Origin of the sequence: Aeromonas sp. R2-2 (assembly GCF_040908355.1) — a bacterium.
GTDB lineage: Bacteria > Pseudomonadota > Gammaproteobacteria > Enterobacterales > Aeromonadaceae > Aeromonas > Aeromonas veronii.
In genome coordinates this window covers 1-49854 of the sequence record NZ_JBFODQ010000035.1, presented here as the reverse complement: position 1 = coordinate 49854, position 49854 = coordinate 1, and the positions used below count along the sequence as shown (strand labels likewise).

Genomic DNA, 49854 nt, shown 5'->3' with positions numbered 1-49854 from the left:
TTGTTTGCGTTGCCGCTTGCCCTGTCGATGGAGGCGCATTATAGGGAACAGATTCTTTCTGGCAACCCCTTATCTGCAATAAAATTGCAAAAAACAGCACTTTTTTAGTTATTCATATCCAGCCACAGCTTTTATACAAACTTATCCACAGAAACCGGTTCCAGATTGCTAGAATGGCCGAAAACAAGGAGGCCAAGATGGACTTGCGACTGAGACCCTACAAGGGAAAACGCCCGCAACTGGGCAAACGGGTGTATGTAGACCCCTGCGCCACCCTGGTGGGCGATATCGAACTGGCCGATGATGCCAGCATCTGGCCCATGGTGGCGGCGCGGGGGGATGTTAACCATATCCGCATCGGCGCCCGCAGCAATATTCAGGACGGCACTGTGCTGCACCTGACTCGCAAGAGCGCCAGCAACCCGACCGGCTATCCGCTGCTGATCGGTGAGGATGTCACGGTCGGCCATAAGGCGATGCTGCACGGCTGCACCATCGGCAACCGGGTGCTGGTCGGCATGGGTGCCATTCTGCTTGATGGCGTCGTGGTTGAAGATGATGTGATGATCGGCGCAGGTTCGCTGGTGCCACCGGGCAAGCGACTCGAATCAGGCTTTCTATATATAGGTAATCCCGTCAAACAGGCTCGCCCGCTCAAGCCCGCCGAGATCGCCTTCCTCAAGACCTCGGCGGACAACTATGTCCTGCTCAAGGATGAGTATCTGCAAGAGACCTGATAGGGCTGGCAGAAACAGGAAGCCCGGCATCATGCCGGGCTTCGCTTCTTATATAGCTATATAGCCGTGCAGAACGGCTGACCGGAAATCAGTGGGCCTGATCCCAGTTGTCACCGGTACCCGCTTCAACCAGCAGCGGCACATGCAGTTCGGCTGCGGCCGACATCTTCTCCTTGATGATGGCGGTGTACTCCTCCAGCTTCTCTTCGCGGATCTCGAACACCAGTTCATCGTGTACCTGCATCAGCATGCGGATCGACTCATCCTCGATACCGCGGATCCAGCTGTCCACGTTGATCATGGCGCGCTTGATGATATCGGCGGCCGTGCCCTGCATCGGGGCGTTGATAGCGGCACGTTCGGCAGCCTTGCGCAGACCTGCGTTGCGGGACTTGATATCCGGCAGATAGAGGCGACGACCAAACAGGGTCTCGACATATCCCTGGGCTTCCGCCTGCTGACGGGTGCGCTCCATATACTCCAGCACGCCCGGGTAGCGTTCGAAGTAGAGATCCATGTACTTCTGCGCTTCGGCGCGGCCAATCCCCAACTGCTTGGCCAGACCGAAGGCACTCATGCCGTAGATAAGGCCGAAGTTGATCGCCTTGGCGCTGCGGCGCATGTCGGTGGTGACCGCATCGAGCGCCACGCCGAACACCTCGGCGGCGGTCGCCTTGTGGATGTCCTTGCCCTCGGCAAAGGCGGTCAGCAGCCCCTTGTCACCGGAAAGGTGCGCCATGATGCGCAGCTCGATCTGGGAGTAGTCCGCCGCTACCAGCTTGTAACCGGCGCTCGGAATAAAGGCCTGACGGATCCGGCGCCCCTGCTCGTTGCGCACCGGGATGTTCTGCAGGTTGGGATCAGATGATGACAAACGGCCCGTAGCCGCTACCGCCTGATGATAGGAGGTGTGTACCCGCCCGGTTTGCGGCTTGATCATCAGCGGCAACTTGTCGGTGTAGGTGGACTTGAGCTTGGCCAGCCCACGATGCTCCATCAGCAGTTGCGGCAGCTCGTAGGTCTCCGCCAGCTCGGCCAGCACCTCTTCTGCGGTGGACGGTGCCCCCTTCGGAGTCTTTTTGATGATCGGCAGCCCCAGCTTGGTGAAGAGGATCTCCCCCAGTTGCTTGGGCGAGGAGAGGTTAAACTCCTGTCCAGCCAGCTCATGGGCCTGCTTCTCCAGCTCCGCCAACCGCAGCTCGATCTCCTGGCTCTGCTGGTGCAGCAACTTGGGATCGATAGTGGTGCCGAGCAACTCCATCCGCGCCAGCACTGGCAGCAGGGGCAGTTCGATCTCGCTGAATACCCTGGCGAGACCCGGCACGGCCTCCAGCTGACCCCACAGGGTCTGGTGCAGACGCAGGGTGATATCGGCATCTTCCGCCGCATAGGGGGCAGCCTGCTCCAGCTCGATCTGGTTGAAGGTGAGCTGTTTCACTCCTTTGCCGGCGATATCTTCAAAGGAGGTGGTCTCGACCCCGAGGTAACGCTTGGCCAGCGAATCCATGTCGTGGCGGCTGGCGGTGGAGTTGAGCACGTAGGACTCGAGCATGGTGTCGTAGGCGATACCTTGCAGGTCGATGTCATGGTTGAGCAGCACGTTGCGGTCGTACTTGAGGTTCTGCCCCACCTTGAGACGGGTCGGATCTTCCAGCAGCGGTTTGAGCTTGCCGAGCACCACGGCCTCGCTCAGCTGTACCGGCGCCCCCAGATAGTCATGGCCAAACGGCACATAAGCAGCCTTGCCCGGCTCAACCGCGAAGGAGACGCCAACAATCCGTGCCTCCATATAGTCGAGACTGGTGGTTTCGGTATCGAAGGCAAACAACGGTGCCGCTTTCAGCTGTTCCAGCCAGCCGTCAAACTCGGCTTCGTCCAGAATGCAGCGGTAGTCGGTTTCGATGGCGGCAACCGGAGCGGCGCTCTCATCGCCAGCCTCCTCTTGTCCAGCGCTCTCGCTGCCCTCTTCACTACCGGATTCCAGCTCCTTGATCAGGTTGCGCAGCTCGTATTCGCGATAGACCGCCAGCAGGGACTCCTTGTCGACCGGCTTGAGCAACAGCTCTTCCAGACTCTGTTCCAGCTCGACATCGGTCTTGATGGTCGCCAGTCTATAGGAGAGACGAACCTGCTCCTCCTGCTCGCGGAACTTGTCGGCGAACGCCTTGGAGCCACGAAAGCCGAGCGCGGCCACCTTGTCGAGGTTGGCGGCGATCTCGTCGATGCTGCCGATCCCCTGCAGCAGGGCCAGCGCGGTCTTCTCGCCGACGCCGGTCATGCCGGGGATGTTGTCGACCTTGTCACCAATCAGGGCCAGATAGTCGATGATGAGCTCGGGCGGCACGCCAAACTTCTCGATCACCCCTTCCCGATCGGTCTTCACATCTTTCATGGTATCGATCAGGGTGACATGGTCAGAGACCAGTTGCGCCATGTCCTTGTCACCGGTGCTGATCAGGACCGGCAGCTGCTTCTCGGTCGCCTGGCGGGCCAGGGTGCCGATCACGTCGTCGGCTTCAACCCCTTCCACCATCAGGAAGGGGAAGCCCATCGCCTTGATCATCTGGTGGATCGGGGCAACCTGGCTGCGCAGATCGTCCGGCATGCTGGCGCGGGTCGCCTTGTATTCGGGATAGATGTCGTCGCGGAAGGTCTTGCCCTTGGCATCAAACACCACGGCCACATGACAGTCAGGATATTGCTTGCGCAGGCTGCGCATCATGTTGGCCATGACACGGACGGCGCCGCTCGGCAAACCGGTCGATGTGCGCAGATCGGCCTGCTGGGAGGCGAAGAAGGCGCGGTAAAGATAAGAGGAGCCGTCGACCAGAATAAGGGGGTTGCTAGGGGCCATGAAATCGTCCTGCCAGAGATAAACAGCCGCTAGGATGCCACAGGGCCCCCCTCACACCAAGGGGCGCAGCAACAGCACACAGCGCCCGATAAAGGGACTCAATCTGTGGATAACTCTGTGTTCAAAAATGGGACGCATCAGAGCGCACAGTGATAAAACTGTGCATAAGAATATAAAAACCCATTAAAAACAATGCATTGAGATCGTAAAAACCGATCGCGAGACAGTTAGAATGATCTCGATCAATGTGGAAAAAGATTTAAGGGAGTAGGTACGGCAGGATCCAAAACGAAACAATCCTAGCACAGCAAGATGACTTGACCAGCGGAGGGCGAGCGATAACCATACAAAAGTACAACAATCCATCCTGGCTCACATTTTCAACAACGAGGAGTTTGCCATGAAAAAAGTGGCCGTGATTTTGAGTGGCTGCGGTGTCTTTGACGGGGCCGAAATCCACGAGGCCGTCATCAGCCTGCTGGCGTTGGCCCGTCAGGGAGCCGCCGTCCAGTGCTTCGCCCCGAACGTGGCGCAGCTCCATGTCATCAACCACCTGACCGGTGAAGTGAGCGAGGGAGAGAGCCGCAATGTGCTGGTCGAAGCGGCCCGCATCTGCCGTGGCCAGATAAAGGATGTGGCCGAGCTGGATGCGGCCGATTACGACGCGCTGCTGGTGCCCGGCGGCTTTGGCGCGGCCAAAAACCTGTGCGACTTCGCTATCAAAGGAGCCGAATGCCAGATCCAGCCCGATGTGCTGAAAGCGTGCCAGAGCTTTGCCAACGCCAACAAACCGGCCGCCTATATCTGCATCGCGCCCGCCATGATCCCGCTGATCTATGGCGCCGGGACGCTGGCGACCATCGGCCATGACGAGGGTACCGCCAACGCCATCGAGGCGATGGGTGGCAGCCATCTCAACTGCCCGGTCAACGAATTCGTGGTGGATCAGGAGCGCAAGGTAATCTCCACCCCCGCCTACATGCTGGCCAACAACATAGTCGAAGCGGCGGACGGCATCGAGAAGACGGTCAAGCAGCTGCTGGCGCTATAATCCTCACCCTGCCAAAAACAGACGGGCCGCTCATGGAGCGGCCCGTTTTCAATTCTGCCTGAAGGCGATGAATTAGATGGTTTCGCCCATCTGATCCATTTTGCCCAGCAGAGCACGCAGACGCTCCTGCCATGCAGTGTGCTCGTTGCGCAGCTGATGGTTCTCGTCTTGCAGCTTGCTGTTCTGCTCTTTCAGCTCGTCCAGCTCCATCTTCAGCAGGGAGATGTTGTCGACAGCGGATTGTACTTTGGATTCGAGTTGCTCAAGGACTTCTAGTGACATATGCATACCTGTTTGTTCAATTGCGATGCCCCACAGAGGGCGATTCAAGCGCGTGAAGCCAGCATACCCCGAGCGCATCGGCACAAACAAGCCAGTGCGCTGTAAAATGCGCCTTCCATAGATGTATTGTCTAAATATGCGTCTATTTTTCTCGCATCCTGCGCCCGAGCCGCGACAACACACTGAACCGTGTGTAAAAAGCCCCGCCACCCGCGCATCATTTGCCCCCTCCTGACGGCGCCGCCGTTATCCATGCAAGGCGATATAAGCCCCCAGCAACAGACAGGCGACCACATACATCAGCAGGCCGTAGAGCAGGTTCCAGCGCAGGATCAGCCCGGCACTGAGGTTGTAGCGGGAGGCCAGCGCCAGATTGGAGCCGGAGAGCGGACTGGTGCCGGTGGCAAGCCCCCATCCCAGCAGGAAACACATGCCGAGCAGGCTGGGATCCGGCGCCAGCGGCCAGAGCAGCGGCGCCAGCCCGGAGATACTGATGAGCGGATGCACCCCGACGATGGCCACCAGCAGGATCAGCAGCAGAGTGAGGGATGCCTCAAGCCAGCCAAAGTGGTTGAACAGTGGCAGGCCATGACCGGCACCGAGATCGATGACCGACAGCGCGCTGTTGATGCCTGCCGCCAGCAAACCGGCCCCCAGAAACAGCACCAGCTGACCGCCGATGGCGGGAAAGCGTTCCACCACCTGCCGCTTGAGAGCCGCCTTGCGCCCGGCCCTCGGCATAAAGAGCAGCGCCAGCAGCGGGGCCACCAGCGCGATCACCGCCAGAATGCCGAGCTGGGGCCAGACCTGCTTGATGAGCAGTACCAGCAGCGCCAGCGTGACCGGCAACCCCAGGGTCTGCAGCCGCAGCGGATAACCGGCAAAGTCGGCTACCCCGATCCGCTCCACCTGCCAGGCAGTCAGCCCCATCGCCAGCAAGGCGGCGAGGATTCCAAACGGCAGAATATGGGAGAGCTGCAAGCCCGGCGCATAGGTGAGCGCCACCGCCATGGCGACAAAGAAGGGTGACCAGAAGGCAGCGGCACAGAAGATCCGGCTCAGCACCATCACCTGACGCCGCTCCAGGGTGCCATTGCGCTCCAGGCGATCGCCGATGATGAACAGCACCGAGAGGTTGATGACCGCCCCCAGCAGATTGAGGCTGGCCATGGTGCTCCACAGCCCCTTGCGTCCGGTCCAGGAGGTGGTGCCGGTCAGCAAGCCGGAGGTGGCAAGGTTGAGGGTGCTCACCGCGGCAAACATGGTGAGCATATTGATGTTGGGCAGCAGCCAGTCACCGGCGGTGAGGGTCGCTCCCTGCCACCAGGAGAAGAAGAGCAGCAACAGCGCCGCGCCATACAAGGCCAGCGCCTGCCGCTTGGCGGCCCCCACCAGCCAGGGCCAGGTGAGCAGTGATGCCCCCCAGGCCGCAATGGCCGCAGGCCAGGGGGAGAGTCCCAGATAGAGATGGAGCAGGTTGAGCAGCCACATCCCCAAAATCAGATAACCCGACCAACGTTTGGCCATCGACTACTCCGGCCGGGAGATCAGAGACACTGATCCATATCCAGTGAAGGCTTGTCGCACTCCGGACGGCCGACGATCTTGGCGGGTACGCCAGCGACCGTGGTATGAGGCGGCACCGGGTTGATCACCACACTGCCCGCGCCAATTTTGGCGCCCACACCCACTTCGATATTGCCGAGCACCTTGGCGCCCGCCCCTATCATCACCCCTTCGCGGATCTTGGGATGGCGATCGCCACTCTCCTTGCCGGTACCACCGAGGGTCACGCTCTGCAGGATGGAGACATCATCTTCAATCACCGCCGTCTCGCCCACCACTATGCCGGTGGCATGGTCAAACATGATCCCCTTGCCGATGCGGGCGGCCGGATGCACATCCACCCCGAACACCACCGAGATCTGGTTTTGCAGATAAAGGGCCAGCGAGCGGCGCCCCTGACGCCACAGCCAGTTGGCGACCCGATACCCCTGCAGGGCATGGAACCCCTTGAGATAAAGCAGCGGGGTGGAGAAGAGATCGACCGCAGGATCCCGCTCCTGCACAGCGCAGATGTCAGCCGCCACTACCGTCAGCAGCTCGGGCTCGCTGCGCAGGGCCAGCTCGATCACCTCGCGCAGGGCGATGGCGGGCATGGTGGCGCTGTCGAGTTTGTTGGCCAGCTGGAAGCTGAGGGCCGAACGCAGATTCTTGTGATTTAGAATGGTGGAGTGGAAGAAGCTGGCCAGCATCGGCTCCTGGGCCGCCATGCACTGTGCTTCTTGCTGAATTTTGTGCCAGGTTTTGGCAACCAGTTCATCCATGTTGCAGCCTACTGTTGTTCAGGGTGAGGGCTCTGTTGTTCTTTTGTCAGCACCGAGATGGGGTCCATGTGGATAATGACATCCATTCGCTCGAAAGCCTGGCGCACGGCCAGCTCGGCTTCATCGGCGATTTGATGGGCCTTGACCAGAGGGATCTGGTCATCCAGCTCCAAGTGCAGCTGCACAAAGCGGGTCGGCCCCGACTGGCGGGTGCGCAGATCGTGGACGCCGTGAACCCCTTCGACGGCGCAGCAGAGGGCCATTATTCTCGCTTGTTCTTCGGCTGGCAACTGACGATCGAGCAGCGCCTGCACCGATTCGTAACCAATATGCAACGCTCCCCACAGCAGGAACAGACCGATCAGGATGGCAAACAGGCCGTCGGCCCAGTACCACCCCTGTCCTGCCAACACCAGCGCCAGCAGCACCCCGGCGTTGAGCAGCAGATCAGAGCGGTAGTGCAGCATGTCGGCCTTGATGGCGACGCTGTTGGTCTTGCGAATGACAAAGCTCTGGAAGCTGACCAGCAGCAGGGTCAGCACGATGGAGCCACCACTGACCCAGAGGCCCGCCTCCAGCCGCTCGATGGGTGCCTGCTTGAGCAGCGACGAGATGCCGTGCATCACCAGCAGCAAAGCGGAACCCGAGATAAAGGCCGACTGGATGAGTCCGGCCAGCGACTCGGCCTTGCCGTGACCGAAGCGGTGCTCGTCATCGGCAGGGGCCAGCGCATAACGGATGGCCAGCAGGTTGATGATGGAGGCGCTCACATCCATAAAGGAGTCAGTCAGGGATGCCAGCAAGGTTGATGAATCTGTCATCAGCCAGGAGATCAGTTTGCCGATGATGAGCAGGGTGGCGGTCGTGACGGCCGCCATGCTGGCAAAGGTAACCCAACGGGAATATTGTTGATGGCTCAAAACCGGCTTTCCTCTGGCGATGAAAAACTTATTATACCCTGACCCTGGCGTCAGTTTGGCGCGAAAATCTGCGGAATAACACCCGATGAACAGAATACTCCTGGTCGACGACGATCTTGAATTGACCCAGTTGCTCACCGAAATTCTGACCCTGGAGGGATTTCAGGTCACGGTCGCCGAGGATGGTGAAGAGGGGCTGCAACGACTGGCAGAGCAGAGCTTCAATCTGGTGCTGCTCGATGTGATGATGCCCAAACTCAACGGCTTCGCCATGCTGGCCAAGCTGCGCAAAACCCATGAAACACCGGTACTGATGCTGACCGCCCGTGGCGACAGCCAGGATCGGGTCAACGGTCTTGAGGCGGGGGCCGACGACTATCTGGCCAAGCCATTCGATGATCGGGAGCTGCTGGCCCGAGTGCGTGCCATCCTGCGCCGTACCCAGAGCGCCCCGCCCCAACGCGGCAACTCCTCCGACGAAGTCAGCTTCATGGACATAGTGCTGCAACCCGGCCTGCAGCAGGCACGCTGCGGCGAGCAGCTGCTGGAGCTGACCGCCACCGAGTTCGGCCTGCTGGAGTGCCTGCTGCGCAATCCTGGCCAGATCGTCAGCAAGAGCCACCTCTCCGAGCAGGTGCTGGGCAAGAAGCTGGAACCCTTCGATCGGGCCATCGACATGCACCTGAGCAACCTGCGCAAAAAGCTGCCGGACCGCACCGATGGCCAGCCCCGCTTCAAAACCGTACGGGGGCGCGGGTACCTGTGGCTAGAGCAAGAATAGAGCGCATCAACTCCCTCAACGGGATCTCGACCCACATCTTCCTCTGGTTCTGGTTCATGCTGCTGGTGATGCTGGCCGCCGTCATCAGCCTGCCGACCCTGGATCCCCGCAACCAGATCCCGCTGCCGACCCACGAAGTCGCGCGGATGCAGAACAACGTGCAGGCCCTGCTCAACGCCGCCGAACCGGATCAGGATTTCGATCTGGCCAAGGCAATGGACAAGATCGCCATGCTGCCGGTGGACAACGTCTACCTGCGCGACAAGAAGGGGCAGATCCAGTCCACCACCCATCCGCGCAAGTTCGTGGTGCGCTTTATGGTGGATGCCGATGACCCGGCCAATCCCATGCTGGGCAATGAGGATCGCAAGGCGATCGCCGGCCCCTTCCTGATGGAGCACCACGGTCATCGCTATCACGTCTATTTCGGCCTCAATGCCGAGAATCCCTACCTGTTCCTGTTTATTCAGGTGCTGGATCACCCGATCCGCATTCTGGGCATCTCGATGCTGGTCAGCACCCCGCTCTGCCTGCTGCTCGCCTGGCGGCTGACCCGGCCCATCCTGCAGTTGCAGAAGTCGGTCTCCCAACTGGCGGCCGGCAATCTGGAGGTACAGATACCCAACCTGGGACGGGGCGACGAGATCGGTCAGCTGGCGGATAACGTCAGCCGTATGGTGGAGACGCTCAAGAGCATGATCCAGAAGCAGAAACAGCTGCTCTCCGATATCTCCCACGAGCTGCGCAGTCCCCTCACCCGGATGCAACTGGCGCAGGCGCTGATCCGCCGCAAGCAGGGTGACAGCGCCGAGCTGGCGCGGATCGAATCGGAGATCGGACGGCTGGACAAGCTGATCGGCGATCTGCTGGATCTGTCGCGGGTGCAGCAGCATGTGGAGGCACCGGTGGTACAGCCGCTGGCCGACCTGCTGGAGCCCATCCTCGAAGATGCCATGTTCGAGGCAAACCAGAGCGGCAAACAGCTCAGACTGCCGCCACTGCCCGCAGAGTCGATCCAGATGTGGCCCGAGCTGTTGGCCCGGGCGGTGGAGAACCCCCTGCGCAACGCCCTCAAATATGCCCGCGAGTTCATCAAGGTGGACTGGTATCGGGAGGGACTGGAGTGGGTGATGACCATTCGGGATGACGGCCCCGGGGTGCCTGACGAGCAGCAGGCGCTGCTGTTCCAGCCCTTCTTCCGGGTCGATGATGCCCGCAACGCCAAGACTGGCGGCACCGGGCTGGGGCTGGCGATCGCCTCGGAGGCGATCCAGCGCCACGGCGGTACCATTGCGGCCAGCAACAATCACCCGACCGGGCTGACCATCACCATCCGCTTGCCCATCGCCTGATCCTTTTCATCCGGACGGGCGCTGGGTATGCTGGCGCCCCTTCTTGGCTTTACATCTCTTTGCAGGAGCTCGTCATGCTCGATATCGTCCTCTACCAGCCGGAAATTCCGCCCAACACCGGCAATATCATCCGGCTTTGCGCCAATACCGGTTACCGGCTCCATCTGATCGAGCCGCTGGGATTTGAGTGGGATGACAAGCGGGTAAAGCGGGCGGGACTCGACTATCACGAATTTGCCGAGGTGAAGCGCTGGCCAAGCTATGAGGCTTTTCTTGCTGCCGTGGCACCCAAGCGGGTGTTTGCCTGCACCACCAAGGGCCGCACCGCGCACTCGGCAGCACAATATGCCCTTGGCGATGCCCTGCTGTTTGGCCCGGAGAGTCGCGGCCTGCCCATCGAGATCATCGAGAGCCTGCCATTCGAGCAGCGGCTACGCATCCCTATGGTGCCCCAGAGCCGCAGCATGAACCTCTCCAACGCGGTGTCTGTGTTCGTCTACGAGAGCTGGCGCCAGCTCGGCTACGACGGCGCCATGTAAGCGCCACCGATGATCAGTGGCGGGCGTCGAGCAGATGCCCGCTGCGCTCCAGCCGCCAGCAAGTGACCCCCAGAGACAGACCGCGCCCCACCATCAGCGCCGCCATCGCCGCCCATAACGCGGCTACGCCCCACGACTGACAGAGCCACCAGATCGGGAAGAAGCCGCCAAACGCGGCCAGCAACATGCTGTTGCGCATCTCCTTCGCCCGGGTCGCCCCGATAAAGACACCATCCAGCAGGAAACACCAGACCGCCAACAAGGGCATGGCGATCAGCCAGGGAAGCTGATGATTTGCCTCCGCCACCACGGCCGGAATGTCGGTGATATAGCCGATAAGTTGGGCACCAAAGAGGGCAAACACCAGGGTAAAACCACTGGCGATGAGGGCGGCCCAGCCCAGATTGAGCACGATGGCCTCCCGCAGTTTCTGCCGATCCCGCTGACCGATGGCTCGCCCTACCATGGCCTCCACCGCATAGGCAAAACCATCGAGCCCATAGGAGATGAGCATCAGGAAGTTGAGCAGCACCGCATTGGCGGCCACCGCCACATCCCCCAGCCGCGCCCCTTGCAGAGTCATGAAGGCGAAGCAGAGCTGCAAACAGAGGGAGCGCAGGAAGATATCGCGGTTGAGACCGAGCAGCCGCACCATGGGCGCAAGCTGCCGCCAGCGCTGCCAACCATCCTGCCACACCGTCGGCGCCAGTTGCCGCAGCTGACGGCGTACCAGCCAGATACCGACTGCCAGCGCGCAGTAGTCCGCCATGACCGAGGCCGCCGCCACACCCCGCACCTGCCAGCCGAGCCCCAGCACAAACAGGGCATCGAGCGCCATGTTGACCAGATTGGTGAGGATCAACATCACCATGGGGCTGCGGGCATCCTGCATCCCCAACAGCCAGCCCATGACCACCAGATTGCAGAGCGCCGCCGGAGCGCTCCAGATCCGCACCGCCACATATTGGCCCGCATAGAGCTGCACCTCGGGCGAGCCGCCACTCAGGGCGATCAGTCGTGGCAACAGGGGGAAGAGCAACAACAGCAGCGCCAGGCCAAGAGCAATGGCCAGCCCCAGCGCCCGCAGCAGGGTATCGAGCTGGGCACGACCATCGGCGGCGCCGTGCGCCTGCGCCGTCAGCCCGGTGGTCGACATCCGCAAAAAGCCGAGCAGCCAGAAGATGAGGTTGATCAGGGTCGCACCGACCGAGACGCCCCCCAGAAACCAGGCCTGACCGAGATGACCGATCACCCAGGTGTCCACCAGCCCCAGCAAGGGGGTGGTGATATTGGAAAAAACCATGGGCAGAGCGAGCGCAAAGACGGCGCGGTGGCGAGAGGGATCTCGCCACCAGGAGGCAACAGCTGGGGTCACGCTCAGTGGCCTGTCAGCTTCAGGATGCGGGCGAAGTCAGAGAGCATGGTGGCCATCTGCACCCGTGGTACCTGACCCGGCGCCACCTGCGGGCGGAATACCGCCTGCAGCTTGCCCTTGGGATTGATGAGCACGATGGAGGCGGAGTGATCGATCAGGTAATCCTTCTCCCCCTGATTGGCGATGGAGTAGATCAGCCCCAGATTGCGCACGAACGGGAACAGCTTGTCGTGGGGGGCAGTGGCCGCCTTGAACTCGGGATTGAAGAAGGCGGTATAGGTCTTGAGACGTGGAATATCATCACGCTGGGGATCCGCCGAGATAAACACCACCTGACTGTCGGGCGCCATCTTCTTCAGTTGGTCATAGACGGAACGCATATCTGCCAGGGTGGTGGGGCAAATATCGGGGCAGAAGGTGTAACCGACAAACAGGAAGGTCCAGTGCCCCTTAAGGTTGGCAGGAGTGAACGGCTGGTTGTCCGCATCGGTAAAGGCGAAATCATTGATGTCCCGCCCCGCCGGATAATAATCGGCCTGTTCCGGCTGCTCTGGCTGCGTGGCGTAGAACACCAGGATCAGGCAGGCTGTCAGCAGCAGAAAGAGCAAGGGATAGCGGAGCTTCATCATAACAAGAGACCCTTTCAGTTCGAGGCAGATGGCCAGCAGTGACCGGACAAGAGGGGGCATTGTACCCCAGCGAGCCGCCAAGGTGGTTCAACCTTGTGCAACGCCCTGTCAGGAGTCGACCATTTGGCATAATTAATCGCCAGTTGCGGCCATAAAAAAACCGGCCCCCTCGGGTGCCGGTTATGGATGGATTTGTTTGTCTCTTCTGCTCAGGGGCGAGCGTTGCGTCCCTGCTGCAACATCTTGCCGATGGCCCGCACGCCGATGGGAATCACGGGGGCCAGCCAGCCCTCTTCCCCCTGGCGATCGCCATGACCACGCTTGAACAGCAATACCAGACGCACCACCTTCTCTTTCGGGCATCCCAGCCAGAGCGTCCAGTGCGAACCACGATGGTGCAGCCAGAGACCGTAAAACCAGGTCATCCGGCTACCTTTGACGAAACGGGTGATTGACGATTCCGCTGGCGCAGCCCCAGCCTCTGAATCCCATGGCGATCTTGATGCCATACCAGTCCTCCTTGACCGACAGGTCATGTTGCTTCGTCGGCCTGAACTGGGAACAGGCCCGTCACGACTATCTGCAACCATTACGAGTGGTCCCCTTTGCCTGACAAGGTTCGGGATCTCCCCACTCCCCCTTCATATCCCGTGAAGGTGTACTGCCCGATTCTCGTTGTTACCGGCCCTCCCGTACCGACGCATTGTGATGGTCAGAGGGAGGTGCCAAGCCCAGTCTCGGCGACAGGGCACTGATCTGAGCATATATCTGAAATGGATGATTGGTAGCCGGTCGCACAGGACAAAAATGCCGCCGCCGATGATCTGTTTGATATGACAGGGAAAGTGCACCAGAAACAGCACGGCCTCCCGAAGGAGGCCGTGTGGCAAACGCAGTTGGCGGGGATGATTACATCCAGTCGGCGTTGCGGATTACTCCGACCGCCAGCCCTTCGATGGTGAGCTGCTGGCAGGAGAGATCCACCTCGATGGGGGAGAGCTCTTCATTTTCCGGCAGCAGCCATACCTGACTGCCCTTGCGCTGGAAGCGCTTGACGGTGACATCCTCATCGAGACGGGCGACCACTACCTGACCGTTGCGCACCTCCTGGGTCTTGTGCACCGCCAGCAGATCGCCATCCAGAATGCCGATGTTCTTCATGCTCATCCCCTGTACCCGCAGCAGAAAATCTGCGCGCGGATGGAACAGGGCGGGATCAACCTGATAGTGGCTTTCGATATGCTCCTGAGCCAGGATAGGTTCACCGGCAGCGACCTTGCCGATGAGCGGCAGGCCGCTCTCTTCCAGCACCTCTTCCTCTTCGAGCAACAGGCGAATGCCGCGGGACGTGCCCGGCATGATCTCGATGACCCCTTTTTTGGCCAGGGCCTTCAGATGTTCTTCGGCCGCATTGGCCGACTTGAAACCAAGCTTCTGGGCAATCTCGGCACGAGTCGGCGGCATACCGGTCTCGCTCATGTTCACCTTGATCAGCTCCAGCACTTCGGCCTGGCGGGGGGTAAGGGGTTTCATAGAATTGGCACCTGTCTTTTTATACAGCACACTGGCAGTATATACAGTGCAGTGGCCAAGGCAAGGCGCAGCTGACATTTGTCGCAACCAACCCCTCATTTACTGCTGTTTTGATCCTGCGCAGCCGACTCATCGTACCTCTCGGCGACAAGGGGCTGTCGATTTGCTATGCTCACGCCGCATTTTTTTGGAGAGCAGACGCACATGTCCCTAGGACAGAAGATTTCCAGAGCCATCTTGCAATGGCCGGTCAGCGGCTTGGTCAATCACAAGAGCCTGCCGGAAAATCCCATCACAGAACTCAATCTGGATCCGGCCAGACCCATCGTCTATGCCCTGAAAACCAGTTCGATCACCGACCTGATGACCTTGCAGCAGTGCTGCGAGGATCTCGGTCTGCCCGGTCCCTTCACGCCGCTGGAACTGAATGGCCAGCTGCTGCCGCGCTATGTCTGTCTGGATCGTCCGCCTCCCCTGTTTGGCAAACGCAGCAAACCGCTCCCCTTCCTGCAGGAGTTCCACCAGCTGCTGGATCTGCACAAGCAGGATCCCGAGCTGGATATCCAGGTAGTGCCCGTCACCCTGTTCTGGGGCCGCGCTCCGGGTCGGGAAGGGGAAGAAGCCTCCGGCCTCAACATCATCAGCAGCCTGGCGCCGAACCGGCTGAAGAAGGCGCTTATCGTGATCCTCAAGGGTCGCGAGAATCTGGTGCGCTTCTCGCCGCCGCTCTCCCTGCGCTACATGGCCGACAAGCACGGCACCGACGAGGCCATCGCCCACAAGCTGGCACGAGTGGCCCGTACCCACTTCAGCCGCCAGCAGCTGGCTGCCACCGGCCCGAAACTGCCGAACCGCAACCTGCTGTTCAAGCAGTTGCTCGACTCCGCGGTGATCCAGCAGGCGATTGAAGAGGAGGCCCAGCGCGAGGGGATCAGCCTCGAGAAGGCGCAAAAGCGCGCCCATGGCTACATGGACGAGATCGCCTCCAACTTCTCTTACCGTCTAATCCGCCTGGGCGAGAGCTTCCTCGGCTGGCTGTGGAACAAGCTCTACCGCGGTTTGTCGGTCAATGGCGCCGAGAAGGTACGCCAGTTGGCGCAGGAAGGGCACGAGATCGTCTACGTCCCCTGCCACCGCAGCCACATGGACTACCTGCTGCTCTCCTACGTCATCTACCACCAGGGGATGGTGCCGCCCCATATCGCGGCAGGCATCAACCTCAACTTCTGGCCGGCGGGCCCGATTTTCCGCCACGGCGGTGCCTTCTTCATTCGCCGCACCTTCAAGGGCAACCCGCTCTACAGCACGGTATTCCGGGAATACCTCAACCTGCTGTTTGCCAAGGGTTACTCGGTAGAGTTCTTCACCGAAGGTGGTCGCTCCCGTACCGGTCGCCTGCTACCGCCCAAGACCGGCATGCTGGCGATGACCCTGCAGGCAATGATGCGCGGGCTGGACAGGCCGGTCACTCTAGTGCCGGTCTATCTGGGCTACGAGCACGTGATGGAGGTGAACACCTACCACAACGAGCTCAAAGGGAGCCGCAAGGAGAAGGAGAGCTTCCTGCAGGTGCTCGGCATCCTGCGCAAGCTGCGTAACTACGGCCGTGGCTTCGTCAACTTCGGCGAACCGCTGACCCTCAACAGCTACCTGAGCGAACATATTCCCGACTGGAAAAAGCACATCGGGGAAGAGGAGCGTCCGGAGTGGATGGCGGGCACCGTCAACAATCTGGCCGAACTGCTGATGACCCGCATCAACGGCGCTGCCGCGGTCAACGGCCTGACCCTGAGTGCGCTGGCGCTGCTGGCCGCCGAGCGCCACGCCCTGACCCGCGACGAGTTGCAGGCCCAGCTCAACACCTATCTGGATCTGCTCAAGGCGGTGCCCTACAGCCCGCAGAGCACCATTCCGGATGAGGATGCCAAGACCCTGCTGGATCAGGCGATGGAGCTCAACAAGTTCGAGGTGAGCGAGGACAAACTGGGGCAGATCATCAGTCTGGACCGCTATCAGGCGATCCTGCTGACCTACTACCGCAACAACATCCTCCACCTGTTCGCCATGCCCTCTCTGGTGGCGGCATTGATCGAACGGTGCGAAGGGATCTCCCGCAGCGAGATCATGGCCCGTTGCATCGACATCTATCCGCTGCTCAAGACCGAGCTGTTCCTGCGTTATGAAGAGGAGGAGCTGCCGGCGCTGGTCGACAGCCTGCTCGACGCGCTGCAGACCCAGCAACTGATCGAGACCCGCGATGACGGCTACTGGGTCAATCCGGCCAACCAGATGCGCCTGCTGCTGCTGGCGGAGAGCATTCAGGAGACCCTGCAACGCTACGCCATCGTGCTGACCCGGGTGCTGGCCCAGCCCCATATCGAGGCGGAGCAGCTGGAGGCGGATGGCCTGATGATGGCAGAGCGCCTCGGCACCCTGCACGGCATCAACGCCCCCGAGTTCTTCGACCAGAAGCTGTTCAGCACCCTGATCCACACCTTGCGCAAGGAGGGCTACCTCTCCCCCGAGTGCAAGCCGGATCTCGGCCGCTTCCAGGCGCTGGCAGACAACATAGTGCCGCTGCTGAGCAACAAGATCCGCCGCACCATTCAGGCAGGCAATCAGCTCTAATCTGCAACGCAAACAAAGAAGGCCGCATGATGCGGCCTTCATTTTTATCGGAGTCTGCGCGGGAACATGTCACGCCAGCAGGTAGTCAAGCACCAGACCGGCAAACACCAGCGCCCCCACATAGTTGTTGTTGAGAAACGCCTGGAAGCAGGCTTCCCGCTGCCGCTCGCGAATGAGCCGCTGCTGATAGACAAACAACACCGCAGCCCCCAGCAATCCCCAGTAATACCAGCCCCCCAGCGTCATCAGTTGCCCGACCGCCAGCAACAGCAGCAGCGTCGATAGTTGCAATGCGCCGATGATCCGTTTGTCGTAACGACCAAACAGGATGGCGCTGGATTTGAGGCCGATCTTGAGGTCGTCATCCCGATCCACCATGGCGTACTGGGTGTCGTAAGCCACGGTCCAGAGCAGGTTGGCGAAGAAGAGCAGCCAGGCCACCAGCGGCAGGGCATCCGCCTGGGCCGCATAGGCCATCGGGATCGACCAGGAGAAGGCCATCCCGAGCACCAGCTGGGGGTTCGAGATAAAGCGCTTCATGAAGGGGTAGCTCACCGCCAGCAGCAGGGCGACAAACGACAGGCCGATGGTGAGCGGATTCATGGTCAGCACCAGACCAAACGAAATAAGCGCCAGCACGAAGAAGAGCGCCAACACCTCCCACGGCTTGACTCTGCCCGTGGGCAAGGGGCGACCAGCGGTGCGTTTGACATGGCCGTCGAAGTTGCGATCCGCATAGTCGTTGATCACGCACCCTGCCGAGCGCATCAGAAAGACGCCGACCACAAACACGGTCAGCACCCAGAGATTGGGCAGGCCACCAGCGGCCAGCCAGAGCGCCCACAGGGTTGGCCACAGCAGCAGCAGAGTGCCTATGGGTTTGTCGACGCGGGCCAACTGCATATAGGCAAGTCCCCGCTCCTTGGTTAACAGATTCACTCCAACTCCTTGTCACAGACGAGAGAGGGCAGAAACAGCTCGTGCACCAGCAGTGGCCACTGCCCCAGAAACAGACGGGAACGACGCCCCCAGACAGTGGCGGCCGGGCAACGGGGATTGGCGGCAATATCGAAACGGGCCAGCTGCAGATAATCGCGGCGGGCAGGCTCATGGCCAAATACCCGCTCACCCAGCGGCTGCTCGCCAAGCTCGGCAATGCCGCTCCCTTGCAATGCGTCATCGGCAAACAGGGTCCAGCCCAGCACGGCGGGCCCACGATCCCCGTGCAGGATCACCTCGCGGCAGGTACCGGCCGGCGAGGCCGAATCCACCAGCCACTGCTCATCGGCAGTAAGGGCGACCGGGTGATTGCCCAGCCACTCCACCGAAAAGTGGCGATTGTGCTGACGCAGACGCCGGGTCATGGAGCCGGGCTCCAGCAGCCAGGGGCGCAAGCTGGCGGGCAATTCGCAACATTCGGGGGCCAGCCACCCGCTTAACGGCGTGAGGGGAACAGTCAACTCGGACTTCACAGCTTCACCATCCAGAGATTTCCGTGTTCAGGTTAAAATCCGGTTTATTATCCGTAAATCAATAGCGAAATGTAAGAACATCCGTGCTTGACGGCCCCGATGGCAACATCAAAAATGGGTTATCTCTTGCTGATGAGCCATCTATATGAAGATATTCAAAATTCTGCTGGTGTTGTTACTGAGCTGTGGCGCCCTGCAGCAGCAAGCTCTGGCTGAAGATGAGCCGCCCGCCGAGGGCGCAGAGGGGGCTGCCAAGCCTGGTTTCTCCTACCACGCGCTCGATCCCGACATCATCACCAACTACCTGAGTGATAGCAAAACCCTCGGTTATATCCGGGTCACGGTAGAGCTGATGGCAGAAAACGAAGCCGATCTCAAGCTGCTGGAGCAGCATGACCCGTTGATCCGCGATGCCATCATCCGCCTGATTGGCAGCAAAAATGCCGATCAAGTGAAGTCCCTGACCAACCGAGAAGAACTGCGCAAGGAGTGCGAGACAACCGTCAACGAACTGCTGGTGAAAGAGACCGGCAAGAAAGCGGTGCGCGAGCTTATCTTCACCAAGTTCCTCTACCAGTAATCCCTCCCGAAACAATCGCTTATTGGCATATCGGCCAATAAGCGAGCTTTGCCGGTTTATTCGAAATGAAAATCGATTACAATACGGCCGTCAAGTCGTAGAGGTAGTCGTTATGGGCAGCAAAACCCTGTGTGAATGGCGCCGTCACGAGATCCCCACCGATCTCAAGGCGCTGAGAAAAATCGTGCGCAAACCCAAGTTTGTCTGCAGCAAGTGCGCCCGCAGTGCCAATGACAAGGGTTGCCTCTGCCAACCGCTGCGTTTGAAAGAGGAGTAACGCCCCTCCCTGTCAGGGCGTTATTGATCGGTCCACCCCTGACGCCCCTGTTCGAACAATCTGCGCGCCTGGATATCATTCGGGCAAACGCCGCGATACTCCTCGCCTGAACGGCCAGCCAGATAGAGATGCTCGGGGCGGCAATACCATGCCAATCCCTTCTGATGTCCCTGCTTCCACAGTTCAGGATCCACCTTCTTGCCACATTGCCCCTGATGGAACTCGATCCGCTCGGTGGTGAAGCCCAGCTTGCCATCCGCCTCCCCCACCTCACTCCATACCTTCTCGCAGGGATCATCGTTGGAGACACAGCCACCCAGCAGGGCAGCCAACAATATGATGGAGAGTCGCATAGTCATCCTTGAGCGTCATTTGGGCAGTTCATTCTACCCAGCGCCCCGCCCCTGACCAAGGACGAACGCTCAGCCATGTGAGCGCGGCAAAAAAATCAGGCGGGCCCAAAGCCCGCCTGTTCGTTCAATGCCGTGGTTCACTGGTCATCGAAAGTGTCATCATCCTGCCAGCTTTCATCTTCCCACTGATCCAGCTCTTCTTCCCAGGAATCCGGCTCCCAATCATCATCAGAGGAGTCGTAATCCGGCTTGTGTCCACCCATCTTCACTCTCCTTGGATAGTTCACCCGCACTCCAATTTTATCCGGAATTGTCGGGCTCGCCAGTCAGAGAGAGTTCAAAGTTTGACCAGGGTCCGGCCGGCGATCTGGCCTTGCGTGATGGCTTCGGCGGCCTCCACTACCTGCTCCAGCCCAATCTCGGTGATCGCCTGTTCAAAGAAGCTGGCGGGAAGATCCCGTGCCAGTCGCTGCCACGCCAGTTGACGACGTTCAAACGGGCACATCACCGAATCGACCCCCTGCAACCGCACGTTGCGCAGGATAAAGGGCATCACACTGGTCGGCAGATCAAAACCGCCCGCCAACCCGCAGGCCGCCACGGCACCGCCATAGTTCATCTGGGCCAGCAGCTTGGCCAGCACCTGACTGCCGACGGTATCGATGGCAGCGGCCCACAGCTGCTTCTCCAGCGGTTTGGCGGGCACCAGCAGTTCACTGCGTGGCACGATGCGGCTGGCACCCAGTGCGGTCAGCATGGCGCCCTGCTCTTCGGGACGACCGGTCAGCGCCGCCACCTGATAGCCAAGGGCTGCCAGCAGGGCAACCGAGGTGGCCCCCACACCGCCTGCCGCACCGGTGACCAGCACCTCGCCGCTATCTGGAGTAATGCCCGCCTCTTCCAGCGCCAGCACGCAGAGCATGGCGGTGAGACCGGCGGTACCGATGCACATGGCCTGGCGCTCATCCAGCACGGCGGGCAACGGCACCAGCCAGTCCCCCTTGACCCGCGCCTGTTCGGCCATGCCGCCCCAATGCCCTTCGCCCACGCCCCAACCGGTCAGCACCACCTTGTCGCCGGGCTGATAGCGGCTGTCGGCAGATTCGAGCACGGTACCGGCGAAGTCGATGCCGGGCACCAGCGGCCACTGGCGCACTATCTTGCCCTTGCCGGTGATGGCCAGTCCGTCCTTGTAGTTGATGGAGCTGTAAGCGACCGCTACCCGCACCTCACCTTCCGGCAACTGGCTCTCGGCCAGCCGGGTCAGAGTCGGTACAGTCTTGCCGTCTTGGTTTTCCAGTAACAGAGCCTTGAACATGGTTGCCTCTTTGATGACGTGTGAAACGGGGATCAGCTGCTTTGACGCTTTTGCAGTTGAAAATCGAGAGCCAGCGCGGTGCCCATCACGGGCTCCCCGGCCAGTTGGCGCAGGATCAGCTCGGCAGCCTCCTGTCCCATTTTGCGATAGGGGATCTTGACCGAAGTAAGGGTCGGATAACAGGCGCGCGCCACATCCAGATCGTCAAATCCGGCGATGGCGAGTTTGCCCGGCACATTCAAATGGCGACGCTGGCACTCGAACAGTACCCCGGCCGCCAGTTCGTCGTTGACGCAGATCAGCGCGTCCAGCTCGGGCCAGCGCAGCAGAAATTCCCCCAGCATGGTGGCGCCGGTGCTGAAGCTGGGCCGCTCAGAGGTGTTGATGATGGCATCGGGGGAGAGGTAGTTGTCGAGCAGCGCCTTCTGCCAGCCCTGCATCCGCTGTTGCAGCATCCACTGCTCCTGACGGGCACAGAGAAAACCGATATTGCGGTAGCCCCGCTCGATAAGGTGGCGGGTGAGCTGATAACCGGCATCGAAGTTGGAGACCCCCACGTTCATGTCGATGGGGCTGCGGGCCATGGCACCCACCTCAACCACTGGCAAACGGGCAGCTTTCAGGCGAGTACGGATCGTCTCGCCGGGATCGCCACCAAACAGCACCACCGCCGCCGGATTGTGCTGCAAAAAACTGGTCAGCAGGCGCTCTTCCTGCTGCTTCAGATGCTGAGCATCCCCCAGCATGATCTGGTAACCCTCCTCGAGCAGGGTCTGTTGCAGGCCAGCGATCACCTCGCCACAGCCCGCTTCCGCCAGACTCGGGACGATCACTACGATGGTCTGGGAAGTCGCAGAGGCCAACGCCCCGGCGGCCCGATTGGGGATATAGCCGAGCTCTTCCACCGCAGCTTCGATGCGCTCGCGCATCCTGTCGGAGACCATCTCCGGCGTGCGCAGGGCACGGGAAACCGTCATGGCCCCCACACCAGCCAGCTGGGCCACATCGTTGAGGGTCACCCGACCCGTGCTACGGCGCTTCTTTGCTTCTGACATCCATCCCATCCTCGACTTGCGGCTGCTCACTTTAAGGCAAAAGAGCGCCACTGACCATTTGCTCAAGGCCGATTCTACTCTCTTTCCCCCACAATGAGGGCAGGATGACTCCCGTTAATGGGTGAAGTGATAGCGCTATCACAGTTTGATGTTAGCGCTATCTGATAGCGCTAACTTTCGCGATCACCCTCACAGTTTCACCACCGCAAGATCGATAGATTGGCGCCATCATAACTAGCCGGATCACCACCATGCTGACTCAACTGCTGACCGAGGATGTCATCCGCATCGAACCCGCAGCCCGCGACTGGCGTCACGCCATCGAGCTGGCGACGGCGCCCCTGCTGGCCAATGGCACCATCGAACCCTCCTACGTGGCGGCGCTGTTTCGCTCTCATGAAGAGCTCGGCCCCTACTACGTACTGGGCCCCGGTCTGGCGATGCCCCATGCCCGCCCCGAAGACGGCGTCAACCGGCTGGGTCTGGGGCTGACCGTCATCAGGCAGGGGGTCAACTTCGATTCCGAGGGCAACGACCCGATCCGGCTGCTGATCACCCTGGCCGCCAGCGACAGCAACTCCCACGTGGAGACCATCGCCCAGCTGGCCGAGCTGTTTATGAATGAAGAGGACGTGGCGGCCATCATCGCTGCCGACACCAAAGACGACATCCTGCGCATTCTGGCGCGCTACTGATCTGCGCCACTGCGCACCTGACAGAGGAAGAAACAATGAAAATTCTGGTTGTATGCGGTCACGGTCTGGGCACCAGCCTGATGATGGAGATGAGCATCAAGAGCATCCTGAAAGAGCTGGCGGTCACCGCCGAGGTGGATCACCGCGATCTGGCCTCCGCCGGTAGTGAAAGCGCCGAGATCTTTGTCGCCACCCGCGACATCGCCGAGCAGTTACAGAGCATGGGCGTCAACGGCCGTCTGGTGGCCCTCGACAACATGGTCGACAAGGCCGCGATGAAAGAGAAGCTCGCCACCGCCCTGCGCGAACTGGGCGCCCTCTAAGGATCCTCCATGCGGCCTGCGGGCCGCATCTTCCGTTGCCAGGAGCTGACCATGGAATTTTTCAACTTTCTGATGTTTGACGTGCTGTCCGAGCCCGCCGTGCTGGTCGGCCTGATCGCACTTATCGGCCTGATTGCCCAGAAGAAACCGGTGACCGAGTGCATCAAGGGCACGGTCAAGACCATCATGGGTTTCGTCATTCTGGGGGCCGGTGCCACTCTGGTGATCAACTCGCTGGGTGACTTTGCCGTCATCTTCCAGCACGCCTTCGGCATCAAGGGGGTCGTCCCCAACAACGAAGCCATCGTCTCCATCGCCCAGACCTCGTTTGGCAAGGAGATGGCGATGATCATGTTCTTCGCCATGCTGGTGAACATCCTGATCGCCCGTCTGACCCCGTGGAAATTCATCTTCCTGACCGGTCACCACACCCTGTTCATGTCGATGATGGTGGCGGTGATCCTCTCTGCCGGCGGCATGAGCGGCGTGCCGCTGATCGCGGTGGGCAGTCTGGTGGTAGGCGTCGCCATGGTCTTCTTCCCGGCCATCGCCCACCCCTTCATGAAGCAGATCACCGGCTCCGATGACGTGGCGCTGGGCCACTTCTCCACCTGCTCCTACGTGCTCTCCGCCCTGATCGGCGCCAAGTTCGGCAACAAGGCCCACAGCTGCGAAGATGTACAGGTACCCAAGAGCCTGCTGTTCCTGCGTGATACCCCGGTGGCCATCTCCTTCACCATGGGCATCATCTTCCTGGTGACCTCCGCCTTCGCCGGCCCCGAGTTTGTCTCCAGCGTCGCCAAGGGCAAGCACTGGTTCATGTTCTCCCTGATGCAGTCCATCACCTTCGCCGCCGGTGTCTACGTCATCCTGCAGGGTGTGCGGATGGTCATCGCCGAGATCGTTCCGGCCTTCAAGGGGATCTCCGACAAGCTGGTGCCGAACGCCAAGCCGGCTCTCGACTGCCCTATCGTCTTCCCCTACGCCCCCAACGCCGTGCTGATCGGCTTCCTGTCGAGCTTTGCCGCCGGTCTGGTGGGGATGGCGCTGCTCTACGCCATGGGTCTGACCGTCATCATCCCGGGCGTAGTACCACACTTCTTCGTCGGCGCTGCTGCCGGGGTGTTCGGCAACGCCACCGGTGGTCGTCGCGGCGCCATTCTGGGTGCCTTCGCCAACGGCCTGCTGCTGCTCACCATCCTGCCGGTGTTCCTGCTGCCGGTGCTGGGCGACCTCGGCTTTGCCAACACCACCTTCAGCGACTCCGACTTCGGTGTGGTCGGCATCCTGCTGGGGCTGATCGTTCGCTAATTCCGGTCACCGCCAAAAACAAAACGGAGCGCATCGCGCTCCGTTTTTTTATGGCTGAGATGTATGAAAGGCTGAAACTCAGTCGTTCTCCAGCGCAGTGAGGCAGTGCGAGAGAGTACGTGCCAGCGCACCCTGATTGCGCAGCACCACGGCGCGGGCCTGCTCGCCCATCTCGCGGCGGGCGTTGCCGTCGGCAAACAGCTGGCTCACCCGCTCGCCCAGCTCGGCGGCGTCGGCCACAACGGCGGCGCCCCCCTGAGCCACCAGCTGGCGGGTGATGTCGCTGAAGTTGAAGTAGGCGGGACCGGTCAGGCAGGGCTTGCCGAGGGCTGCCGGCTCCAGCAGGTTGTGACCGCCAATCTTCACCAGACTGCCGCCGACGAAGGCCACATCAGCCGCCGCCAGCATCAGCGGCAGCTCGCCCATGGTATCGCCGAGATAGACCTTATCCTCCGCACTCACCGCAGCACCATCAGTGCGCCGCACGCAGCCATAAGGGGCGCACAGCTCGGCCACCCGATCGAACCGCTCGGGGTGGCGCGGCACCAGAATGAGCAGCGCAGCGGGATGGCGTTTGAGCAGCAGATCGAAGGCGGCCAGCACCTGCTCGTCCTCACCCAGATGGGTGCTGGCGGCGATCCAGACCGGCCGATCCGCCCCCAGCTGCTGGCGCAGGGCACGACCTTTGGCCTGCACCTCGTCACCAAACTGGATATCGAACTTGATGGAGCCGGTCACCGCCAGCCGCGAACGCTCGATGCCGAGGCGGACGAAGCGGTCGGCGTCATCCTGATGCTGGCAGAGCAGATGGGTCAGCGGCCGGCTCAGGGCATCGAAGGCGCCGTGGAAGCGGGCATAACGCTGGCAGGAACGCTCGGAAAGACGGGCGTTGATGATGGTCACCGGCAGGTGGCGCGCCTCACAGGCGGCCAGCCAATTCGGCCACAGCTCGGTCTCCATCACCCAGAGCGCGCGCGGCTTGAAGGTGTCGAGAAAGGCGGCAATGGCCCAGGGGTAGTCGAGCGGCGCGTAGCGATGGATCACCAGATCCCCCAGCCTGGCAGCCTGATCGGCGCCGGTGCGGGTGGTGGTGGTGAGCAGGATCGGCAGATCGGGTCGCTCCGCCTTGAGGGCACGAATGAGCGGCGTGATGGCCAGCGTCTCCCCCACGCTCACCGCATGGATCCAGAGCGGCGCCTCCTGTCCGGTGGCGGGCAGCCGCCCGAGATGCTCGGCCCAGCGCTTGCCAAAACCGGGCTTGCCTTTCTTCGACTTGTAGAGGGCCAGCAGCGCCAGCGGCAATCCCAGATGGATCAGCAGGTTGTAGAGCAGACGGTAGGGCATCTTACTGACTCTGCTCCAGCTTCTTGCAGGCATCGACCACCTGCTCCGGCGCCAGGTCGATCAGGCACTTGAGATGTCCGAACTTGCAGGTGCGCTTGAAGCAGGGGCGGCACTCGATGTCGGTGTGAACGATCTCGACCCGATCCGCCAGCGGCGGGGTGTAGAGCGGCGAGGTGGAGCCATAGACGCCCACCAGCGGCCGGTTAAGGGCGGCGGCGATGTGCATCAGGCCGGAGTCGTTGGAGATGACCCGGCTGGCCAGCGCCATCAGATCGATCGCCTCGTGCAGGCTGGTCTTGCCCGCCAGCACGTGGCAGTTGGGGCGAGTCAGCAGGTTGACCCGATCCCGGATGGTGTTGGCTACCGGTACATCCTTGTTGGAACCGAAGATCCACACCTGCCACCCCTCGTCCAGATGCTGCTGGGCCACCACGGCGTAGTGCCCCTCCGGCCAGCGCTTGGCCGGGCCAAACTCGGCACCGGGGCAGAGCACCAGCACCGGGCGGGCGCGATCCAGCCCCAGTCGCTCCAGCGCCTTGCTCTGGTTGACCAGATCGACGTGCAGAGAGGGATGGGGAATGGTCGGAATATCGGCCCGGCTCTTCATCTGCGCCTTGGGATAAGCGAGCGCCAGATAGCCCTCCACCATCAGCGGGAAGGCGGACTTGTTGCTGCGCATATCGTTGAGCAGGCCGAAGCGGTGCTCCCCTTTCCAGCCGGTACGCACCGGAATGCGGGCAAACCAGGGGATCAGCGCCGATTTCATGGAGTTGGGCTGGACGATGGCCTGATCGTACTTCTCGGCTGCCAGCAGCTTGCCGAGGCGGCGGCGCGCCACCAGCTTGAAGTCACCGTGGCCAAGGGGCATGGTGATCGCCTTGTCCACCTCCGGCATCCGCTCCAGCAGGGCGCAGCACCAGGCGGGGGCCATCACGTGCAGCTCGCACTCCGGATGGTTGGCCTTGATCGCCTTGTAGAGACTCTGGGACATCACCATGTCGCCGACCCAGGAGGGGCCGATCACCAATATTTTCATTACGCGTCTTCTCTCGGGTCTGGCCCGGCGGTTAATCATCACTGGGCGAGATTATGCCCCAAGAATGGTCGGATAAATAACAGAAGATCCTTGGTAGTCGCCTCTGCTTTGCCTCGGCCGGGCGAGATTACGCGCCACAAGCAGCGACCGGATAAATAACAGAAGCTCCTTGGTAATCGCCTCTGCTTTGCCTCGGCCAGCCACCACCCAAGCCATGCCCCGGCCACGCTTTTAGGCTAGAATGGGCGCCAATTCGAGCATGTCCCGCCAGACGGGCAACAACCGAGAGCCCCATTTCGTGAAAAAACCGACTCTGGCTGCCGTTCTGATCGTCAAGAATGAAGCCGACAACCTGCGCAAGTGCCTCGCCTCCCTCGACGGACTGGTGGACGAGATCGTCATTCTGGACTCGGGCAGTCAGGACGAGACCCCGGCCATCGCCGCCGAATTTGGGGCCCGTTTCTTCGTCAACGCCAAGTGGCCCGGCTTTGGCAAACAGCGCCGACTGGCCCAGTCCCATGTGCAATCCGACTGGGTGCTGTGGCTGGATGCCGACGAGCGGCTCACCCCCGAGCTGAAAACCGCCATTGCCAACGTGATGGCCAATCCGGCCAGCGACACCATCTACTCGCTGCCGCGCCTCTCCTGGGTCTTTGGCCGCTTTATCCGCCACAGTGGCTGGTATCCGGATCGGGTGCTGCGCCTCTATCCCAAGGCACTCACCAGCTACAACGAGGCGCTGGTGCACGAGAAGGTGGAGGTGCGCGCCAACATGAAGATCGTCAACCTTTACGGCGACCTGCACCACTTCACCTATCGGGATCTGGAGCACTATCTGGTCAAATCGGCCGGTTATGCCCGCGCTTGGGCCGATCAGCGCACCGCTCGCGGCAAGAAGGGCTCCCTCAGTCAGGGGCTGATGCATGCCGTCGGCTGCTTCATCAAGATGTACCTGCTCAAGGCAGGCTTCCTCGATGGCAAGCAGGGGTTGCTGCTGGCGATCCTCTCCGCCCACTCCACCTTCGTCAAATACGCCGACCTCTGGGTGCGCCAGCAACCGCAGCAGCCGGAATAACCGTCATACGAAACAGGGCCCCGCGGGGCCCTGTTTGCATTGCTGCATACGTTACTTGCGCCAGAAGGGCGCCGCCCAGCGGGCCATCACCGGCACCATGGTCTTGGGATCTAGCTGGCTCATATCCTCAGGATGGTCGCTATCCTCCGGCGGGCTGAAGGCAAGGTGGCGCCCTTCGCTGTTGAGGGGCTTCCAGCGCAGCGGAGTGGCGGAGCGGCGCATCGGGAAGAAACCGATGGTCGGCACATCGAGCGCGCCGGCGATATGGAGCGGGCCAGTACTGCCTGCAACGAACAGGGCTGCGTTGGCCAGCACCTGACAGAACATCGGCAGACCATCGCTGGAGCGGTAGATCCAGCCGTTGCCGCCGTGGGCCAGCAGCTCGGCCGCCAGCTGTTCGGCCATCTTCTCCTCGCCCGGGCCTGCGGTCAGCACACACTGCAGCTCGGGGCAGGCCTGATTGAGCTTGATGATGATACGGGCATACTGCTCGATGGAGAGGTTGTTGGCCGAACCGCCGCTACCGGCATGCACCATCAACCAGGGGCGGCTGGCATCGAGCTTGAGCTTGAGTGCCAGCTGTTCGCGCACCTGCCGCAGAGTCTCCTCATCGAACTGCAGGAAGGGGGTCTTGGGCTCCACCACGGCCACCTGCTGATCGGCCAGGAAGCGGCGGATCAGCTCCAGGTTGTACTCGGACTCCGGCTTTTGGGAGCGGGAGCGGCGCTGTACCAGTCGCTGGTTGTAGAGCACCTGCGCCAGCTTGGTCGCCGGTGCCAGCCGGTAAGGGATGTGCGCCTTCCACACCAGCATGGCGTTGCGGGAGTTGGAGAAGAGGCAGATGGACGCGTCGAACGCCGCCGCCTTGATCCGCGCCAGCAGCGCTCGCTGTTGCTCCTTGTCGGCCCGCACGCCCGGATCGATGATCACCTCGTCAATCCAGGGGCAGAGCCGGGCCAGCGGCGCCGTGTAGGCCGGAACCAGGGCAGTCACATGACACTCCATGGAGCCTTTGAGCATGGCGAAGCTAGGCCACGCCAGCATGAAGTCACCAATCTTGTCATTGCGAACGACCAGAATACGTTTCATAAAAAATCCCTTTGCTCCCTGTCACCAATGCAAGGAGGCTTGATGCGCGATGGCGTATTCTTGCCTGATGCACTGCTATTCTCAAGCGACGACCTTATAATGCGACCAAATTTCCAGGTTGCAGGACCACAAAGATGACTACCAGGGTGATCTATCCCGGGACGTTTGATCCCGTTACCAATGGCCACGCCGATCTCATCGGCCGCGCCGCCAAGCTGTTTGACGAGGTGGTGGTCGGTGTCGCCAACAGCCCGAGCAAGCGACCTCTGTTCGATCTGGCAGAACGTGTCCAGCTTGTCCAGCAAGTGACCAGCCAGCTTCCCAACGTCAAGGTGGTGGGCTTCTCCGGCCTGCTGGTCGATTTCGCCAAAGAGCATCAGGCCAACGTGCTGATCCGCGGCCTGCGCGCCGTCTCCGACTTCGAGTACGAGTTCCAGCTGGCCAATATGAACCGCCGCCTGATGCCGGAGCTGGAAAGCGTCTTCCTCACCCCGGCGGAGGAGAACTCCTTTATCTCCTCCACTCTGGTGAAAGAGGTGGCGCTGCACGGTGGCGACATCCGCCAGTTTGTCGATCCCGTGGTGGCCCAGGCCATCGCAGCCAAACAGCAACAGCGCTAATTCCTCCCCTGATGGCAGAAACAACAAGGGCTACCCGCGGGTAGCCCTTGTTGTTTCTCTCTCGCATGGAGAGGCCAGCCTGCTTGCCGGTTACTGACGGGCAAACCGCTCATTCATCTCCTGCACCAGCAGATCGAGCCACTCGTAGCGGCGCCGATACATGGCCCGCTTCTTGGCGGCGATCTCCTCCAGCGGCTTGCGCGGCTGGGCTTGCAGGGCGACGAAGTTGGCATCCACATCCCGGGCGTCGAACTCCTGCCACAGCTCGTCATAATCGGCCTGCAAATTGGCTTTCTGCTTGCTGCTGTAGCGCTTGGCCTGAAACACGTGGGCCCGCTTGCGCACCGCCAGCACCTCCGCCGCCGCCATGCTCTGCGCCAGTTGCAGCACCAGCTGCACCAGCAGAGATTTGGGCCGCAGGCCGTGTCCCTCTTTGGTCAGCTCGCGCACCCGATCCTGAGCATTGTCGACCGCAGGCTCCGGCCCCTGCATGGAACCGATCATCAGAATCAAACGATCCACGCTGCCCGCCAGCGAAAAGGCGCAGCTGTAGAGGCGCTGCCCCTCCCCGTTGACGATGGAGAGCGCCAGCTCGGCCTCGCGGCGGAAGGTGCCATCGTGGCGCAGCAGAATGCGGCAGCCGCTCTGGGGATAGTGTCCCAGCGCGATCCCCTCGCCCAGATAGAGGGGGTCTATCAGCTGCGGGTAGCACTCCAGCAGCAACCGATAGTGATTTTCCAGCATCTCGGCCCGCTCACGGGCGCTGGCACAGGCGAAGCGATAGGGTCGCATCGGCTTGTCGAGCAGCTCGGGATAGACCGCTGGCAGTGCCTTGAGCGAGTCGCACTGAAACAGGCTGAAGACCCGGCTCAGCGACTTGCGATAGAGCAGGCTGCGCAGCACGAACTTGCCACGATTGAAGGTTTTCCGGTCACATCCCTCAGGGTAGAGGAAGCGGGCCATGGATTTTGCGCAATAGCGCTCCTGCCGGGATAAATATTCCCAGTCTATTGATTTAACTGTCATTTTTATATTCTCAAACCGCCTGAACGGTCGGGATACTAGTGACAGCTGTGCAAATCTTCAACAGAGTGGAAATACGCTGTTACAACTTCCCCCGGATCGGGGCAAAAAGTGCGCTCAGTGCTGGCAATGACTGCAAAAAACCGTGGTGCGCTGGCCCATTCTTGTCTCGGTCAGCAGGGTATGACAGTGGAAACAGGGCTGACCGCCACGGCCATAAACCTGCAACTGCTGCACGAAATAGCCCGGCTTGCCATCGGCACTGGTGAAATCCTTGAGAGTGGTGCCGCCCTGGCGAATCGCCTCGGCCAACACCCGCTTGATCTCGGCCACCAGGGTTCCCAGCCGCTCGGCACTGATATTGCCCGCCGCCCGTTTGGGGTGAATGCCGGCAGCATAGAGCGCCTCGTTGGCGTAGATGTTGCCCACCCCGACCACCACCTGATTGTCCATCAGGAACTGTTTGATGGCGGTGCTGCGCCCCTTGGCGCGCTCACGCAGGTAATCAGCACTGAAGGCATCGGTGAGCGGCTCTGGCCCCAGCTTGGCGAGCAGCGCGTGGGCTTCGGCCGGTTCCCGGGTCCACAACAGGGCGCCGAAGCGGCGCGGATCGTTGAGCCGCAGCAGCTTGCCATTCTCCAGCTCGATATCCACGTGGTCGTGCTTCTCGGCCGGAGTGCCGATATCCAGTACGCGCAGGCTGCCGGACATCCCCAGATGAAGGATGGCGGTGCCGAAATCGGTCTCCAGCAGCAGGTATTTGGCACGGCGACGCACCCGATGGATGGTGAGGTCCACCAGCTCCTGAATCTCACCGGGGATCGGCCAGCGCAGGCGGCCATCCCGCACCACTACACGCGTCACCTTGATACCGGTGAGCCAAGGGGAGATCCCCTGGCGACTGACTTCAACTTCTGGCAATTCGGGCATGGGCACCTCGCAAGGAAAAGAAACTCAGGGAGCAGGACGCAGCAGATCGCGATACTGCTCGGCAGTGAGGGCGAGCCAGAGACCGGAGGGCAGCTGAGCGCCATATTGGCCGCTGTTCTGATAGAGGCCGATCTCGACCGGATCGCTCTGGCCGGCAATCCACACCTTGATGGTCACCGGGGTACCGCGCACCACCTCGCCGGGGGGCAGCAACCAGCTCTGCCAGCGCGCCAGACGGGCATCCAGCTGAGCAGTGTCGAGCCCCAGATCCGGCATGCTGCGCCAGCCCTGACCGATCCGCTCAATCTGCCAGCTCGGCCCCTGCCAGGTGAGCACCACGGACGCATCCGGCAACAAGGGGCGAGCCCGCTTGGCGCTGTTCTCCTGCTGGGCAGTCTCCATACGATGCAACAGGGTGATCACGATCAGCACCACCACAATGATCACGTTATTCCAGCCTTTGCGGCTCAATTTGAACATGGCAAGCCTCCCTTTGAACCGGCAGTGTACTGAATTCGGCGCATAAAAAAACCCGGCACGAAGCCGGGTTTTTGGGAATGCAGCATCAAGTAATTACTTGATTTTGCCTTCCTTGTAGATCACATGCTGACGAACAACGGGATCAAACTTTTTGATCTCCATTTTTTCGGGCATGGTGCGCTTGTTTTTGGTAGTGGTATAGAAGTGACCAGTACCGGCGCTGGAGTTCAGGCGAATTTTCTCGCGAATACCTTTAGCCATGATCTAATTCCTTATACCTTAACACCGCTGGCGCGCAGTTCAGCCAGAACCACTTCAACGCCACGCTTGTCGATGATACGCATGCCTTTTGCGGATACGCGCAGGCTTACGAAGCGTTTTTCACTCTCAACCCAGAAACGGTGAGTGTGCAGGTTCGGCAGGAAACGACGCTTGGTGGCGTTGTTAGCGTGCGAACGGTTGTTACCAACTGCCGGGCGCTTGCCGGTTACTTGGCATACTCTAGACATGTCAGTCTCTCCAAATCTTACTTCATTGCTCGAGCAAATATCTGCCCCGCTGGCCTTCGATTGCGGGGCAAACAGAAGGCGGCATTTTATACAGCATCCGTGATCAAAGATCAACTAATACGGTGCCAGAGCACAGTTATAGCCAACCGCGCTCGGCAAAAGAAACCGTGATGCCATCACCGATCACCAAGTGATCCAGCACTCTGATATCGATCAGGGCCAAAGCGGCCGTGATCCGATCCGTGATCTGGCGGTCGGCCCTGCTGGGCTCGGCGACGCCGGACGGGTGATTATGCGCCAGAATCACCGCGGCTGCATTATGTTTGAGCGCGATCTGCACGATTTCTCTTGGCCAGACGCTCGCCGAGTCGATGGTGCCGAAAAAAAGCTCAACAAATTGAATGACTCTGTGCTGATTGTCGAGCAACAGCAGGGCAAACACCTCACGCGGCCGATCCCGCAGCTGGGCCTGCAGATAGTCGCGGGTCAGCTGGGGCGAGGTGAGGGCATCACCCCGTTGCAGCTGCTCGGCCAGATGGCGTCTGGCCATCTCCAGCACCGCCTGCAACTGGGCATATTTGGCCGGGCCAAGGCCGTGCGCCTCGCAGAATGCCCGTTGATCCGCCCCCAGCAAACTGCGTAAAGAGCCGAATTGATTCAATAGATTACGTGAAAGATCCACTGCACTCAGGCCATTGACGCCGGTGCGCAGAAAGATGGCGAGCAGCTCGGCATCGGAGAGCGCCATGGGCCCCTGACGCAGCAACTTCTCTCTGGGGCGTTCATCTTCCGGCCACTCTTTGATGCTCATTTGTCTCTCCCTCATCCCTGTTGAGGAAAAACATAGCAAAAAATTGCGCGCGCCCGACCACACCCCTTGATGCCAACCCCTGTCGTCATCCATTGCCTGTGGTATCTTAGCCGACCAGTCAGAATGAGCCGGATAGAGAAACAGCAGATGAGATTGGCCGATAAACGCATCCTGTTGGGTGTCAGTGGCGGGATCGCCGCCTACAAGAGTGCCGAGCTGGTACGCCGCCTGAAAGATCAGGGCGCCGAAGTGCGGGTGGTAATGACCCGCTCAGCCAAGGAGTTCATCACCCCGCTGACCCTGCAGGCGGTCTCCGGTCATCCGGTGGCCTACAGCCTGCTGGATCCCTCTGCCGAGGCAGGCATGGGTCATATCGAGCTGGCCAAGTGGGCCGATCTGGTACTGATTGCCCCCGCCAGCGCCAACCTGATGGCGCGGATGGCTGCTGGCATGGCCGACGAACTGCTGACCACCCTCTGTCTGGCCACTCCGGCGCCCATCGCGCTGGCACCTGCCATGAACCAGCAGATGTATCTCAACGCCGCCACCCAGGCCAACCTCAAGACCCTGGCCAGCCGCGGCATTCTGCTGTGGGGGCCGGATGCCGGCAGCCAGGCTTGTGGCGATGTGGGCCCTGGGCGGATGCTGGATCCCCTCGAACTGGTGGATCGCTGCTGTCAGCAGCTGGCCGCCGAGCCCTTGCTGGCAGGCGTCAAGCTGTTGCTCACCGCAGGGCCAACCCGCGAGGCGCTGGATCCGGTGCGCTACATCAGCAACCACAGCTCCGGCAAGATGGGCTACGCCATCGCCCGAGCTGCCCGTGAAGCGGGCGCCGAAGTGACGCTGGTGAGCGGTCCGGTGACGCTAGCTACGCCTGCTGGCGTGACCCGTGTCGATGTGGAGAGCGCGGAGCAGATGCATCAGGCGGTGATGAGCCGGGTCGGCGAGTGCGACCTCTTCATCGGCTGCGCGGCGGTGGCCGACTATCGCCCCGAGCAGGTCGCCAGCCAGAAGATCAAGAAAACCGGCGACAACGACCAGATGGTGGTGAAGCTGGTGAAAAACCCCGACATCATCGCGGCCGTCGGCGCCCTTTCAGACAAACCCTTCACCGTCGGATTTGCCGCCGAAACCGTGGATGTGGAACAATACGCCCTCGACAAGTTGCAGCGTAAGCGGCTGGACATGATCGCCGCCAACGATGTGTCCCGCGAGGGGCAAGGCTTCAACGCCGATGACAACGCCCTGACCGTGTTCTGGCAAGGGGGCCAGGCCCCGCTGCCGCTGGCCGACAAGCTGACGCTGGCCCGTCACCTGATCGCCCTGATTGCACGCCACTACCGGCACTGAGCGTCCCGAAAGAACAAGACTCACGGCGCCCCGCCTGCCAAGAGGGACGCCAATACAAGATCCAACTGAAAAAGCGATTCATGACTACACAAATTGAACTGAAGATTCTGGATGCCCGTATCGGTACCGAGTACCCACTGCCCGCCTACGCCACTCCCGGCTCTGCCGGCATGGATCTGCGCGCACTGCTGGATGCGCCGCTGACTCTGGCTCCGGGTGATACCACCCTGGTGCCGACCGGTCTGGCCATTCACATCCAGGATCCGGGTCTGTGTGCCACCATCCTGCCCCGCTCCGGCCTCGGCCATAAGCACGGCATCGTGCTGGGCAACCTGGTCGGTCTGATCGATTCCGATTATCAGGGTCAGCTGATGGTTTCGGTCTGGAACCGCGGCAAGGATGAGTTCACCATGCAACCCGGCGAGCGCATCGCCCAGCTGGTGATCATGCCGGTAGTTCAGGCCAGCTTCCAACTGGTCGATGAGTTCAATCAGAGCGAACGGGGTGAAGGCGGTTTTGGTTCTTCTGGTCGCCAATAACAGACCACACCAGCCCGATGGGCGGTGCCTAATAACAGAATCAAGCCATTGTTTTTTTTAGGGGAATCCATGGCAAGCAGTAATCAGAAACAGAGTCGGCGCGATCAGATCCTGCAGGCGCTCGCCCATATGCTGGAAACCAGTCCGGGTCAGCGTATCACCACGGCCCGTCTGGCGGCCGAGGTCGGCGTCTCTGAAGCAGCCCTCTATCGACATTTTCCCAGCAAGGCGCGGATGTTCGAGGGGCTGATCGACTTTATCGAGGATTCCCTGCTGTCACGGGTCAATCTGATCATGGCGGAAGAGAAGGACACCATGGCGCGCTGTCACCATATCCTGCAGCTGCTGCTGGTGTTCGCCGAGCGCAATCCCGGCATCACCCGTATCCTCAACGGCGACGCCCTGCTGGGTGAGCACGATCGGCTGCGGGATCGCATCAGCATCCTGTTTGACAAGCTGGAGACCCAGATCAAGCAGGTGCTGCGCGAGAAGCGGCTGCGCGAGGGGCAAGGCTTCCAGCTCGACGAGACCATGCTGGCCAATCTGCTGCTGGCCTACACCGAAGGCCGCATCAGCCAGTTCGTGCGCTCCGAGTTCAAGCTCAAGCCGACCGCCGGTTTTGAAGATCAGTGGCAATTTATCCGCAGCCAGCTGCTGCAGAGCTGATGGTTTTTTCGCATCATTCAGCAAAAAGAAGGGAGGCTTTGGCCTCCCTTCTTTTTTGTGTCAGGTTTTTATGGCAGAAAAGAAGTACCAGATGCGACCCGTACTGTCGCGCTGCGGTGTTAGATTTATCCACCATAAACCTTTTAGAACCTGACAGGACATCCTATGGAACCCGAAATCATTACCGAAGCGCAGACCTGGCTGGTCAATAATCAGGGACTGCTGATCGAATACGGCGTCAATATCGCCGCCGCCCTGCTGACCCTGCTGGTCGGCTATATCGCCGCCAACCTCATCAGCGGTGGCGTGGTCAAGGTGATGCAGGCCCGCAAGCTGGACACCACAGTCACCCACTTCGTCGGCAGCATCCTCAAATACGCCATTCTGGTGTTCGTAGTGATCGCCGCGCTGGGCCGTGTCGGGGTGCAGACCGCCTCCTTCGTCGCCATTATCGGTGCCGCCGGTCTGGCCATCGGTCTGGCGCTGCAAGGCTCGCTCTCCAACTTCGCTGCCGGCTTCCTGCTGATTATCTTCCGCCCCATCAAGGCGGGCGAGTTTATCGAAGTGGCAGGCACCGCGGGTGTGGTGCAGTCCGTTCAGCTCTTTACCACTACCCTCACCTCCGGTGACAACAAGATGGTGGTAGTCCCGAACTCCGCCATCCTCAACGGCACCATCGTCAACTACTCGCGCATGGATACCCGCCGCGTCGATATGACCTTTGGCATCGGCTACGGCTCTGACCTGCGCAAGGCCAAACAGATCCTCGAGCGTCTGGTGAGCGAAGAGCCGCGCATCCTCAAAGATCCGGCAGTCACCATCGCCGTTGCCGCGCTGGCCGACTCCTCGGTCAATATCGTGGTGCGCCCCTGGGTGAAAACCGCTGACTACTGGGGTGTCTGGTTCGACTTCCATGAGAAGGTAAAACTGACCTTTGATGCTGAAGGCATCGAGATCCCCTTCCCGCAGATGGTGATGCACATGCAAAAACCGCAGGCGTGATCGCGGTTCTGCTGCAACAGACAATGCCAGCCTTCGGGCTGGCATTGTCGTTTCTGGCCCCAGCCCATGGCCATGTCGATGCATAACCACGCCAACCGGATGAAAACAATTTCAGGCTATCGGGGTGGCCCCAATCATGAGCAAGCGCAAGATCCGCCTTGCTTTCGTGACACATAATCCCAATGTTCTGGTTGTATGCTCCCGACAGTGACCCATTGCGGTAAAAGACAATCGGTAAAAATCTGTTACACGGGCCGCCCGATCGGCTCGCTATAATGCTCGGATAATAAGGTTTGGCGGGACCTTGCCTGCAAGGTTCAAACACAACTTGGCATTTCAGGAATCCTATGAAAAATATCAATCCAACCCAAACCCAGGCCTGGCAGGCACTGGAAGCCCACTTTGCAGCAAACAAAGAGACCCGACTCAAGGATCTGTTCGCGCAGGACCCGAAGCGCTTTGACAAGTTTTCCCTCACCTTCGGCGGCGACATCCTGGTTGATTACTCGAAGAACCTGATCACCGAAGAAACCCTCAAGTTGCTGGTTGATCTGGCCAAAGAGACCGATCTTCGCAGCGCGATCGATGCCATGTTCAATGGCGACAAGATCAACATGACCGAAGGCCGCTCCGTACTGCACGTGGCCCTGCGCAACCGCTCCGACCGCCCCATCGAGTGCGACGGCAAGGACGTGATGCCGGAAGTGAACGCCGTACTGGCCAAGATGAAAGGCTTCTGCGAGAAGATCATCTCCGGCGAGTGGAAAGGCTACACCGGCAAAGCGATCCAGCATGTGGTCAACATCGGTATCGGTGGCTCCGATCTCGGCCCGGTAATGATCACCGAGGCACTGCGCCCCTACAAAAACCATCTGCAGATGCACTTCGTCTCCAACGTCGATGGCACCCACATCGCCGAGACCCTGAAGAAGATCGATCCGGAAACCACCCTGTTCCTGGTGGCCTCCAAGACCTTCACTACCCAGGAGACCATGACCAACGCCCTGACCGCCCGCGACTGGTTCATCAACATCGCCGGTGACAAGGCCCACGTTGCCAAGCACTTCGCCGCGCTCTCCACCAACGGCAAGGCCGTGGCCGAGTTCGGCATCGACACCAACAACATGTTCGAGTTCTGGGACTGGGTTGGCGGCCGCTACTCCTCCTGGTCTGCCATCGGCATGCCCATCGCCCTGTCTGTCGGTTTCGAGAACTTCGAAGCCCTGCTGCAAGGCGCCTTCGAGATGGACATGCACTTCGCCACTGCCTCCTATGAGCAGAACGTACCTGTGCTGCTGGCCCTGATTGGCCTGTGGTACAACAACTTCTACGGTGCCGAGTCCGAAGCCATCCTGCCGTACGATCAGTACATGCACCGCTTCCCTGCCTACTTCCAGCAGGGCAACATGGAGTCCAACGGCAAGTACGTGGATCGCAACGGCAAGCCGGTTGACTACCAGACTGGCCCCATCATCTGGGGTGAGCCGGGCACCAACGGCCAGCACGCCTTCTACCAGCTGATCCATCAAGGCACCAAGCTGATCCCCTGCGACTTCCTGGCGCCGGCCATCAGCCACAACCCGATCGGTGACCACCATCCGAAACTGCTGGCCAACTTCTTCGCCCAGACCGAGGCGCTGGCCTTCGGCAAGAGCAAGGAAGAGGTTGAAGCCGAGTTCCTGGCGGCTGGCAAAACCCTGGAGCAGGTCAAGGATCTGGTGCCGTTCAAGGTGTTCGAAGGCAACCGCCCGACCAATTCCATCCTGTTCAAGAGCCTGACCCCAAAAACCCTGGGTGCCCTGATCGCCATGTACGAGCACAAGATCTTCGTACAGGGCGCAATCTGGAACATCTTCAGCTTCGACCAGTGGGGCGTGGAGCTGGGCAAACAGCTGGCCAACAAGATCCTGCCGGAGCTGGGCAACAACGAGGCTGTCACCAGCCACGACTGCTCCACCAACGGTCTGATCAACACCTGGAAAGCGTGGAAAGCCTGATTTATCGGGCCTTTCTGAATGCAAAAGCCCCGCTCGATGAGCGGGGCTTTTTTATTTATGGCTGTCGGGCTGGGTTTTCTGGCGGGCCGGTCGGGTGTCCAGTCCGACCGGCGACGGGGATCGTCATCCCCGCCCCTTCATCATCCAGCCCGATGCGGGCTTAACCGCCAACGGCGATGCGTTTCATGTCTTTCATATAACCACGCAGTACCTGGCCGATTTTTTCGATCGGGTGGTTGCGGGTCGCCTCATTTGCAGCCAGCAGCGTCAGGTTGTCGACGCTCTGCCCTTCCGCCTTGCTGGCACCCAGATCGCCCGCTTTCAGGGTCGGCATGAAGTGCTCGCGCAGCAACGGCACGGCGGCGTTGGCGAACAGGTAGTTACCGTATTCGGCGGTGTCGGAGATGACCACGTTCATCTCGTACAGACGCTTGCGGGCAACGGTGTTGGCGATCAGCGGCAACTCGTGCAGGGATTCGTAGTAGGCAGACTCCTCGTAGATACCGGAAGCCACCATGGTCTCAAACGCCAGCTCGACACCCGCCTTGACCATGGCCACCATCACCACGCCATTGTCGAAGTACTCCTGCTCGGCAATCTTGCCTGCAAACGCCGGCGCATTTTCGAAGGCTGATTTGCCGGTCTCTTCGCGCCAGGTGAACAGTTTGACGTCATCTTCGGCCCAGTCGGCCATCATGCCGCGGGAGAACTCACCGGCAATGATGTCGTCCATGTGCTTCTCGAACAGCGGGCGCATCAGGGTCTTGAGCTGCTCGGAGAGCTCGAAGGCGCGCAACTTGGCCGGGTTGGACAGGCGGTCCATCATCAGGCTGATGCCACCCTGTTTCAGGGCTTCGGTGATGGTCTCCCAGCCGAACTGGATCAGCTTGCCGGCGTAGGCCGGGTCTGTGCCTTCGGCAACCAGCTTGTCGTAGCAGAGCAGGGAACCGGCCTGCAGCATGCCGCAGAGGATGGTCTGCTCGCCCATCAGGTCGGATTTTACTTCCGCCACGAAGGAGGATTCCAGCACCCCGGCACGGTCGCCGCCGGTGGCAGAGGCCCACGCCTTGGCGATGGCCATGCCTTCGCCCTTGGGATCGTTCTCCGGGTGAACGGCGATCAGGGTCGGTACACCAAAGCCACGCTTGTACTCTTCACGCACTTCGGTACCCGGGCACTTGGGCGCCACCATCACAACTGTGATGTCGGAGCGGATCTGCTGACCCTCTTCCACCACGTTAAAGCCGTGGGAGTAGCCCAGCGCGGCGCCCTGCTTCATCAGCGGCATCACGGTTTTCACTACGTCGGAGTGCTGTTTGTCCGGAGTCAGGTTCAGCACCAGATCAGCGGTCGGGATCAGCTCTTCATAGGTGCCGACCGCGAAGCCGTTGTCGGTGGCTTTCTGCCATGAGGCACGCTTCTCGGTGATGGCGGCCTTGCGCAGGGCGTAGGAGATATCCAGCCCGGAGTCACGCATGTTCAGACCCTGGTTCAGACCCTGGGCACCACAGCCCACAATCACCACCTTCTTGCCCTTCAGCACGTTGCAGCCGTCCGCGAACTCTTCGCGCTGCATGAAACGACACTTGCCCAGCTGGGCCAACTGCTGACGCAGGTTCAAGGTGTTGAAATAGTTAGCCATGGTGATTGCTCCGTTCGATTGATTCCATGCCGGATAGCGGCGTTGTCTGAACCACTATAGCGCGGGACACTTATTGCCTGAACTGATATATTCGAAACAGTACGTTGCAATAACTGAAAGACTCACTCTTCATAATTGCCTGCTGAATGTACCGCGAGATGGCAGAAACAAGCCGCCAACCGCTGGGTATCGGGCACACAAGCCGCGCCAGGAGCTGAAAGATGGACCTTCGCAATCTCGAGCTGTTTCTCCACCTCGCCGACTCCCTTCATTTCGGCAAGAGTGCCGATGCCATGGCTGTCAGCCCCTCCACCCTGAGCCGCGCCATCCAGCGGCTGGAGCAGGAGACCGGCTGCATCCTGTTCGAGCGGGACAACCGCTCGGTTCGGCTCACCCCCGCCGGCGAGAAGCTGCGCGAATTCGGCGGCGGCCTGTTGCAGGAGTGGCGTCAGCTCAAGCAGGAGCTCAAACGCAGCGATGAACCGCTGCAGGGGCGGCTCCGGGTCTTCTGCTCGGTCACCGCCAGTTACTTTCTGCTGCCCGAGGTACTGGAGCGCTTTCGCCGCCGCTACCCCCAGCTGGAGATCAAGCTGGAGACCGGCGACCCGGCGCTGGCGGTGGACAAGATCCTGGCCGATGAAGCCGATCTCGCCATCGCCGCCCGTCCCGATGCCCTGCCCGCCAAACTGGAGTTCGCCAGCCTGCAACTGGTGCCGCTGGTCTTTATCGCGCCGCGCAATGCCCCGCAGCTGAACCAGTGGTTCCGTCAGGGCGAGCCGAACTGGGAGCAGCTGCCTGTCATCCTCTCCGAGCAGGGGCTGGCCCGCAAACGCAGCGATCAGTGGTTTCGCAACAAGGGGATCGCCCCCAACATCTATGCCGAAGTGGCGGGTAACGAGGGGATCGTCGCCATGGTGGCACTTGGTTGTGGCGTAGGATTGGTACCAGCGGCGGTAATCGACCATAGCCCGCTCGGCGACAAGGTGCGGATCATCGACCTCAAGCCAGCCTTCAAGCCATTTGATGTGGGGATCGGGGTGCTCAAGAAGCGGCTGGAAGAACCGCTGATCCGCGCCTTCTGGGATACCGCGCAGAATCAGGGCTCACTGCGCTGACACCGGTTTATAGATAAGGGCCGGATCGGCCATCATGATGCGGCTGGGCAGCGGCAAGTCGGGGTTGTGCAGCTCGAGGCGCACCCGTTCATCCAGTTTCAGTCGCCGAATGGTGCTGCCAAATCCCTCTTCAAAGACCCGGTCAAAAGCGCCGGATTGCCGCGCCCGCAGCAGGCCAAGCTCGATGCGCTGCGCCAGCTCCGGATAGTTGGGCGAGACGAAAAACAGCAGAGCCAGCGGATAACGAAACACCAGACGGGACTCGATGGCGAGATCCGGATGTTGCCTGAGCTCATCCTCGATCTCGATGACCGAACGCAGGAAGCAGTCAAAGCGCTTCTTGCGCAACATGTTGAAGAGCGCCTCATAAAGATTGCCCACCGTCACCTTGAGGCCGTTGGCCCGCAGCAACTGGGTGTCTGGCCAGGATCTGTGCTGACCGATGGAGAGTCCGGCGCGATGCCAGTCCGCCAACGATCCGATCGCGGCAAAACGTCCCTCATCCCCCTGCCGAACCAGACACACCCGCCACCCCAGCAGCCCCTTGGCCAGCGGAATGTGGATTGCCAGCAACTCCCGCTCTCGCTCCCCATCCGGGGCAAAGACACCGACCTGAACCAGCTCACCGCTGCGCAGCTCCTTCACCGCCCGCCCCTGCTCCATCTGCGGGCTGGATACCAGCTGATAGGGGCCATATTCGGGCACGGTGAGATCGAGGGAGAGGCGCAGCAACTGGACGACGGCGGGGTTGGGATGATCCAGCAGCAGATTCCAGGCGCGGATAGGCTGCTCGGTTGCCGATACGCCAACCGTCCACAGTGCCATGCACCACCACCAAACTCTGATCATCCTGTGCACCATCCGTGCCTCGTGCTCCTCGCCATACTATAACGCCAGCCAGCGCCTCAACGGCGCCCTCTCTGAAAGATGTGTGAGCGCTCTCGTGTCAAATCTCATGTCAAAAGTGACAATAGGCAAACCCGACAAGTCATCGCAGACTGGGCGTTCATCAACAAACACCAAGGCGCAGGGAGGAGAGCCATGAAACAGCATCTGGTAGAGATCAAGGGTTCAACCCTGTTTGACGAGTATCTGCAGAGCATGGGCGTGCCCAGTACAGCGCTCGATCGGGAGCAGGATATCTATCTGCAGGAACGCCACCTAGGAGCCATTCGCCGGGTGCAGGGCGAACTGCGCTTTTATCTGCGTGCGAATGCCCTGAAAAAACGGTGATCAGGATCCGGTCACAGAACCCGCAGCAAAGGCGTATTAGACTGGTATCTTCCCCCTTTTGTCGGGAGTGCCCATGAAAGCAAGCGGTCTGGATCGGCTGTTCAAACCCCACTCAATCGCCGTGATCGGAGCCTCGACCGACCCGCTCAAGGCGGGTCATGTGATCGTGCGCCACCTGCTGGCGGGCCAGTTCAAAGGGCCCATCCTCCCCGTCACCCCACGTAACAAGGCCATCGCCGGCGTGCTGGCCTATCCCGATATCGCCAGCCTGCCGCTGACCCCGGATCTCGCCATCATCTGCACCAGACGGGAGCGGGTCCTGCCGTTGCTGGAAGCGCTCGGCCAAAAGGGCGCGGGAGCTGCCATCATACTGGCCGCCGACTTTTCCCCCGAGGAGCGGCTGGAGCTGAAACGGGTCTGCCAACAATATGGCATTCGCCTGCTCGGCCCCAACAGCATGGGGATGCTGCTGCCCGGCCAGGGGATCAACGCCAGCTTTTCCCCTATTGCCGCCAAGCCGGGACAGGTCGCCTTTCTCTCGCAATCCGCCGCCGTCAGCACCACCATTCTGGATTGGGCCAAGCAGCATGAACTGGGCTTCTCCGCCTTCATCTCCCTTGGTGATCACTGCGATATCGACTTCGGCCAGCTGCTGGATCAGCTCTCCCGCGACAGCGTCACCCGCGCCATTTTGATCTATATGGACAAGTTGCACGACGCCCGCCACTTTCTCTCGGCAGCGCGGGCAGCCTCGCGCAACAAGCCGATCCTGGTGCTGAAAAGCGGGCGCCACGATCCGGCCCATGGCCTTGACAATGTCTATGATGCCGCCATCCGCCGTGCCGGTATGCTGCGGGTGCGGGATACCCACGAACTGTTTGCCGCGGTCGAAACCCTCAGCCACTCCATGACCCTCAAGGGGGAGCGGCTCGCCATCATCTCCAACGGTCGCGGGCTGGCCAATATGGCAGTGGATGTGCTGCTGGAGCGGGGCGGCAAGCTGGCTCGCCCACCGCTCGATATCGGCAGCGATGCCACCATCACCACCTATCAGGAAGCGCTGGACAGCGTGTTGCAGGAAAATGGCATCGACGCCATCCTGATCATCCACGCCCCCTCGCTCACGGCACCGAGCGCGCCGCTGGCCAGCCATCTAATCGCCCATCTGAAACAGCATCCCAGAGCGCGCCGTTTCAATATCCTCACCAACTGGGCGGGCGAATACTCGGCGCAGGAGGGGCGAAAACTCTTTACCGAGGCGGGTTTCCCGACCTACCGCACGCCGGAAAGCGCCATGGCCGCCTTCATGCACATGGTGGAATACCGCCGCAACCAGAAGCAGTTGATGGAAACCCCGGCGTCACTGCACGGCAACCAGCTCAATGTCGAGCTGTGCCAGCAACTTATCCGTCAGGCGCGGGAGCGCAAACAATTGAGGCTGGATACCCATCTGGTGCATCCAATTTTGCAGGCTGCCGGCCTCTCGACCCTGTCAACCTGGATCGTCACCGACGCCATCGAGGCGACCCTGACCGCCGAGCAGATCGGCTATCCGGTGGCGGTAAAACTGCGCTCGCCCGATATCCTGCACAAGTCTGCCGTACACGGAGTGGTACTCAATCTGCGCACCTCGGCCGAAGTGGCACAAGCTGCAGATGCCATTCTGGACAGGGTCAAACAGCATGATCCGGGCGCCCGCATCGAAGGCTTGCTAGTGCAACGCATGGCTCGCCGCAGCGGCGGCCTGGAGCTGCGGGTGCGGATCCAGCAAGACGCCATCTTTGGCCCCGTCATTCTGCTGGGTGAGTCGGGCGCCGAACCGCAGGAGATGGTGGCAGCCTTGCCACCGCTCAATCAGGCACTGGCTCGTTACCAGATCATAGGAGCCCTCAAGAGCCGCAAGATCCGTGAGCAGGCCACACCGGAACGACTGGATATCGATGCCCTCGGTCAAGTGCTCTGCCAGCTCTCCGAGCTATTGCTCGCCTTTCCTGAGATTCAGGAGCTGGACCTGCACCCGCTGCAAGCATGCGGTGCAGAGATGGTGGTGCTGGATGCCAGCCTCACACTGGCTGACCACGCCATCCCGACCAGCAACCGACTGGCGATCCGCCCCTATCCTACCGAACTGGAGGAGGGAGCCTGGCTTAAAGATCAGCGCCATATCCTGCTGCGCCCAATCCGGCCGGAAGATGAACCTGCTCACAAGCAGTTCGTGCTGCAGGTCTCCGATGAAGACAGGTACAAACGCTTCTTCGCCGATGTAGGCGAGCTGGGCCATGAAGAGCTGGCTCGCATGACCCAGATCGATTACGACCGGGAGATGGCCTTCGTAGCGGTGGGGCAAGATGGCGAGCTGCAGGATCAAATCCTCGGCGTGGTACGCGCTATCTCGACCCCGGACCTGAGCGATGCCGAGTTTGCCATTCTGGTGCGATCGGACTTGAAAGGGGTGGGTCTCGGCAAATTGATGATGGAGAAGATCATCCGCTACGCCAAAGAGCAAGGGATTGGCCAGCTATCCGGCATGACCATGCCCAGCAATCGCGGCATGGTCAACCTCGCCAAACGGCTTGGCTTCAAGATCGACGTGCAAATGGAAGAGGGGGTGGTCAATATGGAGCTGCCCTGTAATAGGCAAGCGGCACAAGCCTGATTTGGCCGCCTCGAGACTCGCTCAAGTGACTTCGAATGAAGCCAACAAGGCTCGGATATAGCCCGAAAATGGTGGAAATAACCGGCTATCTGGCACTCTCTCGGCAGGTAAAAACCAAACGTTGGCTATTTAACACGCTAAAAATACAAAAGCCCGGTCGTGAGACTGGGCTTTGTGTTGGTTCTGGTGTGCAACCATCGGGGTCAGTGGGTCAAAACGCCCATAGCAAAAAGGCCTTCCCAATCGGGAAGGCCTTCAAATTAGTGGCGGAGCGGACGACCGCTATAAATCAGTCCAACCCCACCCAACAAAACCCACATAACCAAACATAATCAAAAAGTTACAATAACACCAAGTTCATTACCGTCCAATGCCACCTAATCATAGCTAGCGAACAGTGGCATACTGGATGGCATACCATTCTTTTATCAAGGATCTGTTATGGCACTACTATCTGATGCAAAAGCGCGTAGCATCAAACCCGACGATAAGCCGATACCACATGGGGGGATCACCGGGCTCATTCTGCACCCCTCAACCACGAAAGGTCGCGGGAAATGGGTATTACGCTATGTCAGCCCTGTGACTGGCAAGCGCCGTAACGCTGGTCTCGGTATCTACCCTGATATCTCGATTGCAGATGCGGGTAACCTGGCACGCCTGATGCGTGAACAACTGGCCAAGGGGCTCGACCCCCTGGAAGTAAAGAAAGAAGAAGCCAGTAAGCCTGCAATCCCCACTGTGGAGATCGCCGCTCGTCAAGTGCACGAGCAGTTGTTACCAGGCTGGCGTAACCCAAAGCATGGGAAGCAATGGATCTCCACACTAGAGCAATACGCCTTCCCTCTCATCGGCCGGCAACCTATCAACGGCATCACCCCGGCGCATATCGCCAGCGTCTTGCAGCCTATCTGGCTGGCAATACCGGAAACCGCCACCCGTGTGAAGCAGCGACTTCATGCTGTGATGGCCTGGGCATGGGCTCATGGCTTCTGCCAAGCGAACCCTGTCGATGTCGTGGATAAACTGCTACCACTACAGCCCAGTAAAGCTATCCGCACTCAGCACCAACCTGCGATGGATTGGCGGATACTACCTGCGTTCTATCACAAGCATTTGGCGAATGCTGCGCATTTCGACACAAGCCGAGCCCTGCTCTCATTCGTTATTTTCACGGCATGCCGCTCTGGCGAGGCTCGGAAAATGCGCTGGGAAGAACTCGATATGGACGCTGCAATATGGACCATTCCGGCTGACAGGATGAAGACGCAAGTCGTGCACCGAGTCCCGTTATCTCTTCAAGCGATGAAGGTCTTACAAAAGGTGCGGGGGCTGCATGATGAATGGGTTTTCCCGTCGCCACGTAAACAGGTACCACTCACCGATATGGCGCTGACTACCTTACTCAGAAGGGTAGAGGCCCAGAGTACGACGCCCGGACGACTAGCTACTGCTCATGGCTTTCGCTCCACGTTCCGAGACTGGTGCAGCGAGCAGGGCTACCCCAGGGACTTGGCTGAGCGAGCGCTCGCACATCTGATCCAGAACAAAGTCGAAGCGGCTTATCACCGCACAGACTTGCTGGACCAGCGTCGACCCATGATGGATGCCTGGGCTGAGTTTGTGGCTGGCCATTTGCAGGTTGAATAAAACGAAAGCGGCCTTGCCGGGCTGCTTTCTTTTTTTGCTTTTCTTTCACTTATCTTAATAATGCAGGGAAACGGCTTTGCCATCTGACGGGCAACAACGCTGATACGGCGTCTTTCCAGGTCATTCGCCTTGCTTGTCTGGTGGCCTGTTGCAGGTGCACCTGACAGACCTTCTGCGTTTTGCACACATTATCCCATTATCAAATATCCCCCTCTCAATTAGATCGAGTTATCTGGGCCTACAGCTATATTTAGGCTGTGACGTGCCGAGGGAAGTCTGGGCAATTCAGATAAAGGAATGACATTTTGCTCAATCAAGCGCTGCTGCCAGCCGGTTACACAGTGGGTGATTTTTGATATGTGTGTTGTGAGAACCGCCAGCGAACCAGGTGTTATCCACATCAACTGTCTGCACTGCGTGAGCAGGGCCTTGATCACCGCCAGCGACGTGATCACCTCAACCAAAAGCGCATGGGTATCAGAAGAGACCCGACAGCCTTGCCCCTCGCGGTTAATACTCACCACCGCTCTCAGGGTTCTTGTCATTTCCGATATAATAGTACTGCCCGTAGTACACTGAGCACATTCAGGCAGATTCTGATGAAGTGGCCAATAAAAGACGTAAAGGGCAACAATATCACCATATACGACTGTGTATTCGTCATCATGACTCATAAAATTACCATCCCATTACTTTTGTTGCCAACCTTGGTTATTTATCAGGCTGCCGATAAATGGGGAGGTGAAAAAAAGCCGCGCAGTCAGCAGGCACTCTCGGCTCTACTCAAGAGTGCCATACACGACCGATTATCAGCTATAGATATTATCACGCCGTTAACCCTGTTAATGCGGGTTGGCGCGTTGCGCCAACCCGCTCCCCCCCTCTCACACCAAGGCTCAGGTTTTATGCCGTAGCGCAAGTTGCTCGCAATGCATAAACTACCTCTCAATTACTATCCCAGATAAAAAGCCATCTGTTGTATAGTTTACTGTGCGAGATGAAGTGTATTTTCCAGTGGAATCAATCTCAGTATAGGCAAGTCTTAATTGGATGACCTTCCCAACATCTGCGTCCTTTATTGTATAATCAGGAACAATGCCCGGCGTAACAACAGGTTTAAATGGCTCGCCATTCCAGCTGTATTTCGTCGCATCCTTCATCCCCAGCCCATACTTAGCACTATATCTAGCCGATATCGAAGAGCCGACGTACAGGCCTTTCTCCGAAGCCTGGAACTGAGGTGAAGAAAACTGGTTGGAGCTAAAACTAATGGTATCATAGCAATAACCGAGCCCGCTAGGTCCCAAGCCAAGTTCTTTGGTGGTCACTGTGGTAGTTGGTCCTGTGACCCCGGAACCATTGGTTGGAATAACCTCTATCTTTAGCTCCTTGCTTAAGACGCACGGTAAAGGAATCAGCCCATCAGTCAATACTTTTTGGGCAGACAGGGTCCAAGTTTGCACATCAGGCGTCTTTAAATAGAACTTAGCAACTGACATATCGATGACATTACCGCCATTGGCCTTAAAAGTATAGTAAAGATAATCACTATTATTGCGCTGATATTTGATATCGGAAGATAACCCACTTGTGATACTAACCGTTGGTTTGGCGCTCGGGTTAGATATTACAGGCGCAGTACCTGTTACTGCCTGCGTTACAGCACTGCCTACAGAATCTGAAAATTGGCCTTCGCTATTACCAGCCCGAACCAACAACTCCAGCCTCTTGCCATACAAACTCGCAGGGATAGTGTAAGGAGGGATAGCAATGTAAACAGATGAGTCATTATATATAATGCGGCCACCGTATGTATTAATATAGTTTATTTTATCACTATTGCTATCCGCTCTATATTCACGCCATGCAAACCTGGTGTTGGCACCTAGTGGATATACTGCATCATAATAAGTATATGAACCAGTAACCACCTGGCCAACCACGGTGCCACCTGGGGCTGATATGGCCACATTGGACACTGTGGGCTTATTGTTTGGGTCTACAAACAGAACATCTGGAAACCCGCCGGTATTAAATACTTGACCGGCAACACCCGCACCATTGACTGGCATTATCTTAAAACTAGGACGACCGTAGACATTATTCGGTAAAATCTGTTCGGGCACAGTCCCGTTGATAGTCTTGCCCTGTTTAACCAAGGTGTTACCAAGATAAAACTCATATGTTGATTTATCGCCATCGGCCCCACCTGCGCGATCCAATTGGTATGGAAATGCACTAATCGTTCGTTTTCCCGTCGGCGTCGGGCGGATAAATTGAGAAATAACTGGAGGCAGGAGAGGATTATAGATATACCCCTCTATCTGCTTGACAACCGGTGTGCCAATTCCACCATAATGACTCACAGGTAAAATACCGAGCTCCAACTTTCTTCCTGCATAGCCAGCCATGGAAAAATCAGGCACCCCTCCCAGATTGGTCTGTACCCTTAACCATCCCCTCATATGAGCGAGGCGTGGCGCGGCTTCTGAGGTATGATCGCCATCCTTGACCAGCTAATACCCAACAGACTATCCCCATGTTTAACCACGAACTAATCCTCAACCACATCGACGATATATTTGGACAGGACATGCATGCTAAGCGTGTTCTTTCCCTCGCCAATGCTACCCTCGGGGTTATCGAGTCAGGTTCACTGGCCATCCACGCCATCGGTAGTGGCCTCTCCTTGGCC

Annotated in this window: 50 protein-coding genes and 1 pseudogene; 23 read left to right on the top strand and 28 right to left on the bottom strand. The window is 59.8% G+C overall.

The window, feature by feature from the left end; all coding sequences use genetic code 11:
- The first annotated feature begins 197 nt into the window (after positions 1-197).
- A complete protein-coding gene (locus AB5Z09_RS07035; protein WP_108541386.1) occupies positions 198-737 on the top strand; it encodes a gamma carbonic anhydrase family protein in 540 nt (179 codons plus the stop codon).
- 88 nt (positions 738-825) lie between these two features.
- Here the strand turns inward: AB5Z09_RS07035 and polA are convergent, their stop codons facing one another.
- A complete protein-coding gene (gene polA, locus AB5Z09_RS07030; protein ID WP_368194937.1) occupies positions 826-3591 on the bottom strand; it encodes a DNA polymerase I in 2766 nt (921 codons plus the stop codon).
- 400 nt (positions 3592-3991) lie between these two features.
- On the opposite strand from polA, the gene elbB reads away from it, so the two are divergent.
- Entirely contained in the window at positions 3992-4642 is a 651-nt protein-coding gene (gene elbB / locus AB5Z09_RS07025; protein ID WP_005357423.1) for an isoprenoid biosynthesis glyoxalase ElbB, read from the top strand.
- 72 nt (positions 4643-4714) lie between these two features.
- Here the strand turns inward: elbB and AB5Z09_RS07020 are convergent, their stop codons facing one another.
- The 4 genes from AB5Z09_RS07020 to AB5Z09_RS07005 form a co-directional block, all read right to left on the bottom strand.
- The gene (locus AB5Z09_RS07020; RefSeq protein ID WP_005339554.1) at positions 4715-4924 is read right to left on the bottom strand and encodes a cell division protein ZapB; all 210 of its coding nucleotides are present in this window, start codon (positions 4922-4924) and stop codon (positions 4715-4717) included.
- 246 nt (positions 4925-5170) lie between these two features.
- The gene (locus AB5Z09_RS07015; protein WP_368194936.1) at positions 5171-6451 is read right to left on the bottom strand and encodes a hypothetical protein; all 1281 of its coding nucleotides are present in this window, start codon (positions 6449-6451) and stop codon (positions 5171-5173) included.
- A gap of 20 nt (positions 6452-6471) precedes the next feature.
- The gene (gene cysE / locus AB5Z09_RS07010; protein WP_019446522.1) at positions 6472-7251 is read right to left on the bottom strand and encodes a serine O-acetyltransferase; all 780 of its coding nucleotides are present in this window, start codon (positions 7249-7251) and stop codon (positions 6472-6474) included.
- 8 nt (positions 7252-7259) lie between these two features.
- Positions 7260-8171 (bottom strand): cation diffusion facilitator family transporter, encoded by a 912-nt coding sequence (locus tag AB5Z09_RS07005; protein ID WP_368194935.1) that lies wholly within the window; start codon positions 8169-8171, stop codon positions 7260-7262.
- An 85-nt stretch (positions 8172-8256) separates the two neighbouring features.
- Between AB5Z09_RS07005 and AB5Z09_RS07000 the strand changes: the two genes are divergently transcribed.
- The 3 genes from AB5Z09_RS07000 (at position 8257) to trmL (ending at position 10843) form a co-directional block, all read left to right on the top strand.
- Complete coding sequence (locus AB5Z09_RS07000) at positions 8257-8952, top strand: response regulator (protein WP_368157816.1); 696 nt, start codon at positions 8257-8259, stop codon at positions 8950-8952.
- Positions 8934-10304 (top strand): ATP-binding protein, encoded by a 1371-nt coding sequence (locus AB5Z09_RS06995; protein ID WP_368194934.1) that lies wholly within the window; start codon positions 8934-8936, stop codon positions 10302-10304. The genes AB5Z09_RS07000 and AB5Z09_RS06995 overlap by 19 nt, the downstream gene beginning before the upstream one ends.
- 74 nt (positions 10305-10378) lie before the next feature.
- Entirely contained in the window at positions 10379-10843 is a 465-nt protein-coding gene (gene trmL, locus AB5Z09_RS06990) for a tRNA (uridine(34)/cytosine(34)/5-carboxymethylaminomethyluridine(34)-2'-O)-methyltransferase TrmL (protein WP_005339545.1), read from the top strand.
- A gap of 13 nt (positions 10844-10856) precedes the next feature.
- On the opposite strand, the gene dinF is transcribed toward trmL, so the two are convergent.
- The 4 genes from dinF to lexA form a co-directional block, all read right to left on the bottom strand.
- Positions 10857-12218, bottom strand: a complete 1362-nt coding sequence (gene dinF / locus AB5Z09_RS06985) for an MATE family efflux transporter DinF (protein ID WP_368194933.1) — start codon at positions 12216-12218, stop codon at positions 10857-10859.
- 2 nt (positions 12219-12220) lie between these two features.
- Entirely contained in the window at positions 12221-12847 is a 627-nt protein-coding gene (locus AB5Z09_RS06980) for an SCO family protein (protein ID WP_005357419.1), read from the bottom strand.
- Between the two features lie 209 nt (positions 12848-13056).
- The gene (locus tag AB5Z09_RS06975) at positions 13057-13272 is read right to left on the bottom strand and encodes a hypothetical protein (RefSeq protein ID WP_019446524.1); all 216 of its coding nucleotides are present in this window, start codon (positions 13270-13272) and stop codon (positions 13057-13059) included.
- Positions 13273-13756: 484 nt separating this feature from the next.
- Positions 13757-14380, bottom strand: a complete 624-nt coding sequence (lexA, locus tag AB5Z09_RS06970) for a transcriptional repressor LexA (RefSeq protein WP_005339540.1) — start codon at positions 14378-14380, stop codon at positions 13757-13759.
- Positions 14381-14584: 204 nt separating this feature from the next.
- Between lexA and plsB the strand changes: the two genes are divergently transcribed.
- On the top strand, positions 14585-17008 hold the full coding sequence (gene plsB, locus AB5Z09_RS06965; RefSeq protein WP_019446525.1) for a glycerol-3-phosphate 1-O-acyltransferase PlsB: 2424 nt from the start codon (positions 14585-14587) through the stop codon (positions 17006-17008).
- A gap of 69 nt (positions 17009-17077) precedes the next feature.
- On the opposite strand, the gene ubiA is transcribed toward plsB, so the two are convergent.
- Positions 17078-17947, bottom strand: a complete 870-nt coding sequence (gene ubiA, locus AB5Z09_RS06960) for a 4-hydroxybenzoate octaprenyltransferase (protein WP_005339536.1) — start codon at positions 17945-17947, stop codon at positions 17078-17080.
- Positions 17944-18480 (bottom strand): chorismate lyase, encoded by a 537-nt coding sequence (locus AB5Z09_RS06955; protein WP_139398996.1) that lies wholly within the window; start codon positions 18478-18480, stop codon positions 17944-17946. The genes ubiA and AB5Z09_RS06955 overlap by 4 nt, the downstream gene beginning before the upstream one ends.
- Positions 18481-18625: 145 nt before the next feature.
- Here AB5Z09_RS06955 and AB5Z09_RS06950 point away from each other — a divergent pair, with 145 nt between their 5' ends.
- Positions 18626-19060, top strand: coding sequence for a flagellar basal body-associated protein FliL (locus tag AB5Z09_RS06950; RefSeq protein ID WP_005339527.1), 435 nt, complete (start codon positions 18626-18628; stop codon positions 19058-19060).
- A gap of 112 nt (positions 19061-19172) precedes the next feature.
- Positions 19173-19337: a hypothetical protein gene (locus AB5Z09_RS06945; RefSeq protein ID WP_368194932.1), complete on the top strand. Its 165-nt coding sequence runs from the start codon at positions 19173-19175 to the stop codon at positions 19335-19337.
- A 20-nt stretch (positions 19338-19357) separates the two neighbouring features.
- On the opposite strand, the gene AB5Z09_RS06940 is transcribed toward AB5Z09_RS06945, so the two are convergent.
- From AB5Z09_RS06940 to AB5Z09_RS06925, 4 genes are all read right to left on the bottom strand, one after another.
- On the bottom strand, positions 19358-19690 hold the full coding sequence (locus AB5Z09_RS06940; protein ID WP_021231543.1) for a DUF2799 domain-containing protein: 333 nt from the start codon (positions 19688-19690) through the stop codon (positions 19358-19360).
- A gap of 137 nt (positions 19691-19827) precedes the next feature.
- Complete coding sequence (locus tag AB5Z09_RS06935; protein ID WP_005339521.1) at positions 19828-19953, bottom strand: hypothetical protein; 126 nt, start codon at positions 19951-19953, stop codon at positions 19828-19830.
- A gap of 74 nt (positions 19954-20027) precedes the next feature.
- Positions 20028-21008 carry an MDR family oxidoreductase gene (locus tag AB5Z09_RS06930; protein WP_368171170.1) on the bottom strand — a complete coding sequence of 327 codons (981 nt, stop codon included), beginning with the start codon at positions 21006-21008 and terminating at the stop codon, positions 20028-20030.
- A gap of 32 nt (positions 21009-21040) precedes the next feature.
- Positions 21041-22063 (bottom strand): LacI family DNA-binding transcriptional regulator, encoded by a 1023-nt coding sequence (locus tag AB5Z09_RS06925; RefSeq protein WP_323876438.1) that lies wholly within the window; start codon positions 22061-22063, stop codon positions 21041-21043.
- 251 nt (positions 22064-22314) lie between these two features.
- On the opposite strand from AB5Z09_RS06925, the gene AB5Z09_RS06920 reads away from it, so the two are divergent.
- From AB5Z09_RS06920 to AB5Z09_RS06910, 3 genes are read left to right on the top strand one after another with little or no spacing between them, the layout of a single operon-like run.
- Positions 22315-22758, top strand: a complete 444-nt coding sequence (locus tag AB5Z09_RS06920; protein WP_201931714.1) for a PTS sugar transporter subunit IIA — start codon at positions 22315-22317, stop codon at positions 22756-22758.
- A 35-nt stretch (positions 22759-22793) separates the two neighbouring features.
- On the top strand, positions 22794-23081 hold the full coding sequence (locus AB5Z09_RS06915; RefSeq protein WP_139406838.1) for a PTS sugar transporter subunit IIB: 288 nt from the start codon (positions 22794-22796) through the stop codon (positions 23079-23081).
- A 51-nt stretch (positions 23082-23132) separates the two neighbouring features.
- The gene (locus AB5Z09_RS06910) at positions 23133-24392 is read left to right on the top strand and encodes a PTS ascorbate transporter subunit IIC (RefSeq protein ID WP_042030406.1); all 1260 of its coding nucleotides are present in this window, start codon (positions 23133-23135) and stop codon (positions 24390-24392) included.
- Positions 24393-24470: 78 nt separating this feature from the next.
- Here the strand turns inward: AB5Z09_RS06910 and waaA are convergent, their stop codons facing one another.
- Positions 24471-25736 (bottom strand): lipid IV(A) 3-deoxy-D-manno-octulosonic acid transferase, encoded by a 1266-nt coding sequence (gene waaA / locus AB5Z09_RS06905; protein WP_368194931.1) that lies wholly within the window; start codon positions 25734-25736, stop codon positions 24471-24473.
- 1 nt (position 25737) lies between these two features.
- On the bottom strand, positions 25738-26772 hold the full coding sequence (waaF, locus tag AB5Z09_RS06900; RefSeq protein WP_368194930.1) for a lipopolysaccharide heptosyltransferase II: 1035 nt from the start codon (positions 26770-26772) through the stop codon (positions 25738-25740).
- A 298-nt stretch (positions 26773-27070) separates the two neighbouring features.
- Between waaF and AB5Z09_RS06895 the strand changes: the two genes are divergently transcribed.
- Positions 27071-27847 carry a glycosyltransferase family 2 protein gene (locus tag AB5Z09_RS06895; RefSeq protein ID WP_031227896.1) on the top strand — a complete coding sequence of 259 codons (777 nt, stop codon included), beginning with the start codon at positions 27071-27073 and terminating at the stop codon, positions 27845-27847.
- A gap of 51 nt (positions 27848-27898) precedes the next feature.
- Here AB5Z09_RS06895 and AB5Z09_RS06890 read toward each other — a convergent pair whose 3' ends face one another.
- Positions 27899-28936, bottom strand: coding sequence for a glycosyltransferase family 9 protein (locus AB5Z09_RS06890; RefSeq protein ID WP_075115948.1), 1038 nt, complete (start codon positions 28934-28936; stop codon positions 27899-27901).
- A gap of 134 nt (positions 28937-29070) precedes the next feature.
- Here AB5Z09_RS06890 and coaD point away from each other — a divergent pair, with 134 nt between their 5' ends.
- Positions 29071-29556: a pantetheine-phosphate adenylyltransferase gene (gene coaD, locus AB5Z09_RS06885; RefSeq protein WP_019446530.1), complete on the top strand. Its 486-nt coding sequence runs from the start codon at positions 29071-29073 to the stop codon at positions 29554-29556.
- Between the two features lie 90 nt (positions 29557-29646).
- Here the strand turns inward: coaD and AB5Z09_RS06880 are convergent, their stop codons facing one another.
- The 6 genes from AB5Z09_RS06880 to radC all read right to left on the bottom strand — a co-directional run bounded on the left by AB5Z09_RS06880 (position 29647) and on the right by radC (position 33309).
- A complete protein-coding gene (locus AB5Z09_RS06880; protein ID WP_368194929.1) occupies positions 29647-30582 on the bottom strand; it encodes a VirK/YbjX family protein in 936 nt (311 codons plus the stop codon).
- A gap of 114 nt (positions 30583-30696) precedes the next feature.
- Complete coding sequence (mutM, locus tag AB5Z09_RS06875; RefSeq protein WP_368194928.1) at positions 30697-31509, bottom strand: bifunctional DNA-formamidopyrimidine glycosylase/DNA-(apurinic or apyrimidinic site) lyase; 813 nt, start codon at positions 31507-31509, stop codon at positions 30697-30699.
- Positions 31510-31533: 24 nt separating this feature from the next.
- Positions 31534-31989 carry a hypothetical protein gene (locus AB5Z09_RS06870; RefSeq protein WP_139438964.1) on the bottom strand — a complete coding sequence of 152 codons (456 nt, stop codon included), beginning with the start codon at positions 31987-31989 and terminating at the stop codon, positions 31534-31536.
- Between the two features lie 93 nt (positions 31990-32082).
- A complete protein-coding gene (rpmG, locus tag AB5Z09_RS06865) occupies positions 32083-32250 on the bottom strand; it encodes a 50S ribosomal protein L33 (RefSeq protein WP_005307500.1) in 168 nt (55 codons plus the stop codon).
- A gap of 11 nt (positions 32251-32261) precedes the next feature.
- Entirely contained in the window at positions 32262-32498 is a 237-nt protein-coding gene (rpmB, locus tag AB5Z09_RS06860; protein ID WP_005307492.1) for a 50S ribosomal protein L28, read from the bottom strand.
- A 136-nt stretch (positions 32499-32634) separates the two neighbouring features.
- The gene (radC, locus tag AB5Z09_RS06855) at positions 32635-33309 is read right to left on the bottom strand and encodes a DNA repair protein RadC (protein ID WP_040069417.1); all 675 of its coding nucleotides are present in this window, start codon (positions 33307-33309) and stop codon (positions 32635-32637) included.
- Between the two features lie 147 nt (positions 33310-33456).
- On the opposite strand from radC, the gene coaBC reads away from it, so the two are divergent.
- From coaBC to pgi, 5 genes are all read left to right on the top strand, one after another.
- On the top strand, positions 33457-34659 hold the full coding sequence (gene coaBC / locus AB5Z09_RS06850) for a bifunctional phosphopantothenoylcysteine decarboxylase/phosphopantothenate--cysteine ligase CoaBC (protein ID WP_005357385.1): 1203 nt from the start codon (positions 33457-33459) through the stop codon (positions 34657-34659).
- Positions 34660-34739: 80 nt separating this feature from the next.
- Entirely contained in the window at positions 34740-35198 is a 459-nt protein-coding gene (gene dut, locus AB5Z09_RS06845) for a dUTP diphosphatase (protein WP_005339498.1), read from the top strand.
- Between the two features lie 69 nt (positions 35199-35267).
- Entirely contained in the window at positions 35268-35864 is a 597-nt protein-coding gene (gene slmA, locus AB5Z09_RS06840; protein WP_005339495.1) for a nucleoid occlusion factor SlmA, read from the top strand.
- A 165-nt stretch (positions 35865-36029) separates the two neighbouring features.
- On the top strand, positions 36030-36866 hold the full coding sequence (locus AB5Z09_RS06835) for a mechanosensitive ion channel domain-containing protein (RefSeq protein WP_111901325.1): 837 nt from the start codon (positions 36030-36032) through the stop codon (positions 36864-36866).
- Between the two features lie 347 nt (positions 36867-37213).
- On the top strand, positions 37214-38863 hold the full coding sequence (gene pgi, locus AB5Z09_RS06830; protein ID WP_005339491.1) for a glucose-6-phosphate isomerase: 1650 nt from the start codon (positions 37214-37216) through the stop codon (positions 38861-38863).
- A gap of 160 nt (positions 38864-39023) precedes the next feature.
- Here pgi and ilvC read toward each other — a convergent pair whose 3' ends face one another.
- On the bottom strand, positions 39024-40505 hold the full coding sequence (ilvC, locus tag AB5Z09_RS06825; protein WP_139440740.1) for a ketol-acid reductoisomerase: 1482 nt from the start codon (positions 40503-40505) through the stop codon (positions 39024-39026).
- A gap of 221 nt (positions 40506-40726) precedes the next feature.
- Here ilvC and ilvY point away from each other — a divergent pair, with 221 nt between their 5' ends.
- Positions 40727-41620, top strand: a complete 894-nt coding sequence (ilvY, locus tag AB5Z09_RS06820) for an HTH-type transcriptional activator IlvY (RefSeq protein ID WP_042054778.1) — start codon at positions 40727-40729, stop codon at positions 41618-41620.
- Here the strand turns inward: ilvY and AB5Z09_RS06815 are convergent.
- Complete coding sequence (locus AB5Z09_RS06815; RefSeq protein WP_236303324.1) at positions 41609-42469, bottom strand: hypothetical protein; 861 nt, start codon at positions 42467-42469, stop codon at positions 41609-41611. The genes ilvY and AB5Z09_RS06815 overlap by 12 nt on opposite strands.
- A 192-nt stretch (positions 42470-42661) precedes the next feature.
- On the opposite strand from AB5Z09_RS06815, the gene AB5Z09_RS06810 reads away from it, so the two are divergent.
- From AB5Z09_RS06810 to AB5Z09_RS06800, 3 genes are all read left to right on the top strand, one after another.
- Positions 42662-42853, top strand: a complete 192-nt coding sequence (locus AB5Z09_RS06810; protein WP_150390070.1) for a hypothetical protein — start codon at positions 42662-42664, stop codon at positions 42851-42853.
- Positions 42854-42926: 73 nt separating this feature from the next.
- Complete coding sequence (locus tag AB5Z09_RS06805) at positions 42927-45509, top strand: GNAT family N-acetyltransferase (protein WP_368194927.1); 2583 nt, start codon at positions 42927-42929, stop codon at positions 45507-45509.
- Between the two features lie 441 nt (positions 45510-45950).
- On the top strand, positions 45951-47159 hold the full coding sequence (locus AB5Z09_RS06800; protein WP_368194926.1) for a tyrosine-type recombinase/integrase: 1209 nt from the start codon (positions 45951-45953) through the stop codon (positions 47157-47159).
- A gap of 218 nt (positions 47160-47377) precedes the next feature.
- Here AB5Z09_RS06800 and AB5Z09_RS06795 read toward each other — a convergent pair whose 3' ends face one another.
- Both AB5Z09_RS06795 and AB5Z09_RS06790 read right to left on the bottom strand, forming a co-directional pair.
- Positions 47378-47833, bottom strand: a complete 456-nt coding sequence (locus AB5Z09_RS06795) for a hypothetical protein (RefSeq protein ID WP_368194925.1) — start codon at positions 47831-47833, stop codon at positions 47378-47380.
- A 264-nt stretch (positions 47834-48097) separates the two neighbouring features.
- Positions 48098-49570 (bottom strand): hypothetical protein, encoded by a 1473-nt coding sequence (locus AB5Z09_RS06790; RefSeq protein WP_368194923.1) that lies wholly within the window; start codon positions 49568-49570, stop codon positions 48098-48100.
- 128 nt (positions 49571-49698) lie between these two features.
- Here AB5Z09_RS06790 and AB5Z09_RS06785 point away from each other — a divergent pair.
- A pseudogene (locus tag AB5Z09_RS06785) lies at positions 49699-49854 on the top strand (IS4 family transposase); the annotation flags it as partial.

Bases quoted from the DNA above. Each gene is read 5' to 3' on its own strand.
- AB5Z09_RS07035 (WP_108541386.1), top strand. From the start codon at position 198: ATGGACTTGCGACTGAGACCCTACAAGGGAAAACGCCCGCAACTGGGC.
- polA (WP_368194937.1), bottom strand. From the start codon at position 3,591: ATGGCCCCTAGCAACCCCCTTATTCTGGTCGACGGCTCCTCTTATCTT.
- elbB (WP_005357423.1), top strand. From the start codon at position 3,992: ATGAAAAAAGTGGCCGTGATTTTGAGTGGCTGCGGTGTCTTTGACGGG.
- AB5Z09_RS07020 (WP_005339554.1), bottom strand. From the start codon at position 4,924: ATGTCACTAGAAGTCCTTGAGCAACTCGAATCCAAAGTACAATCCGCT.
- AB5Z09_RS07015 (WP_368194936.1), bottom strand. From the start codon at position 6,451: ATGGCCAAACGTTGGTCGGGTTATCTGATTTTGGGGATGTGGCTGCTC.
- cysE (WP_019446522.1), bottom strand. From the start codon at position 7,251: ATGGATGAACTGGTTGCCAAAACCTGGCACAAAATTCAGCAAGAAGCA.
- AB5Z09_RS07000 (WP_368157816.1), top strand. From the start codon at position 8,257: ATGAACAGAATACTCCTGGTCGACGACGATCTTGAATTGACCCAGTTG.
- trmL (WP_005339545.1), top strand. From the start codon at position 10,379: ATGCTCGATATCGTCCTCTACCAGCCGGAAATTCCGCCCAACACCGGC.
- AB5Z09_RS06980 (WP_005357419.1), bottom strand. From the start codon at position 12,847: ATGATGAAGCTCCGCTATCCCTTGCTCTTTCTGCTGCTGACAGCCTGC.
- AB5Z09_RS06975 (WP_019446524.1), bottom strand. From the start codon at position 13,272: ATGACCTGGTTTTACGGTCTCTGGCTGCACCATCGTGGTTCGCACTGG.
- lexA (WP_005339540.1), bottom strand. From the start codon at position 14,380: ATGAAACCCCTTACCCCCCGCCAGGCCGAAGTGCTGGAGCTGATCAAG.
- plsB (WP_019446525.1), top strand. From the start codon at position 14,585: ATGTCCCTAGGACAGAAGATTTCCAGAGCCATCTTGCAATGGCCGGTC.
- AB5Z09_RS06950 (WP_005339527.1), top strand. From the start codon at position 18,626: ATGAAGATATTCAAAATTCTGCTGGTGTTGTTACTGAGCTGTGGCGCC.
- AB5Z09_RS06945 (WP_368194932.1), top strand. From the start codon at position 19,173: ATGGGCAGCAAAACCCTGTGTGAATGGCGCCGTCACGAGATCCCCACC.
- AB5Z09_RS06940 (WP_021231543.1), bottom strand. From the start codon at position 19,690: ATGCGACTCTCCATCATATTGTTGGCTGCCCTGCTGGGTGGCTGTGTC.
- AB5Z09_RS06935 (WP_005339521.1), bottom strand. From the start codon at position 19,953: ATGGGTGGACACAAGCCGGATTACGACTCCTCTGATGATGATTGGGAG.
- AB5Z09_RS06930 (WP_368171170.1), bottom strand. From the start codon at position 21,008: ATGTTCAAGGCTCTGTTACTGGAAAACCAAGACGGCAAGACTGTACCG.
- AB5Z09_RS06925 (WP_323876438.1), bottom strand. From the start codon at position 22,063: ATGTCAGAAGCAAAGAAGCGCCGTAGCACGGGTCGGGTGACCCTCAAC.
- AB5Z09_RS06920 (WP_201931714.1), top strand. From the start codon at position 22,315: ATGCTGACTCAACTGCTGACCGAGGATGTCATCCGCATCGAACCCGCA.
- AB5Z09_RS06915 (WP_139406838.1), top strand. From the start codon at position 22,794: ATGAAAATTCTGGTTGTATGCGGTCACGGTCTGGGCACCAGCCTGATG.
- AB5Z09_RS06910 (WP_042030406.1), top strand. From the start codon at position 23,133: ATGGAATTTTTCAACTTTCTGATGTTTGACGTGCTGTCCGAGCCCGCC.
- waaA (WP_368194931.1), bottom strand. From the start codon at position 25,736: ATGCCCTACCGTCTGCTCTACAACCTGCTGATCCATCTGGGATTGCCG.
- waaF (WP_368194930.1), bottom strand. From the start codon at position 26,772: ATGAAAATATTGGTGATCGGCCCCTCCTGGGTCGGCGACATGGTGATG.
- AB5Z09_RS06890 (WP_075115948.1), bottom strand. From the start codon at position 28,936: ATGAAACGTATTCTGGTCGTTCGCAATGACAAGATTGGTGACTTCATG.
- coaD (WP_019446530.1), top strand. From the start codon at position 29,071: ATGACTACCAGGGTGATCTATCCCGGGACGTTTGATCCCGTTACCAAT.
- AB5Z09_RS06880 (WP_368194929.1), bottom strand. From the start codon at position 30,582: ATGACAGTTAAATCAATAGACTGGGAATATTTATCCCGGCAGGAGCGC.
- mutM (WP_368194928.1), bottom strand. From the start codon at position 31,509: ATGCCCGAATTGCCAGAAGTTGAAGTCAGTCGCCAGGGGATCTCCCCT.
- AB5Z09_RS06870 (WP_139438964.1), bottom strand. From the start codon at position 31,989: ATGTTCAAATTGAGCCGCAAAGGCTGGAATAACGTGATCATTGTGGTG.
- rpmG (WP_005307500.1), bottom strand. From the start codon at position 32,250: ATGGCTAAAGGTATTCGCGAGAAAATTCGCCTGAACTCCAGCGCCGGT.
- rpmB (WP_005307492.1), bottom strand. From the start codon at position 32,498: ATGTCTAGAGTATGCCAAGTAACCGGCAAGCGCCCGGCAGTTGGTAAC.
- radC (WP_040069417.1), bottom strand. From the start codon at position 33,309: ATGAGCATCAAAGAGTGGCCGGAAGATGAACGCCCCAGAGAGAAGTTG.
- coaBC (WP_005357385.1), top strand. From the start codon at position 33,457: ATGAGATTGGCCGATAAACGCATCCTGTTGGGTGTCAGTGGCGGGATC.
- dut (WP_005339498.1), top strand. From the start codon at position 34,740: ATGACTACACAAATTGAACTGAAGATTCTGGATGCCCGTATCGGTACC.
- slmA (WP_005339495.1), top strand. From the start codon at position 35,268: ATGGCAAGCAGTAATCAGAAACAGAGTCGGCGCGATCAGATCCTGCAG.
- AB5Z09_RS06835 (WP_111901325.1), top strand. From the start codon at position 36,030: ATGGAACCCGAAATCATTACCGAAGCGCAGACCTGGCTGGTCAATAAT.
- pgi (WP_005339491.1), top strand. From the start codon at position 37,214: ATGAAAAATATCAATCCAACCCAAACCCAGGCCTGGCAGGCACTGGAA.
- ilvC (WP_139440740.1), bottom strand. From the start codon at position 40,505: ATGGCTAACTATTTCAACACCTTGAACCTGCGTCAGCAGTTGGCCCAG.
- ilvY (WP_042054778.1), top strand. From the start codon at position 40,727: ATGGACCTTCGCAATCTCGAGCTGTTTCTCCACCTCGCCGACTCCCTT.
- AB5Z09_RS06815 (WP_236303324.1), bottom strand. From the start codon at position 42,469: ATGATCAGAGTTTGGTGGTGGTGCATGGCACTGTGGACGGTTGGCGTA.
- AB5Z09_RS06810 (WP_150390070.1), top strand. From the start codon at position 42,662: ATGAAACAGCATCTGGTAGAGATCAAGGGTTCAACCCTGTTTGACGAG.
- AB5Z09_RS06805 (WP_368194927.1), top strand. From the start codon at position 42,927: ATGAAAGCAAGCGGTCTGGATCGGCTGTTCAAACCCCACTCAATCGCC.
- AB5Z09_RS06800 (WP_368194926.1), top strand. From the start codon at position 45,951: ATGGCACTACTATCTGATGCAAAAGCGCGTAGCATCAAACCCGACGAT.
- AB5Z09_RS06795 (WP_368194925.1), bottom strand. From the start codon at position 47,833: ATGAGTCATGATGACGAATACACAGTCGTATATGGTGATATTGTTGCC.
- AB5Z09_RS06790 (WP_368194923.1), bottom strand. From the start codon at position 49,570: ATGGCTGGCTATGCAGGAAGAAAGTTGGAGCTCGGTATTTTACCTGTG.